This window comes from Stenotrophomonas sp. B1-1 (assembly GCF_010894375.1).
Taxonomy (GTDB): Bacteria; Pseudomonadota; Gammaproteobacteria; order Xanthomonadales; family Xanthomonadaceae; genus Stenotrophomonas.
In genome coordinates, this window is sequence record NZ_JAAIUZ010000005.1 from 226118 (window position 1) to 281279 (window position 55162).

Annotated in this window: 55 protein-coding genes and 1 tRNA gene (2 of these 56 cut by a window edge); 16 read left to right on the forward strand and 40 right to left on the reverse strand. The window is 67.4% G+C overall.

The window, feature by feature from the left end; translation table 11 throughout:
* From G4G00_RS04235 to G4G00_RS04250, 4 genes are all read right to left on the reverse strand, one after another.
* Positions 1 to 211, reverse strand: partial view of a multidrug efflux RND transporter permease subunit gene (locus tag G4G00_RS04235; protein ID WP_108752810.1) — the 5' end (the start) only. 2960 nt of this gene lie to the left of the window's left edge; 211 of the gene's 3171 nt are visible here — the first part of the coding sequence; its start codon is at positions 209 to 211; its stop codon lies off the left edge, out of view.
* A 112-nt stretch (positions 212 to 323) separates the two neighbouring features.
* Entirely contained in the window at positions 324 to 1547 is a 1224-nt protein-coding gene (locus tag G4G00_RS04240) for an efflux RND transporter periplasmic adaptor subunit (RefSeq protein WP_164271466.1), read from the reverse strand.
* Positions 1548 to 1633: 86 nt separating this feature from the next.
* Positions 1634 to 2404, reverse strand: a complete 771-nt coding sequence (locus G4G00_RS04245) for an SDR family NAD(P)-dependent oxidoreductase (protein WP_108752808.1) — start codon at positions 2402 to 2404, stop codon at positions 1634 to 1636.
* The gene (locus tag G4G00_RS04250; RefSeq protein ID WP_164271469.1) at positions 2401 to 2628 is read right to left on the reverse strand and encodes a hypothetical protein; all 228 of its coding nucleotides are present in this window, start codon (positions 2626 to 2628) and stop codon (positions 2401 to 2403) included. Before G4G00_RS04250 ends, G4G00_RS04245 begins: the two co-directional genes overlap by 4 nt.
* A 146-nt stretch (positions 2629 to 2774) precedes the next feature.
* Here G4G00_RS04250 and G4G00_RS04255 point away from each other — a divergent pair, with 146 nt between their 5' ends.
* Positions 2775 to 3803 carry a LysR family transcriptional regulator gene (locus tag G4G00_RS04255; protein WP_108749308.1) on the forward strand — a complete coding sequence of 343 codons (1029 nt, stop codon included), beginning with the start codon at positions 2775 to 2777 and terminating at the stop codon, positions 3801 to 3803.
* A 207-nt stretch (positions 3804 to 4010) separates the two neighbouring features.
* Here the strand turns inward: G4G00_RS04255 and G4G00_RS04260 are convergent, their stop codons facing one another.
* Positions 4011 to 4706 carry an OmpA family protein gene (locus G4G00_RS04260; protein WP_108749307.1) on the reverse strand — a complete coding sequence of 232 codons (696 nt, stop codon included), beginning with the start codon at positions 4704 to 4706 and terminating at the stop codon, positions 4011 to 4013.
* A 139-nt stretch (positions 4707 to 4845) separates the two neighbouring features.
* Entirely contained in the window at positions 4846 to 6261 is a 1416-nt protein-coding gene (locus G4G00_RS04265) for a deoxyribodipyrimidine photo-lyase (RefSeq protein ID WP_164271557.1), read from the reverse strand.
* 105 nt (positions 6262 to 6366) lie between these two features.
* On the opposite strand from G4G00_RS04265, the gene G4G00_RS04270 reads away from it, so the two are divergent.
* The gene (locus G4G00_RS04270) at positions 6367 to 6951 is read left to right on the forward strand and encodes a hypothetical protein (protein ID WP_164271472.1); all 585 of its coding nucleotides are present in this window, start codon (positions 6367 to 6369) and stop codon (positions 6949 to 6951) included.
* A gap of 19 nt (positions 6952 to 6970) precedes the next feature.
* Here G4G00_RS04270 and G4G00_RS04275 read toward each other — a convergent pair whose 3' ends face one another.
* The 4 genes from G4G00_RS04275 to G4G00_RS04290 are packed head-to-tail and all read right to left on the reverse strand — an operon-like array spanning position 6971 to position 12642.
* A complete protein-coding gene (locus G4G00_RS04275; RefSeq protein ID WP_108752805.1) occupies positions 6971 to 7585 on the reverse strand; it encodes an inorganic diphosphatase in 615 nt (204 codons plus the stop codon).
* Between the two features lie 10 nt (positions 7586 to 7595).
* Positions 7596 to 8945 carry a metallophosphoesterase family protein gene (locus G4G00_RS04280; RefSeq protein WP_240336081.1) on the reverse strand — a complete coding sequence of 450 codons (1350 nt, stop codon included), beginning with the start codon at positions 8943 to 8945 and terminating at the stop codon, positions 7596 to 7598.
* A gap of 11 nt (positions 8946 to 8956) precedes the next feature.
* Positions 8957 to 10081 carry a phytase gene (locus G4G00_RS04285; protein WP_164271478.1) on the reverse strand — a complete coding sequence of 375 codons (1125 nt, stop codon included), beginning with the start codon at positions 10079 to 10081 and terminating at the stop codon, positions 8957 to 8959.
* Positions 10081 to 12642: a TonB-dependent receptor gene (locus G4G00_RS04290; RefSeq protein WP_164271481.1), complete on the reverse strand. Its 2562-nt coding sequence runs from the start codon at positions 12640 to 12642 to the stop codon at positions 10081 to 10083. The genes G4G00_RS04285 and G4G00_RS04290 overlap by 1 nt, the downstream gene beginning before the upstream one ends.
* Positions 12643 to 12796: 154 nt before the next feature.
* Here G4G00_RS04290 and upp point away from each other — a divergent pair, with 154 nt between their 5' ends.
* Positions 12797 to 13429 (forward strand): uracil phosphoribosyltransferase, encoded by a 633-nt coding sequence (gene upp, locus G4G00_RS04295; protein WP_108749301.1) that lies wholly within the window; start codon positions 12797 to 12799, stop codon positions 13427 to 13429.
* 102 nt (positions 13430 to 13531) lie between these two features.
* Here the strand turns inward: upp and G4G00_RS04300 are convergent, their stop codons facing one another.
* The 6 genes from G4G00_RS04300 to rsmD all read right to left on the reverse strand — a co-directional run bounded on the left by G4G00_RS04300 (position 13532) and on the right by rsmD (position 18374).
* Complete coding sequence (locus G4G00_RS04300; RefSeq protein ID WP_108752801.1) at positions 13532 to 14419, reverse strand: MBL fold metallo-hydrolase; 888 nt, start codon at positions 14417 to 14419, stop codon at positions 13532 to 13534.
* A gap of 119 nt (positions 14420 to 14538) precedes the next feature.
* Complete coding sequence (gene ggt / locus G4G00_RS04305; protein ID WP_164271483.1) at positions 14539 to 16278, reverse strand: gamma-glutamyltransferase; 1740 nt, start codon at positions 16276 to 16278, stop codon at positions 14539 to 14541.
* Entirely contained in the window at positions 16275 to 16556 is a 282-nt protein-coding gene (locus G4G00_RS04310; RefSeq protein WP_108749298.1) for a YfhL family 4Fe-4S dicluster ferredoxin, read from the reverse strand. The genes ggt and G4G00_RS04310 overlap by 4 nt, the downstream gene beginning before the upstream one ends.
* Before the next feature lie 132 nt (positions 16557 to 16688).
* Positions 16689 to 17180 carry a hypothetical protein gene (locus G4G00_RS04315; protein ID WP_108752799.1) on the reverse strand — a complete coding sequence of 164 codons (492 nt, stop codon included), beginning with the start codon at positions 17178 to 17180 and terminating at the stop codon, positions 16689 to 16691.
* A gap of 79 nt (positions 17181 to 17259) precedes the next feature.
* Complete coding sequence (gene coaD, locus G4G00_RS04320) at positions 17260 to 17769, reverse strand: pantetheine-phosphate adenylyltransferase (RefSeq protein WP_005409091.1); 510 nt, start codon at positions 17767 to 17769, stop codon at positions 17260 to 17262.
* A 26-nt stretch (positions 17770 to 17795) separates the two neighbouring features.
* Positions 17796 to 18374 (reverse strand): 16S rRNA (guanine(966)-N(2))-methyltransferase RsmD, encoded by a 579-nt coding sequence (gene rsmD / locus G4G00_RS04325; protein WP_164271486.1) that lies wholly within the window; start codon positions 18372 to 18374, stop codon positions 17796 to 17798.
* Between the two features lie 616 nt (positions 18375 to 18990).
* On the opposite strand from rsmD, the gene htpG reads away from it, so the two are divergent.
* Positions 18991 to 20880 (forward strand): molecular chaperone HtpG, encoded by a 1890-nt coding sequence (gene htpG / locus G4G00_RS04330; RefSeq protein WP_164271489.1) that lies wholly within the window; start codon positions 18991 to 18993, stop codon positions 20878 to 20880.
* Between the two features lie 212 nt (positions 20881 to 21092).
* Here the strand turns inward: htpG and G4G00_RS04335 are convergent, their stop codons facing one another.
* Positions 21093 to 21392 (reverse strand): flagellar basal body protein, encoded by a 300-nt coding sequence (locus tag G4G00_RS04335; RefSeq protein WP_108754774.1) that lies wholly within the window; start codon positions 21390 to 21392, stop codon positions 21093 to 21095.
* Positions 21393 to 21521: 129 nt separating this feature from the next.
* On the opposite strand from G4G00_RS04335, the gene ftsY reads away from it, so the two are divergent.
* The 3 genes from ftsY to G4G00_RS04350 all read left to right on the forward strand — a co-directional run bounded on the left by ftsY (position 21522) and on the right by G4G00_RS04350 (position 24327).
* Entirely contained in the window at positions 21522 to 22844 is a 1323-nt protein-coding gene (gene ftsY / locus G4G00_RS04340; RefSeq protein WP_164271492.1) for a signal recognition particle-docking protein FtsY, read from the forward strand.
* 83 nt (positions 22845 to 22927) lie between these two features.
* Positions 22928 to 24052, forward strand: a complete 1125-nt coding sequence (mutY, locus tag G4G00_RS04345) for an A/G-specific adenine glycosylase (protein WP_164271495.1) — start codon at positions 22928 to 22930, stop codon at positions 24050 to 24052.
* 5 nt (positions 24053 to 24057) lie between these two features.
* Complete coding sequence (locus tag G4G00_RS04350; protein ID WP_108752794.1) at positions 24058 to 24327, forward strand: oxidative damage protection protein; 270 nt, start codon at positions 24058 to 24060, stop codon at positions 24325 to 24327.
* 35 nt (positions 24328 to 24362) lie between these two features.
* Here the strand turns inward: G4G00_RS04350 and G4G00_RS04355 are convergent, their stop codons facing one another.
* The 10 genes from G4G00_RS04355 to G4G00_RS04400 form a co-directional block, all read right to left on the reverse strand.
* The gene (locus tag G4G00_RS04355; RefSeq protein WP_164271499.1) at positions 24363 to 24812 is read right to left on the reverse strand and encodes a DUF6491 family protein; all 450 of its coding nucleotides are present in this window, start codon (positions 24810 to 24812) and stop codon (positions 24363 to 24365) included.
* A 209-nt stretch (positions 24813 to 25021) separates the two neighbouring features.
* Complete coding sequence (gene lolD, locus G4G00_RS04360; protein WP_108761758.1) at positions 25022 to 25735, reverse strand: lipoprotein-releasing ABC transporter ATP-binding protein LolD; 714 nt, start codon at positions 25733 to 25735, stop codon at positions 25022 to 25024.
* Complete coding sequence (locus G4G00_RS04365) at positions 25728 to 26969, reverse strand: lipoprotein-releasing ABC transporter permease subunit (RefSeq protein WP_108752791.1); 1242 nt, start codon at positions 26967 to 26969, stop codon at positions 25728 to 25730. Before G4G00_RS04365 ends, lolD begins: the two co-directional genes overlap by 8 nt.
* Positions 26970 to 26992: 23 nt before the next feature.
* Entirely contained in the window at positions 26993 to 27442 is a 450-nt protein-coding gene (locus G4G00_RS04370) for a hypothetical protein (RefSeq protein WP_108752790.1), read from the reverse strand.
* Entirely contained in the window at positions 27393 to 27641 is a 249-nt protein-coding gene (locus tag G4G00_RS04375; protein ID WP_108752789.1) for a succinate dehydrogenase assembly factor 2, read from the reverse strand. Before G4G00_RS04375 ends, G4G00_RS04370 begins: the two co-directional genes overlap by 50 nt.
* Before the next feature lie 97 nt (positions 27642 to 27738).
* Positions 27739 to 28524, reverse strand: a complete 786-nt coding sequence (locus G4G00_RS04380; protein WP_108752788.1) for a succinate dehydrogenase iron-sulfur subunit — start codon at positions 28522 to 28524, stop codon at positions 27739 to 27741.
* Between the two features lie 66 nt (positions 28525 to 28590).
* Positions 28591 to 30381, reverse strand: coding sequence for a succinate dehydrogenase flavoprotein subunit (sdhA, locus tag G4G00_RS04385; protein WP_108752787.1), 1791 nt, complete (start codon positions 30379 to 30381; stop codon positions 28591 to 28593).
* 30 nt (positions 30382 to 30411) lie between these two features.
* Positions 30412 to 30807 (reverse strand): succinate dehydrogenase, hydrophobic membrane anchor protein, encoded by a 396-nt coding sequence (gene sdhD, locus G4G00_RS04390; protein WP_108752786.1) that lies wholly within the window; start codon positions 30805 to 30807, stop codon positions 30412 to 30414.
* Positions 30804 to 31196: a succinate dehydrogenase, cytochrome b556 subunit gene (gene sdhC / locus G4G00_RS04395; RefSeq protein ID WP_108752785.1), complete on the reverse strand. Its 393-nt coding sequence runs from the start codon at positions 31194 to 31196 to the stop codon at positions 30804 to 30806. Before sdhC ends, sdhD begins: the two co-directional genes overlap by 4 nt.
* Before the next feature lie 56 nt (positions 31197 to 31252).
* Positions 31253 to 31426 carry a DUF1674 domain-containing protein gene (locus tag G4G00_RS04400; protein ID WP_108752784.1) on the reverse strand — a complete coding sequence of 58 codons (174 nt, stop codon included), beginning with the start codon at positions 31424 to 31426 and terminating at the stop codon, positions 31253 to 31255.
* 39 nt (positions 31427 to 31465) lie between these two features.
* Here G4G00_RS04400 and G4G00_RS04405 point away from each other — a divergent pair, with 39 nt between their 5' ends.
* Positions 31466 to 32341 (forward strand): folate-binding protein YgfZ, encoded by an 876-nt coding sequence (locus tag G4G00_RS04405; protein WP_108752783.1) that lies wholly within the window; start codon positions 31466 to 31468, stop codon positions 32339 to 32341.
* A gap of 204 nt (positions 32342 to 32545) precedes the next feature.
* Here G4G00_RS04405 and ugpC read toward each other — a convergent pair whose 3' ends face one another.
* Positions 32546 to 33628: a sn-glycerol-3-phosphate ABC transporter ATP-binding protein UgpC gene (ugpC, locus tag G4G00_RS04410; protein WP_108752782.1), complete on the reverse strand. Its 1083-nt coding sequence runs from the start codon at positions 33626 to 33628 to the stop codon at positions 32546 to 32548.
* A gap of 354 nt (positions 33629 to 33982) precedes the next feature.
* Here ugpC and zwf point away from each other — a divergent pair, with 354 nt between their 5' ends.
* The 5 genes from zwf to G4G00_RS04435 all read left to right on the forward strand — a co-directional run bounded on the left by zwf (position 33983) and on the right by G4G00_RS04435 (position 40083).
* The gene (zwf, locus tag G4G00_RS04415) at positions 33983 to 35419 is read left to right on the forward strand and encodes a glucose-6-phosphate dehydrogenase (RefSeq protein WP_108752781.1); all 1437 of its coding nucleotides are present in this window, start codon (positions 33983 to 33985) and stop codon (positions 35417 to 35419) included.
* Positions 35416 to 36423 (forward strand): glucokinase, encoded by a 1008-nt coding sequence (gene glk / locus G4G00_RS04420; protein ID WP_108752780.1) that lies wholly within the window; start codon positions 35416 to 35418, stop codon positions 36421 to 36423. The genes zwf and glk overlap by 4 nt, the downstream gene beginning before the upstream one ends.
* Positions 36420 to 37142 (forward strand): 6-phosphogluconolactonase, encoded by a 723-nt coding sequence (gene pgl / locus G4G00_RS04425; protein ID WP_108752779.1) that lies wholly within the window; start codon positions 36420 to 36422, stop codon positions 37140 to 37142. Before glk ends, pgl begins: the two co-directional genes overlap by 4 nt.
* 58 nt (positions 37143 to 37200) lie before the next feature.
* The gene (edd, locus tag G4G00_RS04430) at positions 37201 to 39117 is read left to right on the forward strand and encodes a phosphogluconate dehydratase (protein WP_164271502.1); all 1917 of its coding nucleotides are present in this window, start codon (positions 37201 to 37203) and stop codon (positions 39115 to 39117) included.
* A gap of 306 nt (positions 39118 to 39423) precedes the next feature.
* Positions 39424 to 40083: a bifunctional 4-hydroxy-2-oxoglutarate aldolase/2-dehydro-3-deoxy-phosphogluconate aldolase gene (locus G4G00_RS04435; RefSeq protein WP_108749277.1), complete on the forward strand. Its 660-nt coding sequence runs from the start codon at positions 39424 to 39426 to the stop codon at positions 40081 to 40083.
* A 308-nt stretch (positions 40084 to 40391) separates the two neighbouring features.
* On the opposite strand, the gene G4G00_RS04440 is transcribed toward G4G00_RS04435, so the two are convergent.
* From G4G00_RS04440 to ispG, 3 genes are all read right to left on the reverse strand, one after another.
* Positions 40392 to 41039, reverse strand: a complete 648-nt coding sequence (locus G4G00_RS04440; protein ID WP_108749276.1) for a response regulator — start codon at positions 41037 to 41039, stop codon at positions 40392 to 40394.
* Between the two features lie 201 nt (positions 41040 to 41240).
* Positions 41241 to 41990, reverse strand: a complete 750-nt coding sequence (locus G4G00_RS04445; RefSeq protein WP_108749275.1) for a phosphatase PAP2 family protein — start codon at positions 41988 to 41990, stop codon at positions 41241 to 41243.
* Positions 41971 to 43236, reverse strand: a complete 1266-nt coding sequence (gene ispG / locus G4G00_RS04450; protein ID WP_108752776.1) for a flavodoxin-dependent (E)-4-hydroxy-3-methylbut-2-enyl-diphosphate synthase — start codon at positions 43234 to 43236, stop codon at positions 41971 to 41973. Before ispG ends, G4G00_RS04445 begins: the two co-directional genes overlap by 20 nt.
* A 114-nt stretch (positions 43237 to 43350) precedes the next feature.
* Here ispG and G4G00_RS04455 point away from each other — a divergent pair, with 114 nt between their 5' ends.
* Together G4G00_RS04455 and G4G00_RS04460 are read left to right on the forward strand one after the other, a co-directional pair.
* On the forward strand, positions 43351 to 44577 hold the full coding sequence (locus G4G00_RS04455) for an ATP-binding protein (protein ID WP_108752775.1): 1227 nt from the start codon (positions 43351 to 43353) through the stop codon (positions 44575 to 44577).
* Positions 44574 to 45137, forward strand: a complete 564-nt coding sequence (locus G4G00_RS04460; RefSeq protein ID WP_108755918.1) for a response regulator transcription factor — start codon at positions 44574 to 44576, stop codon at positions 45135 to 45137. Before G4G00_RS04455 ends, G4G00_RS04460 begins: the two co-directional genes overlap by 4 nt.
* Before the next feature lie 90 nt (positions 45138 to 45227).
* On the opposite strand, the gene pgi is transcribed toward G4G00_RS04460, so the two are convergent.
* The 6 genes from pgi to pcnB all read right to left on the reverse strand — a co-directional run bounded on the left by pgi (position 45228) and on the right by pcnB (position 50813).
* Positions 45228 to 46742 carry a glucose-6-phosphate isomerase gene (gene pgi, locus G4G00_RS04465; RefSeq protein WP_164271505.1) on the reverse strand — a complete coding sequence of 505 codons (1515 nt, stop codon included), beginning with the start codon at positions 46740 to 46742 and terminating at the stop codon, positions 45228 to 45230.
* A complete protein-coding gene (gene panD / locus G4G00_RS04470; RefSeq protein ID WP_004153087.1) occupies positions 46739 to 47119 on the reverse strand; it encodes an aspartate 1-decarboxylase in 381 nt (126 codons plus the stop codon). The genes pgi and panD overlap by 4 nt, the downstream gene beginning before the upstream one ends.
* A gap of 142 nt (positions 47120 to 47261) precedes the next feature.
* The gene (panC, locus tag G4G00_RS04475) at positions 47262 to 48101 is read right to left on the reverse strand and encodes a pantoate--beta-alanine ligase (protein ID WP_164271510.1); all 840 of its coding nucleotides are present in this window, start codon (positions 48099 to 48101) and stop codon (positions 47262 to 47264) included.
* Positions 48098 to 48913, reverse strand: coding sequence for a 3-methyl-2-oxobutanoate hydroxymethyltransferase (gene panB / locus G4G00_RS04480; protein WP_079221487.1), 816 nt, complete (start codon positions 48911 to 48913; stop codon positions 48098 to 48100). The genes panC and panB overlap by 4 nt, the downstream gene beginning before the upstream one ends.
* A gap of 34 nt (positions 48914 to 48947) precedes the next feature.
* Positions 48948 to 49433, reverse strand: coding sequence for a 2-amino-4-hydroxy-6-hydroxymethyldihydropteridine diphosphokinase (gene folK, locus G4G00_RS04485; protein WP_108755915.1), 486 nt, complete (start codon positions 49431 to 49433; stop codon positions 48948 to 48950).
* Positions 49434 to 49436: 3 nt separating this feature from the next.
* Positions 49437 to 50813 carry a polynucleotide adenylyltransferase PcnB gene (pcnB, locus tag G4G00_RS04490; RefSeq protein WP_164271513.1) on the reverse strand — a complete coding sequence of 459 codons (1377 nt, stop codon included), beginning with the start codon at positions 50811 to 50813 and terminating at the stop codon, positions 49437 to 49439.
* 50 nt (positions 50814 to 50863) lie between these two features.
* Here pcnB and G4G00_RS04495 point away from each other — a divergent pair.
* Positions 50864 to 50938 (forward strand) — tRNA-Glu (locus G4G00_RS04495).
* 363 nt (positions 50939 to 51301) lie between these two features.
* Here G4G00_RS04495 and G4G00_RS04500 read toward each other — a convergent pair.
* The 3 genes in view from G4G00_RS04500 to xylB are tightly spaced (at most 32 nt apart) and all read right to left on the reverse strand, a layout consistent with a single transcriptional unit that may run on beyond the window.
* On the reverse strand, positions 51302 to 52726 hold the full coding sequence (locus tag G4G00_RS04500; RefSeq protein WP_108752769.1) for a sugar porter family MFS transporter: 1425 nt from the start codon (positions 52724 to 52726) through the stop codon (positions 51302 to 51304).
* 32 nt (positions 52727 to 52758) lie between these two features.
* Positions 52759 to 54099 carry a xylose isomerase gene (xylA, locus tag G4G00_RS04505; protein WP_164271516.1) on the reverse strand — a complete coding sequence of 447 codons (1341 nt, stop codon included), beginning with the start codon at positions 54097 to 54099 and terminating at the stop codon, positions 52759 to 52761.
* Positions 54100 to 54122: 23 nt separating this feature from the next.
* Positions 54123 to 55162: the 3' portion of a xylulokinase gene (gene xylB, locus G4G00_RS04510; protein ID WP_164271559.1), read on the reverse strand. The gene runs 454 nt beyond the window's last position; the window shows 1040 of its 1494 coding nt (coding positions 455-1494); the start codon falls outside the window, past its right edge; its stop codon occupies positions 54123 to 54125.

Genomic DNA, 55162 nt, shown 5'->3' on the forward strand with positions numbered 1-55162 from the left:
TCGCTTCTTCCAGCGGGGTGGCCACGGTTTCAGCAATGACCTTGGGGTTGGCGCCCGGGTAGACCGTGCGCACGACCACCGAGGGCGGCACCACTTCGGGGTACTCGCCGATCGGCAGGATGGGGATCGAGATCAGGCCAGCGGCGAAGATCACGATCGACAGCACCGCCGCGAAGATCGGCCTGTCGATGAAGAAACGGGAAAAGTCCATGGAGGAATTCCTGGGAAATGCCGCCGACGGGCAACAGCCACCCTGCCCCTCGTCGAAATGACGAAGGCAGGGACGGCTGCCGCAGGCGCCGGCAGCTAGAGGGAAACGCGAATCAGTGCTTCAGTGCGGCGGTCGCATCGCGGCCCGGTGCGGGGGCCGGTTGCGGCTGCATCGCCACCGCCTTGGCCTGCACCGGCATGCCCGGCATGAAGACCTTCTGCACGCCGTCGATGATCACCTTGTCACCGGCGGCCAGACCGTCTTCGACGATGCGCAGGCCTTCGGCGGTGCGGCCCAGGCGGACATCGCGCCGCTGCGCCTTGCCGTCCTTGTCGACCACGTACACGTACTTGCGGTCCTGGTCGGTCAGCACTGCCTTGTCATCGATCAGGCGGGCTTCGAACTGGCCGCTGCCCAGCAGCTGCACACGCGCGAACAGGCCCGGGGTGAACTGGCGGTCTGCATTGTCCAGCAGCGCACGCACGCGGATGGTGCCGGTGCTGCGGGTGACCTGGTTGTCGAGGAAATCGACCTTGCCGCTGTGCGGGTAGCCGTCTTCGCCGGACAGGCCGACCTTCACCGGCAGTTCGCTGTCGCGCTCGCTCGGGCGCTGGCCGTTGCGGGCCATCTGGGTGTAGCGCAGGAAGGTGCTTTCGTCGGCATCGAAGTAGACGAACACCGTGTCCAGCGACACCAGCGTGGTCAGCACGCTGGCGCTGTCGCCGGCGGTCACCAGGTTGCCGGCGGTGACCATCGCGCGGCCGGCACGGCCATCGATGGGTGCACGCACCTTGGTGAACTCCAGGTTCAGGCGTGCCGCATCCAGTGCGGCCTGTGCAGCCTGCACGGCGGCGCCGGACTGGTCCGCAGCAGCGCGACGCTGTTCGGCGGTTTCGGTGGAAATGGCCTGCTGTTCGGCCAAGCGCTTGGCGCGCTCGGATTCGCTGCGCGCCAGGCTGGCCTGGGTGCGGGCGCGGGCCAGTTCGGCGGCGGCGCGATCGTACTCGGCCTGGTAGCTGCGGGCGTCGATGGTGAACAGGACAGCGCCCTTCTTCACCTCTTCGCCTTCGACATAGTTGACCTTGTCGATGTAGCCGGACACGCGCGGACGCAGCTCGACGCTCTGCACGGCTTCAACGCGGCCGCTGAATTCGTCCCACTGGCTGACCTGCTTGACCAGTACCGGCGCGGCGCTGACCTGCGGCGGCGGCGGTGCACCGGCCTCTTCGGCATGACCGCCACTGCAGGCGGCCAGCACCGCCGCGGCAAGAATGGAGACACCGGCCATCGCCAGGCGATGACCGATACGGTGTGGAGGGGTGTTGGGGGAAGTCATGGCATGCATCCGTACGGAAGGGGTGGTGGTTCGGTGACGTGTTCGTTTTCTGGCGGCGTAGCCTGCGACCTCAACGTTGGTTGAGGTCAAGCAACGCCTGCGGTGTCGCGCCACAGCGGTGGCAGGTCCAGGTTCAACAGACCGCGCGGCAGTTCGGCATCACTGCTGTCACAGCGGACGATGGCGCGGTTGTCGCGGCAGCCGTCGAGCAGGGACACCACGCGGCGGCCAACCAGCAGCGAGCTGGGCCATTCGATGCAGGCGTTGGCCGCATTGCTGGGGGTACAGACCGGATTGCCGACCTCCAGCATCTGCGCGCGCACGCCCATCGCCTGCGCTTCCTGGTGCACCACCTGCGCGTACATGCGCAGCGCTGCGGTGGTGATGGAGGTTTCGCCGTAGCCGGCCCATGGCTTGGCACCGGCCGGACTGCCGATCAGCACATAGCGGCGCGCGTGCGGGTTGTCCTGCAGCAGCGGCAACAGATGGCGCGCGGCGTGCACGTGCGGCATCAGGTCGGCCTGCAGCGCGCCCAGCAGCGCGTCACCGCTGCGCGCCGTAACCCGGCCACGGTTGTACGGGCCGCCCATGGCCGCCACCACGGCGGCCAGCGGACGCGGGCGCTGCGCCACGCGCTCGGCCACGGTGCGCGCCGACGCATCGTCGCTGAGCGAGCCGAGCATCGTCTGCAGGCCCGGCTCATCGGCGAACTGTTCGTGCAGTGCTGCCAGGCGGCCGGGATCGCGGCCGACCACCAGCACCGGGCTACCGGCCTCCAGCAGCGCACCGACCACGCCCTGGCCGACCGCGCCGGTGCCGCCGAGGACCAGGACCTCGGGGGTCAGAATCCCATTCACGGGACATTTCCTCCCAAATCCGGGATAGTCCCAATTCGACGCAGGCGATCCCCCTGGCGCGGGGCCAGGCGGATGGAACCGCCACGCTGCTGACGCAGGGGCGCGGTAAACTCCCGGAAATCCTTGTGTACCAAGGAACTCGGGCGGACTTCCACGGTCATCGCCTGGTTCAGGGTGTCCTGGCCGGCAAGCCGGAAGCGGGCAAGAATGTTGCGCAGGCTCATGGCGGACGGGCTCCAATCAACGAATGGCGCCACGATAGACCTCAAACCTTTACTTGATTAGTCCGGATTAAGGGGAATAATCATCCCGTCTCCGGTCCAATCGTTCTGTCACGATATCCCCGTCCCCGGCGTCCAGGATCCCGATCATGTCCCACGATCTCAATGAAACCCTGATCTTCGTCAAGGTGGTCGAGCAAGGCAGCTTCATCGCCGCCGCCAAGTCGCTCGGCCTGCCCAAGACCACGGTCAGCCGCAAGGTGCAGGAGCTGGAAACGCGCCTGGGCGCGCGCCTGCTGCACCGGACCACGCGCCGCCTCGGCCTGACCGAAGCCGGTTCGATCTACCACGAGCACTGCCAGCGCATCGCGCGCGAACTGGAAGAAGCCGAGAGCGCGGTCAGCCAGTTGCAGTCGGGCCCGCGTGGCTGGCTGCGTTTCACCGTGCCCTACTCGATCGGCATCACCTGGATCGCACCGCTGCTGGGCCAGTTCCATGCGCAGTACCCGGAAATCCGCCTGGACATGCACATGGGCAACGAGAAGCTGGACCTGATTGCAGGCGAAGCCGACCTGGCCCTGCGCGTGGGTGCCCTGCCCGATTCCAACCTGGTGGCCCGCAAGCTGGGCAGCCTGCGCACCCAGGTGTTCGCCAGCCCGGCCTACATTGAACGTTATGGCGAACCGCTGCACCCGGAAGAACTGCAGTTCCACCGCATCCTGGCGATGCGCAAGCCGCACCACACCGGTAATTCGCCGCGCTTCACCTGGCAGCTGGGCGAGAACGGCGGCGAGCTGCGCGACTTCCCGGTCACCCCGCTGATGACCGCCAACGACATGTCGGCGCTCAATGGTGCGCTGGTGTGCGGCGAAGGGCTGCTGCTGACCGGCGATGTGATGGCCAAGCCCTTCGTTGAATCGGGCATGGTGCGCCGCGTGCTGGCCGGCTGGACCGGCCCGGAAGTGGACTTCAATGCGGTGTTCGCCGGCGGCCGCCTGGTGTCGCCGAAGGTACGCGCCTTCGTCGATTTCCTGGTGGAAAAGCTCAACTTCGATGCCAACTACATGCTGGCCCAGTGCCCGGCCGCGAAGCTGGCGCAACGGCAGCAGGAGAAGGAAGACGCCGCGCTGGAAAGCAGCGGCAAGCGGATTCTGGAGAAGGTGACGGCCGCGGCGTGACGGGTGGTCGTCATCCTGGACCGCCTTTTGTAGAGTCGAGCCATGCTCGACTGCTTCGAAGCGTGCCGACCAAGGTCGGCACCTACCCGCAGCCGGGGCCGGTGGGCTCCAGGGTGTGCCGAGCATGGCTCGGCACCTACAAAAAATGCCGCCTGTAAGGGCGGCATTTTTGTTCCGGCTTCGCCGGAACAGCAGTAACGCTGCGCGTTACTGCTTCAACGGAATCACGCGGATTTCCACGCGGCGGTTCTGCGCGCGGCCGGCGTCGGTGCTGTTGTCGGCAATCGGGTAGGCCTTGCCGGCACCCAGAGTTTCGATACGCACCTGCTGCACGCCCTGGCCTACCAGGTACTGCGCCACCGAATCGGCACGTTCCTTCGACAGGCGGTTGTTCACCGCATCGCTGCCGATGCTGTCGGTATGGCCGACCACTTCGATCATGGTCTGGTTGTACTCGTTCAGCGTGCTGGCAACACCGTTGAGCGAGCTGTAGAACTGCGGCTTCAGCGCCGACTTGCCGAAATCGAAGGTGATGCCATCGGGCAGGTTCAGGGTGATGTTGTCGCCCTGGCGCTGCACGTCGATGCCGGTGTTGGCGGTGCGCTCACGCAGCGCGCGTTCCTGGCGGTCCTGGTAGTTGCCGATGGCGGCGCCGCTGAGCGCGCCGATGCCCGCGCCGATCAAGGCATGCTGGCGGCGTTCGGTGGCGCTGTTGCCGGTCAGCAGGCCGGCCGCCACACCCACGGCGGTGCCGATCAGCGCGCCACGACCGGTGCGGTTCTGCTGCTCGGTCGGATTGCCGTACTGATCGCTCTGCACGTAGGAGCCGCCGGTGGCGCACGCACTCAGCGCGGCGGCAGTCATCAGGGCCAGTGCGACGTTGCGGGTGGTGTTGCGGATCATGGGTGGTCTCCTTGGATGCCGGCCGATGCGGCGTGCGAACGCTCAGGAGGATATACACGCCGGCGCGATGCCGGGATGATGAATGTGAAGGCCGGACGTGCTGCATTCAGCTTTCTGACCCGGCCTTCATCCAGCCTCTTTACGCCCCGCCCGTGCTTCGGTAGGCGGCCAGCGCGGCATCGCGACCGACCGCCAGGTCGACCAGCGGCGTGCGCGGGTAGCCGGGCGCTTTCTCGGCCAGCAGTTGCGGGTGCTGCCACGGGGCAAAGCGCGCCTTCACCGGCAGCGCCGCCAGTTCCGGTACCCAGCGGCTGATATAGCGCGCCTGCGGATCGAATTTCTCGGCCTGGGTGACCGGGTTGAACACGCGGAAGTACGGCGCCGCATCGGCACCGGTGCCGGCCACCCACTGCCAGCCCATCGTGTTGTTGGCCAGGTCCGCATCGACCAGAGTGTCCCAGAACCAGCGTGCGCCGTGCAGCCAATGCGCGCGCAGGTGCTTGCACAGGTAGCTGGCCACGATCATGCGCACGCGGTTGTGCATGTAGCCGGTGTGCCACAGTTCGCGCAGGCCGGCATCGACGATCGGCACGCCGGTGTTGCCACGCTGCCAGTCGTGCAGCTGCGCGGCGCTGGGATTGGCCCACGGGAAGCGGTCGAAACGCGGATTGAGATTGTCGGTGGGCGTCTTCGGGAAGTGGTGCAGCAGGTGGTAAGCGAAGTCGCGCCAGCCCAGCTGGCGCAGGTAGCCATCGATATCGGCGTCGGTGCCGGCGCTGCGCAGGGCCTCCAGCGCGTGGGCGATGCGCCACGGTGCGATCTCACCGAAATGCAGGTGCGGCGACATGCGCGAGGTGCCCACGCGATCAGGCAGGTCACGCTGCTCGCGGTAGCCACGCAGCGCGCCATCTTCGAACACCGACAGCGCTTCCAGCGCACCGGCTTCGCCCGGCTGCCAGTGCTCCCAGAAGCCGCTGTCCCAGTCCAGCGTGGGCGCCAGCTGCAGCGCGTCCAGCGCAAGACCTTGTACTGCGTGCGCCGGCAGTCGCTGCGGCGCGGCCTGCAGCGCGGGTAGGCGCCAGTGGCTGAGCACGTTGCGCCAGTACGGGGTGAACACCTTGTACGGCTGGCCCTGCTGGGTGGCGATATCCCACGGTTCGAACAACAGGCTGCCATTGCAGCTCTGCGCATCGATGCCCTGCTCGCGCAGCGTGCGCTTGATGGTGGCATCACGCGGCTGGGTGGCCGGCTCGTACTTGCGGTTCCAGTACACCGCTTCGGCGCCGGTCTGCTCGATCAGCGCCTGCAGTTCGGCCAGGCTGTCGCCGGCGCGCAGCACCAGTGCGGAACCGCGCGCACGCAGATCGGCATCCAGCGCCGCCAGCGAACGGTGGCGCCAGGCATCGGACGCGGCACCCGGCATCCACTCGCCCTCTTCCTGCGGCGCATGGATGTAGACCGGCACCACGTCATGCCCGGCATCGCGTGCGGCCTGCAGGGCCGGATTGTCCTGCAGCCGCAGATCGCGGCGGAACCATACCAACGCTACCGACACGTGCATCGCCTTCGTTCTGAGTGCCGCACATGATAGCCAGCGACAGTGAAGGCCGTGCGCGCGGCGCGGTCTGCTAGGCTAGCCCGCCCGCCAGTGGAACGTTGCATGCAGGATCTACGTGACCGGTTCACCGTGTTTGGGCCGTTGCAGGCGCAGGATGAAAACCATTGGCAGGGACCGTTCCCGCTGCCGCCGGTCGTGGCCCGCTTCTACGCGCAGGTCGGGCCCCTGGGCCGCGAGATCAATGCCAAGGTCGGCCATGCCGGCATCACCATTCCCGGGCTTGAGGTCTGGATTCCACCGTTGCAGCGCCTGTGGAGCCACCAGGCCGGTTATCGCTGGCATGGCATCAGCGGCGAACCGATCGAGGACTGGCCTTCGAACTGGCTGGTGATTGCCGACCTTGGCGCCGACCCCTTCATCCTGGACATGGACGATGGCCGCATTCTGTTTGCCCAGCATGGGCGCGGGCACTGGGACGCCGGTGTGTTCCTGGATGACCTGCGGACCCTGATGGCCGCGCTGGCCGCCGCCGGTGCGGTGTATCTGCAAGCCGGCGATGATCTCTACAACGATGACGACGAGGGCGGCATCCGCGCCGAGCACCAGGAGACAGCCGTGCAGGCGGTGGCCCAGGTGCTGGGCGACCGCCTGCAGGCCGAGTCGTTCATCGAGACGCTGCAGGGCTGAATCCACGCATGGCGTGGATCTACTTTTCGAAACGCTGCATCGCCTCGCTGATCACCGCCCGGGCCTCGGCCGCGTTGCCCCAGCCATTGAGCTGCACCGGATTGCGCCCGGCGGGCAGGTCTTTGTAGACACGGAAGAAGGCTTCGATGCGCTGCCGCTCGATCTCGGGCAGATCGGCCAGGTCGCGGATGTTGGCGTAGCTGGGGTCCACCTTGTCGGTGGGCACGCCGATCACCTTTTCGTCATGCTCACCGTTGTCGATCATCTTCAGGTAGCCGATCGGACGGAAGCGCACGATCACGCCAGGATGCAGCGGCTCGCGGGTCAGCACCAGGGCGTCCAGCGGGTCGTTGTCACCGGCCAGGGTGCGCGGCATCGAACCATAGTTGGCCGGATAGGCCACCGGCATCGACTGGAACCGGTCCACATGGACCAGCCCGTCTTCCTTGATCTCGTACTTGGTGAAGCTGCCGGCGGGGATCTCCACCGCCAGGTTCACTTCCTGCGGGGCCTGCTTCGGCTGCGCGGCCAGGAACGGGTGCAGTACGGCTTCGGCAGCGGTGGCAGCCCCTGCCACCAGCAGCACGGCTGCGGCGAGGGCGGCCACCGGCACGAAACGTCGGGATGCGATCATCGTTGGTTCCTCATTCCCAGCAGCGGTCAGCGCGACCCTTGGCAGTCTGCGCACGCGGGCATGCACGCGGGGTGATGCGCCCCTGCTGCAGCTCCACCTTCTGCGTGCTGCCATCGGCAGCGCGGCGCAGTTCGAAGGCGTCGTACAGACGGCCGGTGACCGTGCGGGCTTCGTAACGCAGCTTCTGCGGATCAACGCGCAGCACCTGGAACAGCTGGGTGTCTTCGGCCACCGGGTCCATGGTCTGTTTCGCCTCGTCCGACAGCCGGTACTGCTTCGGCCCGGCCACGGTCACCACGTACTGCGGCGTAGCCGCCTGGCCTTCGCCACGACGGCCATAGGTGTGGTCATGGCCCTGCAGCACCAGATCCACCTTGTGGCGACGGATCACCGGCTGCAGCACCTCCTGCAGTGCGGCGTTCTGGCGGCCTTCGCGCGGCGAATAGAACGGCTGGTGCAGCAGGACGATCGTCCACGCGCGCGGGTTGCTGCTCAGTACGGTGTCCAGCCACTGCGCCTGCGCCTGTGCGGTGCCCAGGTCCAGCGCCGAGGTGCCATCGAGCACCACCACGCGCACGTCCTGCACGTCGAACCAGTAGGTGCTGGTATCGGCCGCTGCCACACCGTTGCCCGGCAGCGCGAAGGTGACCGGCCAGTGGCGGCCCAGCACACGGCGTTCCTGCGGCGTGTCTTCGAATTCCTCGAAGTATTCGTGGTTGCCGATGGCCGACGCCACCAGCGTTTCCTGCGCCAGCCAGCCGGTGGCGGCGAACCATTCGCCCCACTCGCTATCGTCGGCGCCGTCGCCACCGCTGACCAGGTCGCCGGCGAACAGGCTGATCCGTGCATCGGGCGCGGCCTTCTGCGCGGCACGCACCACGCGGCTGACATGGCTCAGGTTCTTGTTCTGGGTATCACCGAAGTACAGCAGGGTCAGCGGCTGTCCCGCTGTACCTGCGGTGCGCAGCTGGTTCCATGCACTCCAGCCGCCATTGCCCTGCACGCGGTAGACATACAGCGTATCCGGCTGCAGCCCTTCCACCTGCACGCGGTGGTGGTGGGACAGGCCGTTCTCGCTCTGCAGCGTCTGCGTGCTCGCACGCAGCTGGCGCACGCCCTCGATGGCCGGCGAATCACCGGCCACTGCCACTTCCAGCAGCGGCGACTGCACGCTGCCGTCGGTACGCCAGGCCACCGCGAATGCGTGCGCCGGATCGGCCGAAGGCGATGCCACGATGCGGTCCGGCAGTGGCGTGGCCGCGTAGTGGCGGCTGCCCTGCGGAACCTGGGTATTGGGCTCGGCTGCCGCGCCCGCCAGCAGCGGCGCGGCCAGCAACAGGGCGACAGTCAGTGCGCGCATGCAACGACCGCTCATGCGCCACACTCCAGTGGCAGCGAAAGCTGCTTGGCGATGGCCTGCCAATCGAAGGCGACGACGCCCTGGTCGTCATGCACCGCATACAACGCGCCATGCGGGAAGCGCGGCGTGGGCTGCTGCATCATCCAGATGCCATCGGTGTTGGCCACCGTATTGCCCTGGAACGCGCCGACCGGCTTCAAGGTATGGCGGTCGAACAGATGGAACACACTGCGCTGCTTGCCCTGTTCGGTGGTGATCCACCAACCGTCCTTGCCGCAGGTGCGCAGCATCACGCCTTCGGCCTGTGCCTTGAACACATCGCGGCCGAAGGTGGTGCCGGTGAAGCGGCCGGCCAGGGTGTAGACCTTGAATTCGCTGGCGTAGCTTTCGTCTTCTTCGGCAATCAACAGGCGGTCGTTGGCCGGGTCGCCCCAGATCGATTCGACCACGCGCAGCGCACCGGCCTCGCTGGTATCGCCGATGCTGGCGGCCAGGGTGGCTTCAAGCTTGGCGCCATCGCGGTTGACGTGGTATTGGCGCACGCGCTTGTCCAGTTCGGCCAGCGGCGGCAGGATGTCCTTGCCCTGCGCGTCCTCGCCGTTGTCCCACGAATCGGTGACGTACACGCTGTAGCCGTCGGCCCGCTTGTCCACCCACAGGCCGTAGGGCTTGCGCAGATCCTGCACACCGAACACGGCCAGCGGGGTGAAATCGGGCAGCGAGAACACCTGCACGCGGTGGTTGTCACGCTCCACGATCCACAGCAGGTCATCGGTCACCGAAATGCCATTGGGGCGATCGAACTGACCCAGTGCGGTGCCGCTGCTGCCGACATCGCGCAGGTGCTTGCCGCTGCTGCCATCGTAGACCACCAGCTTGTCGGTGGCCTTGGCGGTGGCGATCAGCCAGGTCGCGCCGTCGGGCGCCTGCCAGCTGGCGGGCGAATCGATGTTGTCGGCCGGGGTCATCGGGGTCAGGAAGGCCTCGGCGATGGTCGCCACGGCCCGGGGTGCATCGGCGCCAACGCTGGCCTGTGCGGAGGCGGAGCTGCCCGCATCCGGCGACGGTGCCGGGGTGCAGCCGGCGGCCAGGCAGGCGACCAGCGCGGCCGCCAGCAGGTTCATGCCGCGCGCCATCACAGGGCCACCTTCAGGCCGACGGCGTAGGTGCGGCCATACTCTTCCAGCTGCAGGGTGCGCGAACGCGTGCCCTGGTACAGCTCCAGCGGCTTGTCCAGCAGGTTCTGCGCTTCGAAGTACATGCTGATGCGCGGGGTGAACTTGTAGTCCAGCGAGAAGTCCAGCTGGGTGTTGGGTGCCACGTAGATGTCGAACGCGCGGCCCTTGCCGATGCTGTCCAGGTATTCGCTGCGGTACACCGCGGCCAGGCGCGTGCTCAGACCATACTTTTCATAGCCGATGTGGGCGCTGTACACGTGCTTGGATGCGCGCGGCAGCATGAAGTCCTCATCGGCACGGTCTGCAATGCCGGCGTCGAATTCGGTGTCCAGCCAGGTGCCGCTGGCACCGACCAGCAGGCCATCCAGGGCGCCCGGCAGGAACGACAGCTGCTGCTGCCAGTTCAGTTCGGCGCCGCGCACGGTGGCCTTGCGGCCGTTGATCGGCTGGGTCACGTCGAAGCCACCGTAGGCCGGGTCGTTGGTGCGCACGGTTTCCACGATGTAGCCGTCGATGGACTTGTGGAACAGGCCCAGCGAAACGATGCCGGTGGTGCCCAGGTACTTCTCCACCGACAGGTCGATGTTCTTCGACTCGTACGGATCCAGTTCCTGGTTGCCCAGGCGCACTTCTTCATCGCCACGGCTGTACCCCACACGCGGGGAGACATCGCCGAAGGACGGGCGCGCGACGGTCTTGTTGGCCGAGGCACGCAGCACCCAGTCGTCGGCTGCGTCGTAGCGCAGGTGCAGGCCCGGCAGCACGTTGGTGTAGCTGCTGTTGGCCACGCGCGGGGTGACCGTGAAGCTGCGCCCGTTGGCGGCCACGTCCACCTGGTTGCCGATGGCCTGGAAGCGCGTGCTTTCCACGCGCACGCCACCGATCACGCGCAGCGCACCGATGTCCCAGGTGCCCATGGCGTAGCTGGCGAAGATGTCTTCGCTGGCCACGTAGTCTTCTTCCAGCGAGGTCATCGCATTGCCACCGACATCCTGCGGGCGGGCGCTGTACTGGCCGCCGTTAGCCGCCCAATAGGCGCGCATCGCGTCCGAGCTCATGCCATCGCCCAGGTTGCCGTGGCGGTGCTCGGGCGAACCGGTGGTCCAGCTCGACAGGGCCACCTTCGGGCCGACGCGCAGTTCGCGCTCGTCCACGTTCACGTCGCGGTCGCGCCAACGGCCCAGCAGACCGAACTTGATGCTGCTGCTGTCGCCGTCGAATCGCACGTTCACCTGCGCGCTGTGTTCCTTGTCGTTCACCTGCTTGGGCGAGAGCACGAAGCGGTCGAAGGCGTAGTTGCCGTTGTCCAGCCACTGCGGGTTGTCGAAGGTGTAGGTCGGCAGACGGCTGCGCTGGTCGAGCGTGCCGTTGAAATCGTCGCCGTCCAGGCTGAAACGCGCTTCCATTTCATCGTTCACCCGTTCTTCGGTGCGGGTGTAGCCCACCTTGTAATCGACCACGGCATTGGTGAAGGTGTTTTCGCCGCCCAGGCTGGCGGCGAAGGTGTTTTCTTCCTTGGTGCGGTAACGCATGCGCTTGTCGATCGCATCGCCGGGCATATCGTCCAGGCGGTACTGGTCGGTGCCGGTGCGGACCATGTCGGCATCGTCGAAGTTGAAGATCACCCGCTGGCGGGTCTCGGCATCATCGAACTGGCTGTACAGCGTGCGCAGGTAGTACTTGCTGTACTCGCTGGGGCGCCAGTCCAGGTTGAGGTTGGCGCCGATGCGCTTGCGCTCGATCTCGTACTTGCGGTGCTGCAGGTTGATCGCGGTGACGTCACCGGGTGCGGCATCGTCCTCGCCGTCGTACTCCACTTCGCTGTTGTCCGATTCGAACGTGCGCTTCTGGTAGTTCACGCCCAGCGCCACGCCGAAGGTATCGGCGAACACTTCGCTGTAGTTGAAGGCCGCCTTGGGGCTGGTTTCACCGGACAGCTGCTGGTGGCTGGCTTCAATCTTGCCGCGCAGGCTGCGGCCATCGCGGTCGAAGGCCGAGGCCGATTCGACCAGCACCGCACCACCAATGGCATCACCCGGCATGTCCGGGGTAGGCGACTTGACCACGCGCAGGCGTTCGGTCGAATCGGACGGAATCACGTCCAGCGGTGCGGCGCGGCTGGAATCTTCCGGCGTGCCCACGGCGATGCCATCCACGCTGACGCTGTTGAGGTTGGCGTCCAGGCCGCGGATGACCACGAAACGGCCTTCGCCCTGGTCGCGGGTCACGCTGACGCCCGGCAGGCGCTGCAGCGATTCGGCCACGTTCTTGTCCGGGTACTGGCCCAGCGCATCGGAGGAGACCGCATCTTCGATCGCGTTGCTGCTGCGCTTCAGATCGACGGCACGCACCTGCGATTCCAGCTGGGCGCGCACTTCGATGCGGTCCAGGTCGACCGCATCGGCGGCAACCGCGCCGGCACCGGCCACGACCTGCTGCCCGGCAGCGTGCAGCGGCGCTGCAGCCCCCATCGCCAGAGTCAGGGTGATGGCCATGGCCAGCGGAGTCTTGATATGCACGTTGAAGCCCCGTTCCTGTTAAGAATGGGTCTGCACGGTATGTCCGCAAGGTTGCACGGTCGTGACATGCCGGTGCAGCCGGCGGCATCCGGCGTTTGGGTTCGGACCGGCGTTCCGGCAAAATGGAGCCCTCTCCCAGACCCCCTTTCCGACCATGAAGATCGTCGAAGTGCGCCACCCGCTGGTGCAGCACAAGATCGGCCTGATGCGCAACGCTGCGCTCAGCACCAAGGATTTCCGCGAACTGGCCAACGAGCTGGGCACCCTGCTGGCCTATGAGGCCACCGCCGACCTGGACACCGAACCGCACACCCTGCCCGGCTGGGCCGGCCCGGTCACCGTGCAGCGCATCGCCGGCGCCAAGATCACCGTGGTGCCGATCCTGCGCGCCGGCCTGGGCATGCTCAGCGGCGTGCTGTCGCTCATTCCGGCCGCGCGCGTGAGCGTGGTCGGCCTGCAGCGCGACGAAGAAACCCTGCAGCCGGTGCCCTACTTCGAGCGCCTCACCGGCCGCCTGGAAGAGCGCGACGCGCTGATCCTGGACCCGATGCTGGCCACCGGCGGCACCCTGATCGCCACCATCGACATGCTCAAGCGTGCCGGTGCGCGCCGCATCAAGGGCATTTTCCTGGTGGCCGCACCGGAAGGCATCGAGGCAGTGAAGGCGGTACATCCGGACGTGGAGATCTACACCGCCGCGATCGATGCCCATCTGAATGAAAAGGGCTACATCCTGCCCGGCCTGGGCGATGCCGGCGACCGCATTTTCGGTACCCGCGTGGCGTGATCCACCCCCGGGGTCGGATCCCTTTCGCAGAAAGGGCTCTGACCCCGATGCGCGGATGCATCCCGCGCCAGTCGAGCAAGCTCGACTCTACGACCCCACTGCTCAACCCAGCGCGCGGGCCTTCAGTTCGCCCTGCTCATGCAGGGTCACGAAACGGCCTTTTTCGTCGCGCCCCAGCTGGGCCAGTGCCACCTGCGGGTCGTGGGTGAAGAACAGATGGACGTTGCGCGCCAGCTTGTCTTCCAGGAACTGGCGCTTTTCGTCGATCAGCAGTTCGGCATTACGGTCGTAACCCATGGTGATCGGCACGTGCACCCAGGAGCGCCCGGGAATCAGATCGGCACAGAACACCACGCCGCCGTGCGGTGCCTGGTCAGCGTGCGCATGGCCGACGATCTCGGCCAGCATCAACCCCGGCGTGTGGCCGTCGCTGTAGCTGAAGCGCACGCTGCGGCCCAGCACCTGCGAATATTCGCCCTCCACCACTTCCAACCGACCGCTGGCCTGCAGCAGCGCGGGCAGTTCGGCGATGAAGCTGGCCCGATCGCGCGGATGCGGCTGCAAGGCCCGTTGCCAGTGCTGTGCACCGACCACGAAGGTGGCGTTGGGGAACAGCAGTTCCGGGCCACGGCCTTCGGTCCACGGCGCCAGCAGGCCGCCGGCATGATCGAAATGCAGGTGGCTGAGCACCACCACGTCGATATCTTCGTGTTCGAAACCGGCTTCGCGCAGCGAATCGATCAGCACATGCCGGCTTTCCTGCACGCCGTAGCGTTCGCGCATGCGCGGGTCGAAGAAGGCGCCGATGCCAGTTTCAAACAACACCGTCTTGCCTTCCAGCGGACTGGCCAGCAGCGCACGGCAGGCCAGCTCAATGCGATTGAGCTCGTCCGGAGCCGCCCATTTTTCCCACAACGCGCGCGGCGCGTTGCCGAACATCGCCCCGCCATCCAGGCGCTGCGAGTTTCCACGAATTGACCAGAGTTTCATGCCGCGATTATCAAACGGCTGCCGTTAAATAATCGCTAGCCGGAAAATGGAAAACCCCACCGGGCGGCGGGGTTCGGGGGTTGCGCATTCGCCGCGCGTGGCCCGGCGCCAGCGGCAATTCAATGCGCCGGTACGACCTGGGCACTGCCCACCGGGTTGCGCGGATCACTGCCGCCGAACAGCTTGTTGGCCTTGCGGTCCCATTCCACGGTCTGCAGGTTGCCCCAGACGTGACTGGAACCGCGGCCACCGGCGGCGACGTCGCCCGGCAGGTCGATCTTGTGGCCCATCGCCTGCAGCTGCTTCACCGTGTCGGCGTCGAAGGCATCGCTCTCGGCCTCGATCAGGTCGGGCAGCCACTGGTGGTGGTAGCGCGGCAGCGCAGCGACCTGCTGTGCGTCCAGGCCGGCGTCATAGCCGAGGATGCCCAGCAGCACCATGGTGATGATGCGGCTGCCACCAGGCGTACCGAGCACGACTACCTTGTCGCTGTTTTCCATGAAGGTGGGCGTCATCGAGCTGAGCATGCGCTTGCCCGGCTTCGGTGCGTTGGCCGCATAGCCCATCACACCGAAGGCATTGGGGGTGCCCGGCTTCAGCGCGAAGTCGTCCATTTCATTGTTCAGCAGCACGCCGGTGCCCTTGGGAATCAGGCCCGAGCCGTACAGCAGGTTCACCGTCTGGGTGGCGCCCACGCGGTTGCCATCGCGGTCGATGATCGAGAAATGAGTGGTTTCGTCATCTTCCAGCGGGGTCGGGTTTCCCGACAGCAGGTCGCTGGGGGTGGCCTTTTCCGGGTGGATGGTGGCGCGCAGGCCCTGGGCGTAATCCTTGCTGGTCAGCACCTTCTGCGGAATCTGCACGAAATCCGGGTCGCCCAGGAAGAACGTGCGGTCGCGGTAAGCGCGGCGCATGGCTTCCACCACCAGGTGGGTGCGGTGCGCGGCGTCCATCTGCTTGATGTCCCAGCCTTCCAGGATCTGCAGCATGCTGGCCAGGGCGATGCCGCCGGACGACGGCGGCGGCGCGGTGGTGATCTTCCAGCCGTTGTAGTCGAACACAATCGGCTCGCGCAGCTTGACCTGGTAGCCGGCCAGCTCATCGGCGGTCCACTTGCCACCGGCCTGCTTCACCCCTTCCAGCAGCAGCTTGCCGGTCTGGCCCTTGTAGAAGCCATCACGACCGCCGGCCGCCAGGCGTTCCAGGGTCTGTGCCAGTTCGGGCTGCTTGAACAGATCGCCGGTGGCGATCGGCTTGCCATTGCGCAGGTAGACCTCGCGCGTGCCGGGGAAACGCTCCATCACTTCACGGCGCAAGGCATAGCCCTTGGCCATGCGCTCGTACACCGGGAAGCCGTCGCGGGCGATGCGGATGGCCGGCTGCAGCGAGGTGGCCAGCGGCAGCTTGCCGTGCTTGGACGACAGTTCCACCAGCGCGGCCGGCAGGCCCGGAATGCCCGCCGACCAGGGCCCGTTCACAGAGCGGTCGCGGTCCAGGTTGCCCTGCTTGTCCAGGAATGCCTGCGGCGTGGCCGCGGCCGGCGCGGTTTCGCGCGCGTCCAGCATCACGTCCTTGCCGGTGGCCGCGTCGTGCAGCAGGAAGAAGCCACCCCCGCCGAGACCGGAGCTGATCGGTTCAACCACCGCCAGCGTGGACGACACCGCCACGGCCGCGTCGAAGGCGTTGCCGCCCTGGGCCAGGATGTCGATGCCGGCCTGGGTGGCCAGCGCATGGCCACTGGCCACGGCCACCCCATCGGGGCGCTCGGCGCGGGCGGGGGGCTGGGCAGGGCTTTCAGCCCAGGCCTGGGGGGCCAGCAGCAGGCCAAGCAGCAACAGGGGGCGGACGATCAGCTTCATTCGGATGGGGGCTCCGCATAGAGTTCGGGATGATCGTTCTGCAACTGGCGCAGCTTGGCCAGCAGCTGGACTTCCGTTTCCACGATATCCGGGTCCGGGTCGATGCATTCGACCGGGCAGACGACCACGCACTGGGGTTCGTCGAAATGACCCACGCACTCGGTACAGCGTGCGGGATCGATCACGTAGATGGTTTCACCCATCGAAATGGCCTGGTTCGGGCAGGCCGGCTCGCATACGTCGCAGTTGACGCAGAGCTCATTGATTTTCAGCGACATGGCGATACTCCTCGCCCGCGCCTTGGGACAAGGACCGGCACGCGCGGGCGCGCGCACCGGTCAGTTCATCGGCGGCACCCCTTGCAGGATGCCGCCCGGGCCACGCCGCAGCGTGGCCGCCACGGCTCGGTCTTACTTGGCTTCGACGAAAATGTACTCGGCGCCGGTCGGCTGCACGGCAGCCTGCACGCGGGCATTGTCGGCCGACTGGCCGATGAAGACGACGCGCACGCCCTTCATCGAATCCGCCGACACGTCCTTGAACACGGCCTGGATCATGTCAGCCATCTTGCCCGAGGCCGACGAACCGAAGGCCAGCATGTTGCCCGGCTGCACGCCACGGGCCACGGCCTGGGTCGCGCTTTCGGTCTGGCGCTCGTACTTGGCCTGGAAGTCCGGGTCCGATTCCGGCGAGAGGTAGTACAGGAACGGGCTGTTGCTGATGTTGCCCATGTTCTGGATGGCCACTTCCTGCAGGTACTTCTTCCAGCCTGCATCGTCGTCCTTGGCCGGAGCGACCAGGGCCTGCTTGGCCTCTTCGACCGGAGCAGCCTCTTCCTTCTTGCAAGCGGTGAAGGCCAGGGCAAACGAGGCGATCAGCATCGCGCGCATGGTGGTGTTCATGGGTTTCCTCCCGAGATGGTGCGTGTTGGTGTACGTAATGGGGGTGCGTGGTACTACAGGAACGGCCGCTTGGCAGCGGTTACGACTGTGCCGCCTTCGCTTCGCGGACCTTGCGCAGCGCTTCGAGCACGGCGGCCGGCACGAAGCCGGACACGTCGCCACCCAGGCGCGCGATCTCGCGGACAAGCGAGGACGAAATGAAGCTGTGCTGTTCGGCCGGGGTCAGGAACAGGGTCTCGACCTCGGGAATCAGGTGGCGGTTCATGCTGGCCATCTGGAATTCGTACTCGAAATCGGACACCGCGCGCAGGCCGCGCAGCAGCACCCCGCCCTGCACCGAGCGTACGAAATGGGCCAGCAGGGTATCGAAGCCGATGACCTCGACATTGCCATGGTGGCCCAGGGCGCCCCGGGCCAGCTGCACGCGCTGCTCCAGCGGCAGCGCCGGCCCCTTGGACGGGCTCTGCGCCACGCCCACCACGACCTTTTCAAACAGCGGCGCGGCTCGGCTCACCAGATCGATGTGACCATTGGTGATGGGGTCGAACGTGCCGGGGTAGACGGCAATGCGGCGGTTGGCCACGGTCATGGGCGGTTGCAGATGTTCAGATGAGGTCAAAGTGTAGCAGCGGCGCGGCGGTACAGGGCAAAGCGGACTTCGCGGGTGGCGCCCTCGCGGTGCAGCAGCCATTCCGGCGGCAGTACTGGTACATGGCCGGCCGGCGATTCCAGGTACAGCCAGGCATCGGCAGCCAGGTGCCGCGGCAGCTGGGCCAGCACGTCCTGCCACAGGCCATCGGCGAACGGCGGGTCGATGAACACCAGGTCGGCCTGCTGGGCCGGCGCGCCCTGCAGCCAGCGCAGGGCATCGGCCTGGACCACGGTGATCTGGTCGGTGGCCTGCAGCTTGGCCACTGCGGCGGACAGGTTGCGCCCCAGCTGGACATCGCGCTCGACCAGGGTGGCGTGGGCGGCGCCGCGCGAGACGGCCTCCAGGCCCAGCGCGCCGCTGCCGGCAAACAGATCCAGCACACGGGCACCGGTTAGCCTGGGCATCAGCCAGTTGAACAGGGTTTCACGCACGCGATCGCTGCTGGGCCGCAGGCCCGGCAGGGTCGGCACCGGCAGGCGGGTATTGCGCCAGCGCCCACCAATGATGCGGACCTGACCATCATTGCCCCCACGGCCGCTCACCGGCGCCCCCGCAGGGGGTAGTTCAAGAAATTCAGCATGGCGGGAATTGTAGTTCGGCCGGGCGGCGCCCGGGTACGCGCCAACGCATACGCGCTGTCGCTCCCACGCTTCGCTGCGCGAAACGTGGGCCTCCCTTACCAACTCCCACACCCCCGCCGCTTCGCGGCCGCCCCCTGACTCAGGGGGCTCTGCCCCAGACGCGATCCCGTGGGTCGGATCCCGCTGCTCCGCAACGGGCTCCGACCCCAGTTCTATATCGGTATCTGACAGATTTCATCCACGCATGGCGTGGATCTACCGTGTCGACCAAGGTCGACACCTACCAACAGCCGCGGGGGACTGTCAGAGGTGGGGCGGTGTGGGTGGGCAGGACCGCAGGCGCCATGGATGGCGCCTACGAGCCCCCATGGACGGGTTTACGGCGTGTCCTGCCCACCCACACCGCCCCGCCATCCCACGGATAGCCCGCTGTTGCTCTTGCTTCGGCTGTTGCATTTGCCTCGGCAGGTGCAGGGCGCAGCCCTGCCCGACCAACCCCTTGATTTCGGGACAATCAGCCATACCCCTTGGGCCAGGCCGCACGCGCTGGCGCGGCATTGCACACGGAGCCCTATCGATGACCGAGACCCCCCAGACCGAAACCCTTAGCTTCCAGACCGAGGTCAAGCAGCTGCTGCAGCTGATGATCCACTCGCTGTACTCGAACAAGGAAATCTTCCTGCGCGAGCTGGTCTCCAACGCCGCCGACGCCGCCGACAAGCTGCGCTTCGAGGCCCTGACCCAGCCGGCCCTGCTGGAAGGTGACAGCGAGCTGCGCGTGCGCGTCAGCTTCGACGCCGCCGCCCACACCATCACCATCGAAGACAACGGCATCGGCATGAGCCGCGCCGAAGCCATTGCCCACCTGGGTACGATTGCAAAATCCGGCACCGGCGACTTCCTGCGCCAGCTGTCCGGCGACCAGAAGAAGGATTCGCAGCTGATCGGCCAGTTCGGCGTCGGCTTCTACAGCGCCTTCATCGTCGCCGACGAAGTGGAAGTGACCTCGCGCCGCGCCGGCCTGGCCGCAGGCGAAGGCGTGCGCTGGACCTCGCGCGGCGAAGGCGATTTCGAAGTCGCCACCGTCGACAAGGCCGAGCGCGGTACCCGCATCGTGCTGCACCTGAAGGACGGCGAGCATGACTTCGCCGACGGCTGGCGCCTGCGCAGCATCCTGAAGAAGTATTCGGACCACATCGGCCTGCCGATCCAGATGCCGAAGGAAGGCGAAGAAGGCGCCGCGCTTGAATGGGAAACCGTCAACCGCGCCAGCGCGCTGTGGACCCGCCCGCGCACCGAGATCAGCGACGCCGAGTACACCGAGTTCTACAAGCACGTGGCGCACGACCACAGCGATCCGCTGGCCTGGAGCCACAACAAGGTCGAAGGCAAGCTGGAATACACCTCGCTGCTGTACGTGCCCGGCCGCGCACCGTTCGACCTGTACCACCGCGATGCGCCCAAGGGCCTGAAGCTGTACGTGCAGCGCGTGTTCGTGATGGACCAGGCCGAGCAGTTCCTGCCGCTGTACCTGCGCTTCATCAAGGGCGTGGTCGATTCCAGCGATCTTTCGCTGAACGTGTCGCGCGAAATCCTGCAGTCCGGCCCGGTCATCGATTCGATGAAGGCGGCGCTGACCAAGCGCTCGCTGGACATGCTGGACAAGCTGGCCACCGACAAGCCCGAACAGTACGCCAGCTTCTGGAAGGAATTCGGCCAGGTGCTGAAGGAAGGCCCGGCCGAGGACTACAACAACCGCGAGAAGGTGGCCGGCCTGCTGCGCTTCGCCTCCACCCGTGGCGAGGCCGATGCACAGAGCGTGTCGCTGGCCGATTACATCGCGCGCATGGCCGAAGGCCAGGACAAGATCTACTACCTGACCGGCGAGAGCTACAGCCAGGTACGCAACAGCCCGCACCTGGAAGTGTTCCGCAAGAAGGGCGTGGAAGTGCTGCTGCTGACCGATCGTATCGACGAGTGGCTGATGGGCTACCTGACCGATTTCGACGGCAAGGGCTTCGTCGATATCGCCCGTGGCGACCTGGACCTGGGCGCGCTGGAAAGCGAGGCCGACAAGCAGGAACAGGAAGCGGCCGCCAAGGACAAGCAGGCCCTGGTGGAGCGGCTGAAGACGGTGCTGGGCGATGACGTGGCCGAAGTGCGCGTGTCGCACCGCCTGACCGATTCACCGGCGGTGCTGGCCATCGGCGAACAGGACCTGGGCCTGCAGATGCGCCAGATCCTGGAAGCCAGCGGGCAGAAGGTGCCCGACAGCAAGCCGGTGCTGGAGATCAATCCGGGCCACCCGCTGATCGCCAAGCTGGATGCCGAAGCCGATGGTGCACGCTTTGACGATCTGGGCCGGGTGCTGTTCGACCAGGCCGCGCTGGCCGCCGGTGACAGCCTGAAGGACCCGGGCGCCTATGTGGCCCGCCTGAACAAGCTGCTGCTGGAACTGTCGGCCTGACCGACGCGGTTGCCGCCGGGCACGGCCCGGCGCAACCGCGCTTTGGTAGGTGCCAACCTTGGTTGGCATGCCTGCTCTGGTAGGTGCCAACCTTGGTTGGCACACCAAATGCGTGTCAACCAAGGTTGACACCTACCAGGGCGGGTCGGGTGTGCCAACCAACGGTTGGCACCCACCGGGGCGGCGGTTGCCGCCTACCAAAGCAGGTCGGCTCAGGCGTTACGATCCAGCAAGGTGCCCAGCATCTGGTCCTGGCGGCGCACCAGCGCGGCGTTGGCAGCGAAGGCCACCACCTCGGTTTTCGCCGCCAGCAGGTCGCCCAGCGGCGCGCTGGGATCGGGCTCGGTGGTGGTCACCACGGTCTCCACCCCACCCTGCTCCATCGCGCTGCGCTGCACCTGCAGCCGTTGCGCATCCGGGGTCGCCAGATTGGCCACGTTGTGTGCGGCCACCTGCACGCCCTGCTGGGCGGCGCGCATGCCGGAAAGAGCGGTTCCCATCACGCTGTTCATGTTGGCCTCCGGGCCGCCCAACGCAGCCCTCCGTACCCGTTAGCGGCCGGGCGGCCGCAACCTTCAGTCCACATCGGCCCGACAGGCCCGAGTGGTAGCATATCCCCCTGATTTCAGCGCCTTTTGCCAATGCTCAGTTTTTTCCGCCGCAAGAAGCCCCAGGACGCCGCCGCACCGGACGCGCCCAAGACCCAGCACTACTCGGCTGAAGAGCTGGCGGCGGCGTTCCCGTCTGCCGCCCCGGCCGAAGAAGCGCCCACCGCTGCGGTGGCCGAAGCCGAAGCCGTAGCACCTGCACCGGCACCGCAACTGGCCGCAGAACCGGCCCCGGTGCCGGCGCCCGTCGCCGAAGCGCCCGCCGTGCCGGCTGCACAGCCCGCTGCGCAGCCAGTCATCGCCGCCGAGGACGTGCAGGCCGAAGCGCTGGCCGCCGCCGCTGTGCTGGCGCCGCTGGCCCCGGTCGTTCCGGCCAAGGAACCGGTCGCCCCGGCCGCCGACCTGCCGGCCCTGGTGGATGCCCCGCCGGCCCCGGCCGGCAAGCCCGGCTGGCGCGAGCGCCTGCGCAACAGCGTCATCGCCCGCAGCTTCGGCGGCCTGTTCTCGCGCAACCCCAAGCTCGACGACGATCTGCTGGACGAGCTGGAAACCGCCCTGATCACCGCCGACGTCGGCGTGGGTGCCACCACCGATCTGGTGGAAGGCCTGCGCAAGCGCATGAAGTCGCGCGAATTCGCCGATGCCAACGCCCTGCTGGCCGCCCTGCGCAGCGAACTGATCGCGATCCTGCAGCCGGTGGCGCAGCCGCTGGTGATCGACCGCAATGCCAAGCCGTTCGTGGTGCTCACCGTCGGCGTCAACGGCGTCGGCAAGACCACCACCATCGGCAAGCTGGCCAAGCGCTTCAAGGATGACGGCCACAGTCTGATGCTGGCTGCCGGCGATACCTTCCGTGCCGCCGCCGTGGCGCAGCTGCAGGCCTGGGGCGAGCGCAACGGTGTGGCCGTGGTCGCCCAGGGGCAGAACGCCGATGCCGCCTCGGTGGCCTACGACGCGCTGCAGGCCGGCAAGGCCCGTGGCACCTCGGTGCTGATTGCCGACACTGCCGGCCGCCTGCATACCCAGTCCGGCCTGATGAACGAGCTGGGCAAGATCCGCCGCGTGCTGGGCAAGATCGATGAAACCGCCCCGCACGAAGTGCTGATGGTGATCGACGGCACCACCGGCCAGAACGCGCTCTCGCAGCTGCGCCAGTTCAATGCAGCGGTGAAGGTGACCGGCCTGGTGGTGACCAAGCTGGACGGCACGGCCAAGGGCGGCGTGGTGTTCGCGCTGGCCCGCGAGTTCGGCATTCCGATCCGCTTCGCCGGCATTGGCGAGCGCCCGGAAGACCTGCGCGTGTTCGATCCGGAAGCGTTCGTCGACGCGCTGCTGCCTGAAGCACTGGGCGCCTGATATACCGTGCAGCCACGCATGGCGTGGCTCTACTGCAATTCGGTAGAGCCACCCCACGGGTGGCTGCCTTCCCCGGAACACACATGCCCCGCCAGCCGCACGCCAGCGCCGACACCGCCCAACACGATCGCTTCGTCGGTCGCCTGCTGCACTGGTTCGACGCCCACGGCCGCCACGACCTGCCCTGGCAGCATCCGCGCAGCCCGTACCGGGTCTGGCTGTCGGAAATCATGCTGCAGCAGACCCAGGTGGCCACGGTCATCCCGTACTTCCATCGCTTCCTGCAGCACTGCCCGACCCTGCCCGACCTGGCCGCCGCCAGCAACGATGCGGTGATGGCGCAGTGGGCCGGGCTGGGCTACTACGCCCGCGCGCGCAACCTGCATGCCGCGGCCAAGCGCTGCGTGGAACTGCACGACGGCGACCTGCCGCGAAATTTCGATGCGCTGCATGCCCTGCCCGGCATCGGTCGCAGCACCGCCGGCGCGATCCTCAGCCAGGCCTGGAACGACCCCTTCGCCATCCTCGACGGCAACGTCAAGCGCGTCCTCAGCCGTTACCACGGCATTGAAGGCTTTCCCGGCCTGCCGGCCATCGAGAAGCAGCTGTGGGCGCTGGCCGAAGGCCACGTCAGCCACGTGCCCGCAGGCCGCATGGCCGACTACACCCAGGCGCAGATGGATCTGGGCGCGACGGTCTGCGGCCGGGCCAAGCCTGCCTGCGTGATCTGCCCGCTGCAGGACGACTGCGTAGCCCGCCGCGAGGGTCGTACCGCCGAACTGCCCACCGCCAAACCCAGCAAGACCCTGCCCGAGCGCGAAGCTGTGGCCCTGCTGCTGCGCGATGCGCGCCAGCGCGTGCTGCTGCAGAAGCGGCCGGACACCGGCATCTGGGCCCAGCTGTGGACCCTTCCGCAGGCCGACGCCGGCAGCGAACTGCAGGACTGGTTCGACGCCCACGTCGACGGTTCGCTGGAAGATGCCGAAGAACTGCCACTGCTGCAGCACACCTTCAGCCACTACAGGCTGCACCTGCAGGTATTGTCGCGACAGGTGCGCGGCCTGCGCGTGGAAGAGCCCACGCTGCGCTGGGTGGCCGCCGAAGAACTGCCAGCGCTGGGTCTGCCGGCACCGATCCGCAAGCTGCTGGATGGCGCCAGCCCCAAGGCGCCGAAACGAAAGACCCCGAAATCCCGCAACCACGAGTAACCACCATGCCCCGAACCATCTTCTGCCAGTACGAACAACGCGATGCCGAGGGCCTGGACTTCGTGCCCTACCCCGGTGAGCTGGGCCAGCGCGTGTTCAACCACATCGGCAAACCGGCGTGGACGGCATGGCTGGCGCACCAGACCATGCTGATCAATGAAAACCGGCTGTCGCCGCGCAAGCCGGAGCATCGCGCGATGCTGGAGGCGGAACTGGTGAAGTTCCTGTTCGAGAAGGACGCCGAAAAGCCGGCCGGGTTCACTCCCGAAGCCTGAGCCGGGTTCCGCCGGGCATGGCCCGGCGCTACCGGTTATTTCGCGGGTTCTTCGCGTTCCTGCACCTGCGCCTGGCGCATTTCCTTTTCCTCCGCACGCAGTGCCTTCACATCCAGCTTGCGGATGGTCTTGATGAAGCACGGCATGCGCGGGCCACCGGTGGGATCGCGCACCAGCACCTTGTCGAACGGCGCGCTGACCCGGCCCATGTGGCTGGTCAGGCCAATGGCCGGGGCAAAGGACAGATCCGGGCAGGGCCCGATCAGTTCCAGCAGATAGGCCTCGCTGGGCTTGGTCCAGACCGCCAGCGCACTGTCACCCAGTTCGGTCCAGCCATTGAGCGTGCCGAAGAACTGCATGTCCTTCTGCGGCGCGCCAGCGTGGGCGCGATAGAGATCCAGGCGCTCGGCACTGCTCAGCCGACCGGTGGTGGCACAGGCGGCCAGGGCAAGGCACAGCCCAGCCAGCAACACGGGGGTCTTCATCGGCATCTCCTCGGGGAAGTGCGCACATCATGCGCCCCGCCGGGCAACGCCGGCGCGACGATCAGCCGCCCGATTCAGCCGCTGGTCGGCGAGCCCCGCCCGCACCCCGCCTTGGTAGGTGCCCACCTTGGTGGGCACACCCTGCCCCGGTAGGTGCCCACACCCCGCCCCGGTAGGTGCCCACCTTGGTGGGCACACCCAAACACCACTCAAACTTCGGCGTGCGCCAGCGCGTGCAGCCGCCCTTCGCGCAGCTCCAGCACCCGGTCCAGGCGCCGGGCCAGGCTGCGGTCGTGGGTCACCAGCACCAGGCTGGTATGGCGCGCACGGTTCAGTTCCAGCATCAGCTCGAACACCGTCGCCGCCGTGCGGTCGTCCAGATTGCCGGTCGGTTCGTCACCCAGCACACACGCCGGGTGGTTCACCAGCGCGCGGGCCACGGCCGCACGCTGGCGCTCGCCACCGGACAGCTCGCCCGGCTTGTGGTCCAGGCGATGACCCAGGCCAACGGCCTCCAGCAGCGTGGTGGCGCGCGAGCTTGCTTCGGCCACGGCGGTGCCGGCCAGCATCACCGGCATCATCACGTTTTCCAGCGCAGTGAATTCGGGCAGCAGGTGGTGGAACTGGTAGACGAAGCCCAGCGCCTGGTTGCGCAGCAGGCCACGGGCGGTGTCCGACAGCGCCGACATGCGCTGGCCGGTCACGTACACCTCGCCGGCACTGGGCACGTCCAGCCCGCCCAGCAGGTGCAGCAGGGTGCTCTTGCCGGCGCCGGAAGCACCGATGATCGCCACGGTCTCGCCGGCGTTCACCCGTAGGTCCAGGCCGTCGAACACCGGGGTCTGCATGCGGCCTTCGGCGTAGGTCTTGCCCAGCGCCTCGGCACGGATCACTTCATCGCCGCGGTTGACGATCTTATTCATAGCGCAGGGCCTCGGCCGGCTGGGTGCGTGCGGCCCGCCAAGCGGGGTACAGGGTGGCCAGGAAACTCATCAGCAGCGCGATCAGGGTGATCGCCACGATGTCGCCGGTCTGCATGTCGGTGGGCAGGCCGGTGATGTAGTACACGTCTTCCGGCAGCAGCTTCACGTTGAACACCGATTCGATCGCGCCCAGGATGCGTTCCAGGTTCAGGGTCAGGGTGATGCCGCCGATCAGACCGGCCAGGGTGCCGAAGATGCCGATCAGCGAGCCCTGCACCATGAACACCTGCATCACCCCGCCCGGGGTCAGGCCCAGCGTGCGCAGGATCGCGATGTCCGCCTGCTTGTCGGTCACCAGCATCACCTGCGAGGACACCAGGTTGAACGCGCCCATGGCGATGATCAGCGAGAGCAGGATGCCCATCACCACTTTTTCCATGCGCAGCGAGTGGTACAGGTTGGCGTTCTGCTGGGTCCAGTCGCTGACCCGGTACGCGCCACCCAGGTTCTGCGCCAGGTCCACGCCCACTTCCAGCGAACGGTCCATGTCGTGCAGCTTCAGGCGCACGCCGGTGGCGCCGTCACTGCGCAGCACGCGCTGCAGATCCTGCATGTTGGCAAAGCCGACGCCGCGGTCCACTTCGTTGTAGCCGGCCTCGAAGATGCCGCTGACCGTGAAGCGTTTCATGCGCGGTACCGCACCAGCGGGCGTGCCCTGCACTTCGGCGAAGGTGACCAGCACCTGGTCGCCCACGTCCACGCCCAGCCAGATCGCCAGCTCCTTGCCCAGCAGCAGGTTGAAGCTGCCCGGCTTCAGGCTGTCATAGCTGCCCTTGACCACCTTCTGGTCGATCACCGATACCTTCGGTTCCAGCGCCGGGTCGATGCCCTGCACGATGGCACCCTGCACGCGCGGGCCGCTGATCATCGACTGGATCTCGATGTACGGCGCGGCGCCGGCCACGCGCGGGTCCTTGCTGGCCACGTCCACCACCCGCATCCAGTCGGGCATCGGCTCGCCGTCACGGCTGATGGTGGTGTGGGCGGTCATCTGCAGCAGGCGGCTGCGGATTTCCTTCTGGAAACCGCTCATGACCGCCAGGGTGGTGATCAGCACCGTAACGCCGAGCGCAATGCCCAGAATCGATGCCATCGAGATGAAGGAGATGAAGCCGTTGCGGCGCTTGGCGCGCAGGTAGCGCAGGCCGATGGCCACGGGGATTGGTTTGAACATGCAGGCACGCCGGTCAATTCAGCTTATGGTGCCACCGACCGGGGCCGACGGGAAACCGCTCGTGCTGCCACGGCCAGTCGCAGTTCACGTCGCTGCGCGCGATCCAGCACATCCGGCCAGAACAGCAGGTGCCGGCGCCGGCCCTGCTGCCGCCAGCGCAGCAGCAGCCACGGCCCTCGTTCCACCAGCCCGGGGCTGTCGATATCCTGCCCGGCCACCTGCAGCGGTGCTGGCAGCGAAGGCAGCAACAGCACGCGCCGCGGCCGGCACAGGCGCCAGAGCAGTTCAGCCAGGCCCGCCGCCCACACCGCCGCCAGCACTGGCCAGTACAGCGCCGGCGACAGTGCCGATGCCTGCAGCAGCCAGGGGGCGGCGATCAGCACTGCCAGCTGCGCTGCGCCCTGAAGGCGCGAGGGGCGCCACTCAAGCCTTGAGGGCGAGGATCTTCTGCATGAGCGGAATGGCATGGGCATGCGGGCAGGCCTCGTAGCCCATGAACCAGCGCCACAACTTATCGTCCTCGCACTCGAGCAGGAACAGGAAAACCTCGCGCTCTTCGGTCGGCGCAGTGCCCCATTCGCGGTCCAGGTAGCGCTCGAACAGCTGGTCCAGTTCGCGCATGCCGCGGCGGCAGCGCCAGCGCAGCTTCTTCAGCAGGACGTCTTCTTCCATCGTGTTTCTCCAGATACAGCAAAGCCACGCATGGCGTGGCTCTACTGGGGGGCACAACCACGCATGGCGTGGCTCTACCGGGTACCGCCAGCCTGTATCAGGCGCGGCGTTCCATCATCAGCTTCTTGATCTCGGCAATCGCCAGCGCCGGGTTCAGGCCCTTCGGGCAGGTGCGGGCGCAGTTCATGATGGTGTGGCAGCGGTAAAGCTTGAACGGATCTTCCAGGTCGTCCAGGCGCGCACCGGTGTCTTCATCGCGCGAGTCGATGATCCAGCGGTAGGCCTGCAGCAGGATCGCCGGGCCCAGGTAACGCTCACCGTTCCACCAGTAGCTGGGGCAGCTGGTCGAGCAGCAGGCGCACAGGATGCACTCGTACAGGCCGTCCAGCTTCTTGCGGTCTTCCGGCGACTGCAGGCGCTCACGGTCCGGCGGTGCCGGGGTCTGGGTACGGATCCACGGCTTGATCGAGGCGTACTGCGCGTAGAAGTGGGTCAGATCCGGAACCAGATCCTTCACCACGTTCATGTGCGGCAGCGGGTAGATCGGCACTTCCTTCTTGCCGCAGTCCGCGATGGCGCGGGTGCAGGCCAGCGTATTGGTGCCGTCGATGTTCATCGCGCACGAACCGCAGATACCTTCGCGGCACGAGCGGCGGAAGGTCAGGGTCGGGTCGATCTCGTTCTTGATCTTGATCAGCGCGTCCAGGACCATCGGGCCGCAGGCGTCCAGATCGATCTCATAGGTGTCGGTGCGCGGATTGCTGTCGTCGTCCGGACTCCAGCGGTAGATCTTGAAGGTGCGCACGTTCTTGCCGCCGGTCTTGGCGGGGAAGTGCTGGCCCTTCGTGATCTTGGAATTCTTGGGGAGTGAAAACTCGGCCATGGCTGCTCTCGTTGGCTCAGGCGGCCCGCGCCCGTGGGCGCGGATTGCATGGTAGGCGGGGTCGGATCAGTACACGCGCGGCTTCGGCGGCACCACGGACACGTCGTCGGTCAACGTGTACATGTGCACCGGGCGGTAATCGAAGCTGCACTTGCCCTTCTCGTCCACGCTGACCAGGGTGTGCTTCTGCCAATTGACGTCGTCGCGATCGGGATAGTCCTCGTGCGCATGCGCGCCGCGGCTTTCCTTGCGCTGTTCGGCCGAATTGATCGTCGCCACCGCGTTCAGCAGCAGGTTGTTCAGTTCGTACGTCTCGATCAGGTCCGAGTTCCAGACCAGCGAACGGTCGGAAACCTTCACGTCCTGGAACGAATCGAACACCTTGGCCATCTTCTCGCAGCCTTCCTTCAGGCTTTCGCTGGTGCGGAACACCGCGGCGTCGGCCTGCATGGTGCGCTGCATGCGGTCACGGATGACCGAGGTCGGCGTATCACCATTGGCGTGGCGCAGCTTGTCCAGCAGGCCCAGCGCCTTGTCGCAGGCATCGGCCGGCAGCGGCTTGTGCGCAGCGCCCGGCTTGATGGTCTCGGCGCAGCGGTTGGCCACGGCGCGACCGAACACCACCAGGTCCAGCAGCGAGTTCGAGCCCAGGCGGTTGGCACCGTGCACCGACACGCAGGCGGCTTCGCCGATCGCGTACAGGCCCGGCACCACCGAATCGGGGTTGTCGCCGACCTTGCGCACCACTTCACCGTGGAAGTTGGTCGGAATGCCGCCCATGTTGTAGTGCACGGTCGGGATGACCGGGATCGGCTGCTTGTGCACGTCCACGCCGGCGAAGATGCGGGCGCTTTCGGCGATACCCGGCAGCTTCTCGTCGATCACGCCCGGGCCCAGGTGGGTCAGGTCGAGCAGGATGTGATCCTTGTGCTCGCCGACGCCGCGGCCTTCGCGGATTTCGATGGTCATCGAACGGCTGACCACGTCGCGCGAGGCCAGATCCTTGTAGTGCGGTGCGTAGCGTTCCATGAAGCGCTCGCCCGAGCTGTTGCGCAGGATGCCGCCTTCACCGCGGACACCCTCGGTGATCAGGCAGCCGGCGCCGTAGATGCCGGTCGGGTGGAACTGCACGAACTCCATGTCCTGCATGGCGATGCCGGCACGCATGGCCAGGCCGCCACCGTCGCCGGTGCAGGTGTGCGCCGAGGTGGCGCTGAAGTACGCACGGCCGTAGCCGCCGGTGGCCAGCACCACGCCCTGGGCGCGGAACAGGTGCAGCGTGCCGTCGGACATGTCCAGGGCCAGCACGCCACGGCACACGCCTTCGTCATCGAAGATCAGGTCGAGTGCGAAGTACTCGATCATGAAGCGTGCATCGTGCTTCAGCGACTGCTGGTACAGGGTGTGCAGCATGGCGTGGCCGGTACGGTCGGCCGCCGCGCAGGTACGCTGCGCCGCCGGGCCTTCACCGTACTTGGTGGTCATGCCACCGAAAGGACGCTGGTAGATCTTGCCTTCGGCGGTACGGCTGAACGGCACGCCGTAGTGTTCCAGCTCGATGATGGCCGGAATGGCCTCGCGGCACATGTATTCGATGGCGTCCTGGTCGCCCAGCCAGTCCGACCCCTTGATGGTGTCGAAGAAGTGGTAGCGCCAATCGTCTTCGCCCATGTTGGCCAGCGCGGCGGAAATACCACCCTGCGCGGCGACGGTGTGCGAACGGGTCGGGAACACCTTGGTCAGACACACGGTCTGCAGGCCCTTGGCGGCCAGGCCGAACGTGGCGCGCAGGCCGGCGCCGCCGGCGCCCACCACGACCATGTCGTACTTGTGTTCAGTAATCTTGTAAGCGGACATCTAATCTGGATTCCTGTCTTGTGCCTGGGCTCAGGCGACGCCGAGGGCGATGCGGCCCACCGCAAACACGCTGACGATCATGCCGAGCACGGCCACGAACTTCACGAAGGTCTGCAGCACCAGGGCCAGCAGCGATTCGTGGATGTAATCTTCCAGCACCACCTGCAGGCCCAGCTGGGCGTGCCAGAACATGGCGATGAGCAGGCCGATCAGCGGCACCGCGTTCCACGGCTTGGCGATGGCGGCAGTGGCGGTCACGTAATCAGCACCGGCCAGGCGCACCACGAACACCAGGAACCACACGCCCAGCACCACCAGGGCGGCGGCGGTCAGGCGCTGGTGCACGAAGTGTTCGGTACCGGTCTTGGCCGAACCCAGGCCGCGCACGGTCTTCAGCGGGGTACGGAACTTGTTCGGCTTGTTCATGCGGCACCTCCCAGCAGCACGTAGACCCACACCAGCGCGGTGATCACCAGGCTGCCGAAGACCGAGATCCAGCTGCTGCGCACGAAGGCAGGAATGCTGAAACCAATGGCGAAGTCCTGCACGATGTGGCGGATGCCATTGCACAGGTGGTAGGCGAACGACCATGTCCACGCGAACAGGAACACGCGGCCATACCAGGCCCCGGCATGGCCGGTGTAGCAGTTCCAGGATTCGGGCCCCATCATCAGGGCCAGAAGGCCCGCAGCGATGATGAGGGCACCAACAGACAGAAAGACGCCAGTGGCTCGATGCAGGATCGAGGTGGCCATCTGAATCTGCCAGCGATACACCTGAAGGTGCGGGGAAAGTGGGCGTTGTCTGGTCGCCATTCGCTGGGCTCGTTGTCTCGGCTGGGCGGCACGCGGCCGCGTTGGCTCAATGCTGATCAGAAATCGATGCAGCGTCCGTTTTTCTCCCAATCGCCGTACCGCACCGGATCAAGTCCGCCGCGGCCGCCGAATTCCTCTTCAACCTTTTCCGGTTCCACAGGCACAGGTGCCGCGGGGACCAGCGGGGCTTCAGTTTCGGCGTCGGGAGTGGGGGTTGTTTGGCCTATCATGTTCGGTCTCGCAACGCACAAATTTTAGACCTCGTTCACGTGCCTGACAACCTGCCCCCTGCTTTCGTCGCATATCCGCACCTTCCGGGCCACCAGCTGGTGAGCCTGCAGGGTGCCGATGCGGCCGCGTTCGCCCACGCCCAGTTCAGCAGCGACGTGACCGCCCTGCCCCTGCTGCACTGGCAATGGAGCGCCTGGCTGAGCGCCAAAGGTCGCACCCTGGCGGTGTTCCAGCTGCTGCGGCTGGCCGAAGACTACGTAATGCTGGTGCTGGCTGACGGCGACGCGGATGCGATTGCGTCGCAACTGCAACGCTTTGTGTTCCGGCGCAAGGTGAAGGTGCAGGTGCGCACGGATCTGGCGGTGACCGGCGCCTTCACTGCGCCCGAGGCCGCCAGCGGCGCAGCGATTGCCCTGGCCGAAGGCGCGGACTGGGAACTGGACCTGGGCAGTGATGCACTGCCGCGCACCCTGCGTATCGGCGCGCCCGACGCAGCGGCCACGGAAGCCGACGCCGCCACGGACACCTTCGCCCTGGCCTGGCGCCAGGCCGATCTGCGCTTCGGCCTGCCGCGCCTGGATGCCAGCCAGCGCGAGGTGTGGACGCCGCAGCAACTGGGGCTGGACCGGCTGAACGGGTACAGCGTGAAGAAGGGCTGCTATCCGGGCCAGGAAATCGTGGCCCGCACCCATTTCCTGGGCAAGGCCAAGCGTGCGGTGCAGCTGCTGCACACCGCCGCAGCGGCGCAGGCCGGTGACACGGTGCAGCAGGACGGCGCGGCGCTGGGCACCCTGGCCAGCGTGGCCGCAGACCTGGCACTGGCGGTGCTGCCGCTGGAAACCAGCGATGGTGAACTGCAGGTCGGCGGCGTGGCCGCGCAGCGCGTGCCGCTACTGGACGGCCTGGCGCGCTGAACCCAGTCGCGGGTGCGGACCTGGACTGGTGGGTGCGGACCTGGACTGGTGGGTGCGGACCTTGGTCCGCACTGCTTCTGCTGGCATCCCATCCACGCATGGCGTGGATCTACGGGGCCCTCGCCTCATCCACGCATGGCGTGGATCTACGGCGGCCCTGCCCTGGTAGGTGCGGACCTTGGTCCGCACGCCGACCAAGCATCCTTACAGGCGTGCGCCGGTTTCTGCGCTGAAGAAGTGCAGCCCCTGCGGGTGGATTGCCACGCGGATCTCCTCGCCCACCGCCGGCAGCGCCTGCGGCGCCACGCGCATGGTCAGCGCATGCTGGCCACTGCTCAGGTTCACGAAGATCTCGTTGCCAACCGGCTCGATGCCCTCGATGCGCGCGCTGAAGGCATGCGCATCATCGGCGGCCGCCGGCTGCAGATGCTCCGGACGCACGCCCACGGCGATCGACTTCTGCAGCCACGCCGGATCGATGGTGGCCTGGCCCAGCGGCGCGCGCCACGCACCGTCCACCACGCTTACGCCACCGGCGTCGCCCTGCAGCGTGCCGCGCAGCACGTTCATTGCCGGGCTGCCCAGGAAGCCGGCCACGAACAGGTTGGCCGGACGGTCGTACAGCGCCATCGGCGTGTCGATCTGCTGGATGATGCCGTCCTTGAGCACCACGATGCGCTGGCCCAGGGTCATCGCTTCCACCTGGTCGTGGGTCACGTAGATCATGGTGGTGCCCAGCTTGCGATGCAGCTGCGCGATTTCGGTACGCACGCTGTGGCGCAGCTTGGCATCCAGGTTGGACAGCGGTTCGTCCAGCAGGAACACCGCCGGCTCGCGCACCAGGGCGCGCCCCAGGGCCACGCGCTGGCGCTGGCCACCGGACATCGCCTTGGGCAGCTTGTCCATCATCTCGGTCAGGCCCAGCGTCTGCGCCGCCTCGGCGATGCGCTTGTCGATGGTCGCCTTGTCATGGCCGCGCAGCTTCAGGCCGAAGGCCAGATTCTCGGCCACGGTCATGTGCGGGTACAGCGCGTAGCTCTGGAACACCATCGCGATGTCGCGATCCTTCGGCGCCACGTCATTGACCACCCGGTCACCAATGGTGAGCGTGCCGCCGCTGATTTCCTCCAGGCCCGCCACCATCCGCAGCAGCGTCGACTTGCCGCAGCCCGACGGCCCCACCAGCACCATCAGCTCGCCGTCGGCCACCTCGAAGGTGGCGTCCTTCACTGCAACCTGGCCGTTGTCGTAGACCTTGCGCACACCCTGCAACTGCACTTTTGCCATATCACTCTATCCAGTCCGCCCGGTGCCGGGCTGTCATTGGGGACTGCCTTCGGCCCTCCCGATGGCAGTGATGATTGCGCGGTCGCCGCATGACGGCGAGCACTGCAATCGAATACAGTTGCCCATTCTGCCATGTAAACGTTTTCACGTGGCACTATCCGATGGTCGGCGCGCACCGACCTGCAACAGCGGCCAATCGAAAGCGGGCCGTTGCGGTGGTTTCGAATGGAACGGTTGTCCGGACGCCCGGAAAACCGCCCCCAGCGAACCTCGGACAGACAGTAGCGCGGATGTCCCCTGAACCCAGCCATGAAGCGATTGACAACGATGTCACCCGGATCTGAAACTCGAGCGATGCACGACACCCTCTTCCTGTTTGGTGCCACAGGTGATCTGGCCCAGCGCTACCTGTTCCCTTCGCTGCTGCGCCTGCTCGGCGACGGCCTGCTGCCGGAGGATTTCCGCATCCGTGCGCTGGCCCTGTCCGGCCACGACACCGAAGCCTTCCATGACATCCTGCGCCCGCGCCTGCAGCAGGCCATGCCCATGGCCAGCCAGGACGACATCGCCGGCCTGCTGCGCCGCATCGACTACCGCTCAGTGGACCTGCGCGACGTGGACTCGGTGGCCGCCGCCGTGTCCGACCTGGTGCACCGCCGCTGCGTGAGCTACCTGGCCATTCCGCCGGGCCTGTACATCTCCACCTGCGAAGGCCTGGCCAAGGGCGGCGCACTGGCATCGCCGGCACGCCTGATGCTGGAAAAGCCGATCGGCAGCGACAGCGAAAGCGCCGAAGAGATCATCAGCACCATCGGCCAGTGGATCGACGAAGACCGCGTGTTCCGCCTGGACCACTACCTGGGCAAGGCCGCGGTGCAGAACCTGATCGCCCTGCGCTTCGGCAACACGCTGCTGGAAGCCGTGTGGAACCGCAACTACATCGAATCGGTGCACATCCTGGTGGCCGAAAGCGAAGGCGTGGACGGCCGCGACGCCTACTACGCCCGCTCCGGCGCGCTGCGTGACATGGTGCAGAGCCACATCCTGCAGCTGCTGTGCATGGTGGCGATGGAACCGCCGGCTTCGCTGGAAGCCGACCGCATCCGCGACGAAAAGGTGAAGGTGCTGCGCGCCCTGCGCCCGCTGGATGCCAAGCACGCCGCGCGTGACAGCATCCGCGGCCGCTACACCGCCGGCAGCATCAACGGCCAACCGGCCCAGGCCTACCAGCCGCCGGAAGGCAGCGACGTGGAAACCTTCGCCGGTGTCACCGCGCACATCGACAACTGGCGCTGGAGCGGCGTGCCCTTCCACCTGGTTACCGGCAAGCGCCTGCCCGAGCGCACCACCCGCGTGGTGGTCACCCTGAAGCCAGTCACCCATTGGCTGTTCGAGCGCCCGCAGCGTGCGCAGGCCGCGCCGAACCGCCTGGTGTTCCAGCTGCAGCCGCAGGAAAACATCGAACTGGGCCTGATGAGCAGCCTGGCCGGCCCGGAATGGGGCGCGCTGGAACTGCACCCGCTGGAACTGGAACTGTCGGTGCCGACCGGCCTGCACCGTCGCATCGCCTACGAACGCCTGTTCCTGGATGCCTTCAATGGCAACCACACCCTGTTCGTGCGCGATGACGAAGTACGCGCCGCCTGGGCCTGGATCGACAGCGTGGCCGACGCCTGGAAGGACGCCAAGCTGCCGCTGGAACCCTACCCGGCCGGCCAATGGGGCCCGAGCAGCGCAACCGAGTTCCTGCCGCAGGGCGTGGATGCTCCCGACAGCGGAGCGTCGGCATGAGTGCCCCCAGCCAGCCGGTGCTGGTGGCCGATATCGGCGGCACCAACGCCCGCTTCGCCCTGGCCGACACCTCGCAGGACGCGCCGCTGCTGAAGGACAGCATCCGCGAATACGCGGTGGCCGAGTTCCCGTCGCTGGGCGATGCCGCGCGTCATTACCTGGAACAGGCCGGCGCCAGCGCCCGCCGCGGCGTGTTCGCCGTGGCCGGCCGCGTGGACGGCGACGAAGCCCGCATCACCAACCACCCGTGGGTGATCTCGCGCAGCCGCACCGCGGCCATGCTCGGCTTCGACGAACTGCACCTGATCAACGATTTCGCCGCGCAGGCCATGGCCGTAGCGCTGCTGCAGCCGCATGACGTGGTGCAGATCGGCGGCGCGCAATGGACCCCGGCCGCACCGGGCCAGCCGCGCAACTACGGTGTCATCGGCCCGGGCACCGGGCTGGGCGTGGGCGGCCTGCTGGTGCGCCACGGCCGCAGCTACCCGCTGGAAACCGAAGGCGGCCATGTCAGCTTCCCGCCGGGCACGCCCGAGGAGATCCGCATCCTGGAGATCCTGTCCGAACAGTTCGGCCGCGTTTCCAACGAACGCCTGATCTGCGGCCCGGGCCTGGTCAACATCCACCGCGCCGTGTGCGAAATGGCCGGCTTCGATCCGGGCCAGCTGCAACCGGCCGATGTCACCGCGCGCGCCGCCCTGGGCGACCCGCAGGCGATGCGCACCGTGGATGTGTTCTGCGCGGTGTTCGGCGCCATTGCCGGCGATCTGGTGCTGGTGCAGGGCGCCTGGGACGGCGTGTTCCTGACCGGCGGCCTGGTGCCGAAGATGCTCGATTCGCTGCAGCATTCCGGCTTCCGCCAGCGCTTCGAACACAAGGGCCGGTTCTCTTCCATCATGGGCCGGGTGCCGTCGCTGGCGATCATGCACCCCTGCCCCGGCCTGCTGGGCGCTGCCGCCTACGCAGCCGACGCCGAACGCGATGCCCCTGGAGTTGCTGCATGAGCCCGATCTTCCACGACGACCGCATTGATTTCGTCCAGCACGCCGATGCCGACGCCTGGATCGAAACGGTGGCCGCCGAGATGGCCCAGGCCATCAACCATGACATCAACGACGTGGGCCGTGCCCGCATCCTGCTGTCCGGTGGCACCACTCCGGCGCCGGTGTACCAGGCGCTGGCCGAACTGGACGTGCATTGGGACCGGGTGGAAGTGAGCCTGGCCGATGAGCGCTGGCTGTCGCCGCAGGATCGCGACAGCAATGCCTGGCTGGTGCGCGAGCACCTGCTCAAGCGTGCCGAAGGCGCGCACTTCGACCCGCTGGTGCGGGTGGGCAAGCCGCTGCCCGAATGCGTGTACACCGCCAACCTGCAGGCCCAGCACAGCCAGGCGCCGACCGTGGTGGCCCTGGGCATGGGCAACGACGGCCATACCGCGTCGCTGTTCCCGGGTTCGAAGGACCTGACCCGCGCACTGGAAAGCACCCTGCCCTACGCGGCGCTGGATGCCACCGGCTGCCCGGGCTCGAACCAGTGGCCGCTGCGCATCACCCTGACCCCGCGCGGGCTGGGCCAGTGCCGCCAGCGCCTGCTGCTGCTGCGCGGCAAGCAGAAGCTGCAGGTGCTGCGCCAGGCCCTGGACAGCAACGACCCGCAGCTGTACCCGATCCTTTCTGCGATCAACCTGGACGGCGCGCGCCTGCGCGTCCACTGGGCTGATTGATGTCGGCGGCGGCACCACGGTGCCGCCTGTCACTCGCCACCTTGAATGCCGGTAGCCAATGAGCCTCCATCCGCAACTGCAAGCCATCACCGAGCGTGTCATCCGCCGCAGCGCCGCGTCCCGCGCCGCCTACCTGGCCGCGATCGACGCCTCGCTGCGTGACGGCCCGTTCCGCAGCCGCCTGAGCTGCGGCAACCTCGCCCACGGCTTCGCCGCCTGTGGCGGCACGGACAAGAGCCGCCTACGCGGCGGCGTCACCGCCAACCTGGGCATCATCACCGCGTACAACGACATGTTGTCGGCGCACCAGCCGTTCGAGACCTACCCCGAGCAGATCCGCCAGATCGCCCGCGAACTGGGCGCGACCGCGCAGGTGGCCGGTGCCGTGCCGGCCATGTGTGACGGCGTCACCCAGGGCCGCGGCGGCATGGAACTGTCGCTGTTCTCGCGCGATGTGATCGCCCAGGCGACCGCGATCGGCCTGAGCCACGACATGTTCGACACCACCGTCTACCTTGGTGTGTGCGACAAGATCGTGCCGGGCCTGCTGATCGGCGCGCTGGCCTTCGGCCACCTGCCGGCGGTGTTCGTGCCGGCCGGCCCGATGACCCCGGGCATTCCGAACAAGCAGAAGGCCGAAGTGCGCGAGCGCTACGCCGCCGGCGAAGCCACCCGCGAGGAGCTGCTGGAAGCCGAATCGGCGTCGTACCACGGCGCCGGCACCTGCACGTTCTACGGCACCGCCAATTCCAACCAGGTGCTGCTTGAGGCGATGGGCGTGCAGCTGCCCGGCGCGTCGTTCGTGAACCCCGGCACGCCGCTGCGCGATGCGCTGACCCGCGAAGCCACAGAGCGCGCACTGGACATCACCGCGCTGGGCGACGATTTCCGTCCGCTGGGCCGCATCATCGACGAGCGCGCCATCATCAACGCGGTCATCGCGCTGATGGCCACCGGCGGTTCGACCAACCACACCATCCACTGGATCGCCGTGGCCCGCGCGGCCGGCATCGTGCTGACCTGGGACGATTTCGACGAGCTGTCGCAGCTGATTCCGCTGCTGGCACGCGTCTATCCGAACGGCGAAGCCGACGTGAACCGCTTCGCCGCGGCCGGTGGCCCGGCCTTCGTGTTCGGTGAACTGATCAAGGCCGGGTTGATGCACGGCGATCTGGTCAGCGTGGCGCGCGGCGGCATGGCCGACTACGCGCGCGAGCCACAGCTGCGCGATGGCCAGCTGGTCTACCTGCCGGGGCTGGAACGCAGCGCCGACGACGAGGTGGTGCGCGGCGTGGACAACCCGTTCGAGAGCCAGGGCGGCCTGCGCCTGCTGCGTGGCAACCTGGGCAAGTCGCTGATCAAGCTGTCGGCGGTGAAGCCGCAGTACCGCACCATCGAGGCTCCGGCCGTGGTGGTCGATGCGCCGCAGGTGCTGAACAAGCTGCACGCCGCGGGCATGCTGCCGCAGGATTTCGTGGCGGTGGTGCGTTACCAGGGCCCGCGTGCGAACGGCATGCCGGAACTGCATTCGCTGGCGCCGTTGCTGGGCCTGCTGCAGAACCAGGGGCGGCGCGTGGCGCTGGTTACCGACGGCCGTCTGTCGGGTGCGTCGGGCAAGATTCCGGCGGCCATCCACGTGACGCCGGAAGCGGCGCGCGGGGGTCCGCTGGGCAAGGTGCGCGAGGGCGACATGATCCGTCTGGACGGCGAGGCCGGCACGCTGGAAGTGCTGGTGGATGCGGCCGAATGGGCGGCGCGTACGCTGGCGCCGAATACCGCGCCGGCGGCCAACGACATGGGCCGCAATCTGTTTGCGATCAATCGTCGGGTGGTCGGGCCTGCGGACCAGGGCGCGATTTCGATTTCGTGTGGTCCGGCGGCGGCCGATGGTGGGCCGTGGGATTACGACGCGGAGTACGAGCTGGGGCACGATCCGGCCGCTGCGGCGGCGCCGCATGAGGCGAAGGACGCCTGAGTTTTTGAAAGAGCGCTGCGGGTTCGCGTTGGCGGTCAGTGTCCTGGTTGAGGCGGCGGATAGCCCCCACCAGGACACGCCGTGAACCCATCCATGGGGGCTCGTAGGCGCCTTGCTCGTGTGCGCAATCCTGCGCACACGGCAAGACCGGGGTTGGGCGTCCTGCCCAACCCGCCCGAGGCATGCCTCGGGCCCATGGCGCCTGCGGTCCTGGTGGGGGCTATCCGCCGCCTCCGGACAGTTGGCTGGCGCCCTCGCGCCGCGAAGTGATCACTGAAAAGCACAAACAAGAGCAAGGGCAAAAGCATGGGTATCGAGCAACATCAGGTTAAGGCGGCGGAGATGCTGCGGGCGGCGGGTATTCTGCCGGTGGTGACGATTCATACGCTGGAGCAGGCGCGGGCGGTCAGTGCGGCGCTGCTGGAGGGCGGCCTGCCGGCCATCGAGTTGACCCTGCGTACGCCGGTGGCGATGGAAGCGCTGGCCATGCTCAAGCGCGAACTGCCCGATGTGGTGGTGGGTGCGGGTACGGTGCTGACCGTGGAGCAGATGCAGCAGGCCATCGATGCCGGGGCTGATTTCCTGGTCACTCCGGGTACGCCGCCGGTGCTGGCCGATGCGCTGGCGGCGGCGCCGCTGCCGGTGGTACCGGGTGCGGCCACGCCCACCGAGCTGCTGTCCCTCTACGCGCGCGGCTTCCGCGTCTGCAAGCTGTTCCCGGCCACGGCCGTGGGTGGCCTGGCGATGATCAAGGGCCTGGCTGGGCCGGTGGCTGACCTGAAGCTGTGCCCCACCGGTGGCATCACCGAAAACACCGCCGCCGAATACCTGGAGCAGAAGAATGTGGTCTGCATCGGTGGTTCGTGGATGGTGCCGGGCAACTGGATCGCCGATGGCCAGTGGGACAAGGTGCGCGAAAGCGCCGCCCAAGCCGCGAAGATCGTCAAGCGCGTCCGCGGCCACTGAAGAACTACGGGGTCAGAGCCCTTTCCCGCCGGGAAAGGGATCCGACCCCGGGGTCCGCTGACCCCAGGCCACGAGTGCGCAACGCGCGCGACCCGCTCCCGCTCCTCCTACTTCATTCCGCGGTGGCGGCGCACGGAAAGTGTCCATGGCCGGGCGGATGGGTTGTGCAGGGGCGTGAGCCGCATGGATGCGGCGACCGAGCTTACAGGGACGTACTTGCAGCGTCCCCTGCACAACCCATCCGCCCGGCCAACCCCAGAATCCAACCGCACCACCACCGCGAGGGGCTGCGCCGTTGGCTGGAATTCTTACAGCGGCCGTGCCGGATCCACCAGCCCGTACTGGCTGGCCATGCGCGCCAGCGCGATGTTGTCGTGGATACCCATCTTCTCGAACAGGCGCGCCTTGTGCGTGTTCACCGTCTTCGCGCTCAGGCTCAGGCGCCGGGCGATGTCTTCCTGGCGCAGGCCCTGGGTCAGCAGCAGGGCCACTTCCAGTTCGCGCGGCGACAGCGTATCGAACGGCGAGGCGTTGCCTTCCACCGTGGACAGCGCCAGGTTCTGCGCGATGCTGGTGCCCAGGTAGCGGCGACCGCCGGCCACGTCGCGCACCGCGCGCAGCAGTTCCTGCGCATCGCAGCCCTTGCCGATGTAACCGGCCGCACCGGCCTCCAGCAGGCGCTTGGGCAGCGGCCCGTCTTCCAGCACCGACACAATCACCACGCGCGTGGCGCGGTGGCTGCGCACGATGCGCTCGGTTACCTCCATGCCACTGACACCGGGCAGGTGCAGATCGCACAGCACCACGTCCGGCAGCAGCTGGCGGACCTCACGCAGGGCGTCCTCGCCGGTCTCGGCTTCGCCCACGACCTCGATGTCGGGTTCCCCCGACAGGATCATTTTCATCCCGGTGCGGACCAGCGCGTGGTCATCCACCAGGTAGACTCGAATCGTCATCCACGTCCCTCTTCGAATGCGGCCATCGGGGGCCAAGCTAGGCGTGCGCCATGGCACATCGCAAGCGCGGAAACTGCGCAAAAACGGCGTTCTGCCTTGCGCATCACATTCTTCACGCGCCGATTCCGTCCCTGGCCCCGTAAAACCCCCGACATCGAAACTACACATCCATTGCGCGGCATCCCAAACGGGACAACCGCGTCAATCCCCTGTTGCGATCGCTTCGCTGGCCCTCGCTGGCGGCGAACCGTGACGCCGCCAAGGATGCCGGCGACGGAACATGACCAGATAGCACCCTACCACCCAAACGAGCGCGGCACACCATCCGGCCAGGATGTCCGAGGGATAGTGCACGCCCAGATAGACCCGGGACACGCTCACCAGCAGGCTGAACGCGGGGGCCAGCACCAGTACCGGCCAGCGCCAGCGGGTGTTCCAGGCCAGCAGCACCAGGGTCATTGCCAGGGTCATCGAGCCCATCGCGTGGCCGCTGGGGAAGCTGAATGTCGATTCCGGCGCGATCGATTCCCACAGGCTGGGGCGGTCACGCTGGAAGAACTGCTTGCTGCCCATGTTCAGCAGCGCCGAGCCGACGAAGCACACCGCCACGAAGGTCGCTTCGCGCCAGCGCCGCCGCCAGGCCAGTGCGCCCACGATCAGCACGTCGGCGGGAATCAGGAACCATTCGTAGCCCAGCCGCGACAGCAGCACGAAGAACGTGTCCAATGCCGGCGAGTGCAGGCCGTGCATCTGCCACAGCAACGGCGCATCGAAATGGAACGATTCGAACTCGTGCACCTCGTCGGCCAGCGCCACGAAGCCGGCCAGCGGCAGCAGCACGCCGGCAAACAGCAGCAGCAGGCGCCAGGCGTTGCGCGCCATCCAGTGGCGGAAGCCGGACGCCGGCTCCGGCGCGGCCAGGATGACGGGCTTATCCTGCGCTTCGGACATAGGTACGTTCGACGTACTCGTCGATCAGGGCAACGAACTCCTGGGCGATGTTGTCGCCGCGCAGGGTCACCTTCTTCTCGCCATCGACGAACACCGGTGCGGCCGGCGTCTCACCGGTACCCGGCAGCGAAATGCCGATGTTGGCGTGGCGCGACTCGCCCGGGCCGTTCACGATGCAGCCCATCACCGCCAGGGTCATGTTCTCCGCACCCGGGTGGTGGATCTTCCACAGCGGCATCTTCTCGCGCACGTGGTTCTGCACCACCTTGGCCAGTTCCTGGAAGAATTCGGAGGTGGTACGGCCACAGCCCGGGCACGCGGTCACCAGCGGGGTGAAGGCGCGCTGGCCGGTGGTCTGCAGCAGTTCCTGGGCGACGATCACTTCCTGCGTACGCGACTGCCCCGGTTCGGGGGTCAGCGAAATGCGGATGGTGTCACCGATACCTTCCTGCAGCAGCACGCTCAGCGCCGCGGCCGAGGCCACGATGCCCTTGCTGCCGATGCCGGCTTCGGTCAGGCCCAGGTGCAGGGCGAAATCCGAGCGCTGGGCCAGGTCGCGGTACACCGCGATCAGTTCCTGCACGCCGCTCACCTTGGCCGACAGCACGATGCGATCGCGCGGCAGGCCCAGTTCCACGGCCTGTTCGGCCGAATCCAGCGCCGAGCGGATCAGAGCTTCGCGCAGCACGCGGCCGGCGTCCCAGGGCTGTTCGCGATGGTTGTTCTCGTCCATCAGCTTCGCCGCCAGCGCCTGGTCCAGCGAACCCCAGTTGGCACCGATGCGCACCGGCTTGTTGTAGCGCACGGCGAATTCGATCAACTGCGCGAACTGCAGGTCTTTCTTCTTGCCGAAGCCGACGTTGCCCGGGTTGATGCGGTACTTGGCCAGCGCTTCGGCGCAGGCCGGCTCGGCGGTCAACAGCTGGTGGCCGTTGTAGTGGAAATCGCCGATCAGCGGCACGTCGATGCCCATCATCGCCAGCTTGTCGACGATGCGCGGAATGGCCGCGGCCGCTTCAACCGTGTTGACGGTCAGGCGCACCATTTCCGACCCGGCACGCCACAGCTCGGCCACCTGCTTGGCGGTGGACGCCACGTCGGAGGTGTCGGTGTTGGTCATCGACTGCACCACCACCGGCTTGCCGCCGCCTACAGTGACCCCGCCGATCTGGACGGCATGGGTCTGGCGGCGCGGCCAGGCGGTGGCATCGGAGGGGGGCGTGGGGCGGGTGACGGCGTCGTGCATGCGGCCATTCTACCGCCCGCCCCTGCATTCGGGGTGGGTCGCATTCAGCGGCCAGCGCGTCTGCGGCCGATTGTCGCAGGCAGCCCGTGCGATGAACGCATACGATGGGCAGGCATGACCGGACCCGACGCCCCGTTCCTTCGTACCCTGTGCAGCCTGCGCTGGCTGGCCGTGGCCGGCCAGGCGGCCACCATCCTGGTCGCCACCTGGGTGCTGGGCCTGCCGTTGCCGCAGCAGCCCCTGTGGGCGGGCGTGGCCGTGCTGGCCGTGTTCAACCTGTATACCCAGCTGCGCCCGGAAGCGGGCGATACCGCCCCGCTGACCGCGTTCGGGCACATCCTGGTGGACGTGATCATCCTGACCTGGATGGTCGGCTGGAGCGGCGGCATCGCCAACCCCTTCGGCTCGCTGTTCCTGATCCTGATCGCGCTGGCCGCCTTCGCCCTGCCCCGCCGCTGGGCGCTGGCGGTGGCCGGCGCCTGCCTGCTGGGCTACGCCGCCAGCGGTGTGTTCGGCCAACCCCTGCCCGCCGGCTACTTCCGCGCGCTGGACCTGAACCGCTGGGGCGTGGTGGCCAATTTCCTGCTGTCTGCGGCGGTCGTGCTGACCTTTTCCACCCGCCTGGCGACGGCCCTGCGCCAGCGCGAACTGGAACTGTCGGCGCTGCGCGAGCGCTTCGCCCGCAACGAAGGCATCGTCGCCCTGGCCACCCATGCCGCCTCGGTCGCCCACGAACTGAACACCCCGCTGGCGACCATGACCCTGCTGGCCGATGACGTAGCCGAGCGCAGCGAAGAGCCGGAAGTGCGCGAGGATATGGAAACCCTGCGCGAACTGCTGGTGCAGTGCCGTGAGCGCGTGCTGGCGCTGGCCGCGCCGGCATCCACCGACGGCCCCGGTCGCGGCCATTCCAGCGCGCAGCAGGTGCTGGAACAGTGGCGGCTGGTGCGGCCGACCATCGACCTGCACCGCAACGACGACGCGCCACTGCGGCTGCCGCTCGATCCCGGCGTGGGCCACCTGCTGATGGTGCTGCTGAACAACGCCGCCGATGCGGGCGAACAGGCCGGGCGCCCGCGCGTGGACCTGGACCTGCGCATCGAAGGCGACGACCTGATCGGCGAAGTGCGCGACTACGGACACGGCTTCAATGCCCGTGCCGCCGTGCTGCCGGGCCGATTGTTCGGCAGCAGCAAGAGTGAAGGCATGGGCGTGGGGCTGGCCCTGTCCCATGCCACCATCGAACGCCTGCAGGGCGAGATGTGGATGCGCCCGGCCCAGGGGGCCGGCAGCCGCGTCGGCTTCCGCCTGCCGCTGGCCCCACGCGAGGACACCCCATGAACGCCTCAACCCTTGGCCTGCTGGTCGACGACGACGAACTGTACCTGCGCACCCTGCAGCGCAGCCTGGCCCGCAAGGGCCTGGAAACGCAGACCGCACAGGACGCGGCCAGCGCGCTGATGCTGGCACGCCAGCAGCCGCCTGCATTCGCCCTGATCGACCTGAAGCTGGGCAACGATTCGGGCCTGGCCCTGATCCAGCCGCTGCGCGCGCTGCGTGCAGACATGCGCATCCTGCTGGTGACCGGTTACGCCAGCATCGCCACGGCGGTGGAAGCGATCAAGCTGGGCGCCGACGATTACCTGCCCAAGCCGGCCACGGTGCCGATGATCCTGCGCGCCCTTGGCGAAGAAGACGATGGCCCGGCCGATGACGGCGAAATGGAAGTGCCCGATGCGATGACGCCGATCAGCCGCCTGCAGTGGGAACACATCCAGCAGGCCATGCACGAGACCGGTGGCAATGTGTCGGCCGCGGCGCGGCTGCTGGGCATGCACCGGCGTTCGCTGCAGCGCAAGCTGGCCAAGCGGCCAAGCCCGGAGCGCGACCCGAGCCGTTGATGCGGGGTCGGCCCTGCCGAATTGTAGAGTCGAGCCATGCTCGACTGCCTTGTGCGGAGAGTCGAGCATGGCTCGACTCTACAGAGAGCGTCAGCCCTTCAGCTGCGCCAGGATCTCGCGGGTCATCGGATCGGCAATCGCCACATCCTCGCCCTGCAGCGCCGGCAACAGGCCATTGGCCAGCTGCTTGCCCAGCTCGACACCGAACTGGTCGAAGGCGTTGATGTTCCAGATCACCGACTGCACGTACACCGCGTGCTCGTACATGGCGATCAGCGCACCCAGCGCCTGCGGAGTCAGTGCATCGAGCAGGATCAGGGTGCTCGGGCGGCCACCGGGATAGTCGCGGTGCGGATCGTCGCTGGCCTGGCCGTTGGCCAGCGCTTCGGTCTGCGCCAGCAGGTTGGCCAGCAACGCCTGGTGGTTCACCGTGTAGGGATCGTCGTTGCGCACGCAGCCGATGAAATCGGCCGGAATGATGCTGGTGCCCTGGTGTAGCGCCTGGAAGAAGCTGTGCTGCACATCGGTGCCTGCCCCGCCCCACCACACCGGCACGGTGTCGGTGGTGACCGGCTGGCCGTCGCGCTGCACGCGCTTGCCCAGGCTTTCCATCACCAGCTGCTGCAGGTAGGCCGGCAGCAGCGCCAGGCGCTGGTCGTAGGTCATCACCGCGTGGGTGGCACACCCCAGCAGGTTGCGGTTCCAGATATCGGTCAGCGCATGCAGCACCGGCAGGTTGCGCTCCAGCGGCGCGTCCAGCGCATGCGCATCCATCTGCGCGGCACCGTCCAGCAGCTGCTCGAAACGCTCGAAACCAATGGCCAGCGCAATCGGGAAGCCGACCGCCGACCACAGCGAGTAACGCCCGCCCACCCAGTCCCACATCGGCAGCACGCGCTCGGCGGCGATGGCGAAGGCCTTTGCGGCACGCTCGGGGTTGGCGCTGACCGCGTACAGGCGATCGCTGCCGCCCAACCAGTCATGCAGGATCTGCCCGTTGAGCAGCGTTTCCTGGGTACCGAAGGTCTTGGAGATGAGGATGCCAGCGGTCTTCGCCGGATCCAGCGTGGCCAGCGTGCGCTGCATGGCGGCGCCGTCCACGTTCGACACGAAATGCACGCGCAGGCGCGCGCCGCTGACCGGACGCAGCGCGTCGGCCACCAGGCGCGGGCCCAGATCGGAACCGCCGATGCCGACGCTGACCACATCGGTCACGCCGCTGTCTTCCAGCGCGCGCACCAGTACGCCCATGCGCTGGCGGATGCCGCGCGCGGTGGCATAGGCCTCGGCCGCCACCGGCGCATCCACGCCATCACCGCGCAGCGCGGTATGCAGCGCCGCGCGGCCTTCGGTCAGGTTCACCTGTTCGCCGCGGAACAGGCGGGCGATGGCCGCGCCGACATCCCGCTCGGCGGCCAGCGCCAGCAGCGCCTGCAACGCAGCGGCATCGTACTTCTGCCGCGCGAAATTGACATACAACGGACCGACCCGCAGCGCCAGGTCCTGCACGCGGCCCGGTTCGGCGGCCAGCAGGCTGGGAATGCTTGCGCCCTTCAGGCGCTGGGCGTGGGAATGCAGCGAGTCGAATCCGTTGTTCGTTGTCATGCGGCCTGGGTCGGGATCGTGTCGTTGGTGTGGGAGATCTGGTTGTTGCCGTCCACGTACACCAGCTTCGGCTTGAAGCTGTCCGCTTCCTGCTCGGTCATGCTGGCGAAGGCAGCGATGATGATGATGTCACCGACCTGCACGTGGCGCGCGGCGCCGCCATTGAGCGAGACCACGCCGCTGCCGGCTTCGGCACGGATGGCATAGGTCGAGAAGCGCGCACCGTTGGTCACGTCCCAGATGTGCACCTGCTCGAACTCGCGGATGCCGGTGGCAGCCAGCAGGTTGTCATCGATGGCGATGGAACCTTCGTAGTTCAGCTCGGAATGGGTGACGGTGGCGCGGTGGATCTTGGTCTTCAGCAGGGACAGGTGCATGGCACGGCACAACGCAAAGGAAAGTGCGGATTCTAGCACCCGCGTGGCGCCGGGCAGCAGGGCGGGCAACTTGTTCAGGTAGCAGGCTGGAAGTGGGGTCAGAGCCCTTTCCCACCGGGAAAGGGATCCGCCCCCGCAGACATCAGAATTCCAGGTTGTCGATCAACCGGGTGCTGCCCAGGCGGGCGGCAATCAGCGCCACCCGGCCGCCGCCGTCGAAGGTCGGTTCGGCCAGCTCCGGGGTGCGCAGCACCGCGTAGTCGACCTGGAAGCCGGCAGCCTGCAGTGCGGCGGTGGCATCGGCCTCGATCTGCGCCCGCGTGTACCCGGCCACGTAGCCTTCGCGCATGCCCAGCAGGGTGCGGTGGATCGTGGTGGCCAGCGGTCGCTGCTGCGCATCCAGGTACTGGTTGCGCGAGCTCTTGGCCAGGCCATCGTCGTCACGCACGATCTCGGCACCGACGATCTGGATCGGGAAGGACAGCTCGGCCACCATCTGCTTGATCACCGCCAGCTGCTGGTAGTCCTTGCGGCCGAACACGGCCACGTCCGGCTGCACCTGCAGGAACAGGCGCGCCACCACCGTGCAGACGCCATCGAAGTGGCCCGGGCGGCTGGCGCCCTCCAGCACTTCGCTCACGCCGGGGGCGTGCATCTGCGTGGTCTTGTCCACGCCCAGCGGGTACATCGCCTCGACGCTGGGCAGCCACACCGCATCGCAACCGACCTGCTCCAGCCCGGCCACGTCGGCCTCGGGCGTGCGCGGGTAGCGGCTGAAATCTTCGTTCGGCCCGAACTGGGTCGGGTTGACGAAGATGCTGGCCACCACTTTGTCGGCGTACTGCCGGGCCAGGGCCACCAGCGAATGGTGCCCCCCGTGCAGGTTGCCCATGGTCGGCACCAGCGCCACGCGCAGGCCCTGCTGCTTCCACTGGGCGATCTCTTCGCGCAGTGCGCCAAGTTCGTTGAAGGTCTGGATCATTGGGCGTAGGCGTGCTGTTCGTCGGGGAAGCTGCCGTCGCGCACGGCGTCGGCGTAGGCGCGGGTGGCACCGGCCACCGAACCGCCTTCGGCCAGGAAGTCCTTGACGAACTTCGGGCGGCGGTGGCCGCTGTCCAGGCCGATGAAATCGTGCAGCACCAGCACCTGGCCATCGCAGTGCGGGCCGGCACCGATGCCGATGGTCGGTACGTCCACTGCGGCGGTCACTTCAGCCGCCACCGGCGTCGGCATGCATTCGAGCACGATCAGGGTGGCACCGGCGGCGGCCACGGCCTTGGCGTCTTCCACCAGCTGGCGCGCGGCATCGCCACGGCCCTGGATCTTGAAGCCGCCCAGGCGCAACACCGACTGCGGGGTCAGGCCCAGGTGCGAACACACCGGAATCTCGCGCTCCACCAGGTAGCGCACGATGTCGACCTTGAAGCCGGCACCTTCGATCTTGACCATCTCGGCACCGGCCTGCAGCAGCTGCAGCGAGGCGTCCAGCGCACGTTCCGGGGTGGCATCGGCGCCGAACGGCAGGTCGGCCACCAGCAGCGCCCGCTGCAGCACGCGCGACACCGCACGGGTGTGGTAGACCATGTCCGCCACGGTCACCGGCAGGGTGGAATCGTGGCCCTGCACGACCATGCCCAGCGAATCGCCGATCAGGATCAGGTCCACGCCATTGGCGTCGAAAGTGCGGGCAAAGCCTGCGTCGTAGGCGGTCAACATGACCAGCTTCTGGCCATTGCGCTTGGCTTCGGCCAGCGCGGGTACGGTCCAGGGCTTGCTGTCTGCGTGGGTGCTCATGTGCTGATAACCGGGGGAGATAACCCGGGCATTATCACCCTATCGGCGCGATCCCGCAGGCGTCGACCCGCATCACTGCGTCCTGCACGCTGCCATGGCCGGGAATGGTCAGTTCCGGCGCGATTTCGGCCAGTGGCACCAGCACGAAGGCGCGCTGGTGCAGGTACGGGTGCGGCACCTGCAGCGCAGGCGCGTCCACGGTCTGCTGGCCGTAAAGGAGCAGGTCCAGATCCAGCGCGCGCGGGCCCCAGTGCACGGCCGGGTCGCGCACCCGGCCAAAACGCTGCTCCAGCGCCAACAGGGCCTGCAGCAGGTCCATCGGCGCCAACGTGGTATCCACGGCCGCCACCGCATTGACGAACGGCGGCTGGTCTTCGTTGCCCCAGGCCGGCGTGGCGTACAGCCGCGATGCCCGCTGCAGGCGGGTGCCGGCCAGCGTGTCCAGCGCGGCAATCGCCGCGCGGACCGTGCCCGCCGCATCGCCCAGGTTCGCACCCAGGCCTATCCACGCAACGGTCATGACTTACTCGGCGGCGCCGCCCGGGCCACTGCTGCGACGGCGGCGACGGCGGCGCTTGCGCGGCGCCCCGCCCTCTTCGTCGCCGCCCTCGGCGTGCATGGCGTCGAGCGAGTGTTCCAGCTCGTTGCCCGACTGCGCCTGCGCCTCGCGCCAGAACTGCACATCGGCCTCGTGCTCGGCCGAGGCCACTTGGCGCAGCGACAGGAAATCGAAGGCCGCACGGAAGCGCGGATGGGTCAACGTGCGGAACACGCGCTTGCGCTGGCGCGAACTGAAGCGCGACTGCAGCAGCCAGATTTCCTGCATCGGCAGCGAGAACCGGCGCGGCAGGGCGATGGTGCTCAGCTGCTGTACCGTGACCCGGTCGGCGGCGCGCCGCTGTGCTTCTTCCGGGGCCACGCCCTGCTTGAGCAGGGTGGCCTGGGCACGGCAGTAGGCCGGCCACAGCAGCAGCGCGAACAGGAACGCCGGCGAGACCGGTTCGTCGTTGGCCACGCGCGCATCGGTGTTGGCCAGGCCTTCCACCAGCATGCGGCGCAACGCACCGGTGCGGTTCGACTTCAGCGCCTTGGCGCTTTCCGGGAACAGCACATCCAGCAGGCCGTAGCGCTCCAGGCCTTCGAAACTGGCCACGCCGTGCCCGGACAGGAACAGCTTCAGCACCTCTTCGAACAGGCGTGCCGGGGCCGCTTCGTTGAGCAGGCCAGCCAGCTGCGGGATCGGCGCGGCGGTGCCCTCTTCGATCTGGAAACCGAGCTTGGCGGCCAGGCGCACCGCGCGCAGCATGCGCACGGGGTCTTCGCGGTAACGCTGTTCGGGATCGCCGATCAGCTTCATCAGGCGTGCCTGCACGTCCTCGAAGCCGCCGACGTAATCGCGCACCGAGAAATCCTCGATGGCGTAGTACAGGGCGTTGCAGGTGAAATCGCGGCGCACGGCGTCGTCTTCGATGGTGCCGTAGACGTTGTCGCGCACCAGCATGCCGTTTTCCATTTCGCGGTCGCCGCTGCCGTCATCGCTGTTGGCACGGAAGGTGGCAACTTCGATGATCTCGCGGCCGAAGACCACGTGGGCAAGGCGGAAACGGCGGCCGATCAGGCGGCAGTTGCGGAACAACTGCTTGACCTGTTCGGGCGTGGCGTCGGTGGCCACGTCGAAATCCTTGGGTTGGCCATTGACCAGCAGGTCGCGCACTGCGCCGCCCACGAGGTAGGCGCCGAAACCGGCATCGCGCAGGCGATAAAGCACGCGCAGGGCGTTCGGGCTGATCTCCTTGCGGGAGATCGTGTGCTGGTCGCGCGGAATGACGCGCAGGCTGAACGGAGATGGAGCAGGGGAAATGATGTTGGCGCTTCCGGTTGAAGTTTCGGGATTGCCCATTGGCATCGAGGTACCTATACTACCGCTCCTGCCTCGGCAGCGACATACATGCTCCCTTCGTCTAGTGGTTAGGACGTGGCCCTCTCAAGGCTAAAACAGGGGTTCGAGTCCCCTAGGGAGCACCAGTCGCCGCAGCAGGAACCGAAAAAGCCCGCCAATGTGCGGGCTTTTCTGTTTTCCGGGGGTTGATGGCTTCGGGTGCTTGGTCGCTGTGGCGCCGGCTTGCTATCGGCATGAGACGGTGGGGTCACCCAGGCCAGGACACGCCGTTAACCCATCCATGGGGGCTCGTAGGCGCCATCCATGGCGCCTGCGGTCCTGGCCTGGGTGACCCCACCGTCTCCGGACAGTTGATCGCGCACCGCGGCAGCAATCGGCCCGTGGCCCGCGGCTGCCGCACACACCATGAAACTGTCAGGAGGGGGCAGGCCGCCCCTCCCCCACGTAGCCGGGAGGCGCGAACGCAGCGCCTCCGAAGCCAAAGCCCGTCAGCCTTCCATCTGCTCCAGTTCCTTGCCCTTGGTTTCGCGGACGTAGCGGACCACGAAGAAGATGGAGAGGAAGGCGGCCACGGTGTAGATGCCGTATGCGCCGGCCAGGCCGATGCCGGCCAGCAGCATCGGGAAGGTGACGGTGATGGCGAAGTTCGATGTCCACTGCGCCGCACCAGCCACGGCCAGCGCCGAGCCGCGGATCTGGTTCGGGAACATTTCGCCCAGCATCACCCACATCACCGGGCCCCAGGACATGTTGAAGAACACCACGTAGACGTTGGCCGCCACCAGCGCCAGCCGGCCCATGCCATCGGACAACTGCAGGCGCCCGTCCACCAGGCTGCCACTGGCGAACGCCACCACCATCAGCGCCAGCGATACCGCCATGCCCACTGAGCCGATCCACAGCAGCGGCTTGCGGCCGATCCGATCGATCAGCAGCACCGTCACCAGGCAGGCGCCGATGCTCAGCGCGCCGGACAGCACGTTGATCAGCAAAGCGTCGTTTTCCGAGAAGCCCACCGCCTGCCACAGCACGGCCCCGTAGTAGAACACCACGTTGATGCCCACCAGCTGCTGCAGCACCGCCAGGCCGATGCCCACCCATACGATGCCACGCAGCTTGCCGCTGGCCTTGTCCTTCAGGTCGGCAAACGTCGGCCGGTGCTGGTCCTGGGCCAGGCTGCCCTCGATCTCGCCGCGCTTCACCCGTGCTTCGGCCGGCCCGTACAGGCGGGCCAGCACCGCTTCGGCCTGTGCGTGCCGGCCCTTGGCCACCAGGAAGCGCGGGCTCTCGGGAATGGTCAGCAACAGCACCAGGAACAGCAGCGAGGGAATGGCCTGCATCCAGAACATCCAACGCCAGGCCTCCTGCCCCAGCCACAGCGGCTCGGTGGACGCACCGGCCGCGCGCGCCAGCAGGTAGTTGCTCAGGAAGGCGGCAAACAGCCCGCTGATGATCGCCATCTGCTGCACCGTGGCCAGCTTGCCGCGATAGCGCGCCGAGGCCACTTCGGCAATGTAGGCCGGCGACATCACGCTGGCTGCGCCCACCGCGAAACCGCCGACCATGCGCGCGGCCACGAACAGCCACGAGGCATGCGCCGCGCCCGCACCCAGCGCCGACAGCAGGAACAGCACCGCCGAAATGATCAGCACGCTGCGGCGGCCCAGCAGGTCACCCAGGCGCCCGGCCACGAAGGCACCGATGGCGCAGCCCAGCAGCATCGAGGCCACCTCGAAGCCCAGCGCGGCCTCGCTGGAATTGAATGCCTGGCGCAGGCCATCGACCGTACCGTTGATCACCCCGCTGTCGAAGCCGAACAGGAAGCCACCGAGGGTGGCCACGCAGCTGATCAGAACGATGAAAGCGGTGTTTTCGCCGCGGCTGCCGGCGCTTGCAGGAATCGCTGTGGACATGGGTTCATCCGCGAAGGAAAAGGGCCTGCCGCTCAGCGCAGCAGGTACTGGTTCAGCAGGTTCTCATAGGCTTCCTGCCGTCCGCTACGCTGGCGCAGCTCGCCGCTCTGTTCGGCCAGCGCGCACAGCGCATCCAGGCCCAGCTGGCCGGCCGCGAAGGCCTGGCCCGGGCCCTGGTCGAAGCTGGCGTAGCGCTCGCGCCGCCACTGTTCCAGCGGCGACTGCTGCAGCAGCGCATGGGCCACTTCCAGCCCGCGGGCGAAGGCGTCCATGCCGCCGATATGGGCCAGGAACAGATCCTGCGGGTCGGTCGATTCGCGCCGCACCTTGGCATCGAAGTTCAGCCCGCCGTGGCCCAGCCCGCCCTGCCGCAGCACCACCAGCATCGCCCCGACGGTGTCGTACAGGTCGGTCGGGAACTGGTCGGTATCCCAGCCATTCTGCGGATTACCCCGGTTCGCATCGATGCTGCCCAGCAGCCCGGCATCGGCCGCCACCTGCAGGTCGTGGGCGAAGGTGTGGCCGGACAGCGTGGCGTGGTTGGCTTCGATGTTCAGTTTGAAGTCCGCATCCAGGCCATGCTGGCGCAGGAAGCCGACCACGGTGGCGCTGTCGAAATCGTACTGGTGGTGCATCGGCTCCATCGGCTTGGGCTCGATCAGGAACGTGCCTTCGAAGCCGATGCTGCGGCCGTGGTCGCGTGCCGCTGCCAGGAACCGCGCCAGGTGGGCCTGCTCACGCTTCATGTCGGTGTTCAGCAGGCAGGCATAGCCTTCGCGGCCGCCCCAGAACACGTAGTTGCTGCCGCCCAGGGCCACCGTGGCTTCCAGCGCGGCCTTGACCTGCACGGCGGCGCGCGCCACCACGGCGAAGTCCGGATTGGTCGCCGCACCATTCATGTAGCGCGGGTGCGAGAACAGGTTGGCCGTGCCCCACAGCAGCTTCATGCCGGTCTGCTGCTGGCGCTGTCCGGCCAGGTCAACCATGTGCGCCAGGTTGGCGCGGTACTCACCGATGTCGTCGGCGTCGGGCGCCAGGTCCACGTCGTGGAAGCACCAGTACGGCACGCCCAGCTTGGTGAAGAACTCGAAGGCGGCATCGCAGCGCGCTTCGGCCCGGGCCAGCGGCGTATCGCCCTGGTCCCAGGGGTAGGCACGGGTGCCCGGCCCGAACGGGTCCTGGCCGGCGCCACAGAAACTGTGCCAGTAGGCCACGGCGAAACGCAGGTGCTCGGCCATGCTGCGCCCGCCGATCTGCCGCTGCGCGTCATAGACCTTGAAGGCCAGGGGATTGTCGGAGTCGCTGCCCTCGAAGGGGATGCGACCGATGCCGGGGAAGTACTCACGCTGACCAACATGGAACGGGGTTGCCATGGACGATGCTTCCTTCTTCGGGATCAGGGCAGGCGCTGCTGGAACAACGGCGTCAGTGCCTGCAGGTGGTGGACGAAACGCTGGTAGCCGGCCTGGTACAGGGCGCCGCGCGCGGCATCGGGCTGCGCGGCCTGGGCGGCATCGAACTGCAGGTGCTCATCGACGAGATCGGCCAGTGCCCCGCCCTGCCCCTCGCACAGCCACAGCGCCTGCAGCGCAGCGCCGAACGCGGCGCCTTCGGCCTGCACGGGCACGACCACGGGCAGTTGGAACAGATCGGCGATCATCTGCCGCCAGCCGGGGCTGTTGGCGCCGCCGCCGGTCAGCACCAGGCGCTGGCCCTGCAGCCCGCCCTCGACCAGGGCGTCGTAGCCCAGGCGCAGGCTGTAGCTGGCCCCTTCCATCGCGGCGCGATACAGGTTGTCCGGGCCCAGGTTGTGCAGGTCCAGCCCGTGCAGCGCGCCGCGCGCCAGCGGCAGGTCCGGGCTACGTTCGCCGTTGAAGAAGGGCAGCATCACCAGCCCGTCGGCGCCGGGCACGCTCTGCGCCAGCAGGTCTTCGCACTGCGCGGGCGACTGCCCCAGCAGCGCGGCCACCTGGCCGGTAGCGACGGTGCAGTTCATCGTGCAGATCAAGGGCAGCCAGCCACCGTCAGAGGCGCAGAACGCGGCCCAGCGTGCCTGCGGATCGATGCGCGGCGTGGCGCTCCAGCCAAACAGCGTGCCTGACGTGCCCAGGCTCATGCTCAGCCGCCCTTCGCGCACCGCGCCGGTGCCGATGGCCGCCATCATGTTGTCGCCACCGCCGACCGCCACGCGGGTGTTCGCAGGCAGGCCCAGCAGCGCCGCCACCGCGGGCAGCAGGGCGAACCCCTGGTCGGGCGCGACCAGCGGCGGCAGCAGTCCGGCCAGATCGCGCCGCTCATCGGTGGCCGCCAGCATCGGCGCCGACCAGCTGCGCCGGCGCACATCCAGCCAGCCGGTACCGGACGCATCGCCGGCCTCCATGAAGCGCTGCCCGGTCAGCCACAGATTCAGGTAATCATGGGGCAGCGCGATGCCGT

Coding starts and splice junctions, on each gene's coding strand:
- zwf (WP_108752781.1), top strand. CDS start 33,983: ATGCACGACACCCTCTTCCTGTTTGGTGCCACAGGTGATCTGGCCCAG.
- ggt (WP_164271483.1), bottom strand. CDS start 16,278: ATGAAGCTGATCGTCCGCCCCCTGTTGCTGCTTGGCCTGCTGCTGGCC.
- glk (WP_108752780.1), top strand. CDS start 35,416: ATGAGTGCCCCCAGCCAGCCGGTGCTGGTGGCCGATATCGGCGGCACC.
- sdhA (WP_108752787.1), bottom strand. CDS start 30,381: ATGTCCGCTTACAAGATTACTGAACACAAGTACGACATGGTCGTGGTG.
- ispG (WP_108752776.1), bottom strand. CDS start 43,236: ATGCACGACGCCGTCACCCGCCCCACGCCCCCCTCCGATGCCACCGCC.
- G4G00_RS04260 (WP_108749307.1), bottom strand. CDS start 4,706: ATGATCCGCAACACCACCCGCAACGTCGCACTGGCCCTGATGACTGCC.
- G4G00_RS04255 (WP_108749308.1), top strand. CDS start 2,775: ATGTCCCACGATCTCAATGAAACCCTGATCTTCGTCAAGGTGGTCGAG.
- G4G00_RS04500 (WP_108752769.1), bottom strand. CDS start 52,726: ATGTCCACAGCGATTCCTGCAAGCGCCGGCAGCCGCGGCGAAAACACC.
- mutY (WP_164271495.1), top strand. CDS start 22,928: ATGCCCCGCCAGCCGCACGCCAGCGCCGACACCGCCCAACACGATCGC.
- G4G00_RS04445 (WP_108749275.1), bottom strand. CDS start 41,990: ATGTCCGAAGCGCAGGATAAGCCCGTCATCCTGGCCGCGCCGGAGCCG.
- G4G00_RS04280 (WP_240336081.1), bottom strand. CDS start 8,945: ATGCGCGCACTGACTGTCGCCCTGTTGCTGGCCGCGCCGCTGCTGGCG.
- upp (WP_108749301.1), top strand. CDS start 12,797: ATGAAGATCGTCGAAGTGCGCCACCCGCTGGTGCAGCACAAGATCGGC.
- G4G00_RS04460 (WP_108755918.1), top strand. CDS start 44,574: ATGAACGCCTCAACCCTTGGCCTGCTGGTCGACGACGACGAACTGTAC.
- G4G00_RS04400 (WP_108752784.1), bottom strand. CDS start 31,426: ATGATAGGCCAAACAACCCCCACTCCCGACGCCGAAACTGAAGCCCCG.
- pgi (WP_164271505.1), bottom strand. CDS start 46,742: ATGACAACGAACAACGGATTCGACTCGCTGCATTCCCACGCCCAGCGC.
- htpG (WP_164271489.1), top strand. CDS start 18,991: ATGACCGAGACCCCCCAGACCGAAACCCTTAGCTTCCAGACCGAGGTC.
- panC (WP_164271510.1), bottom strand. CDS start 48,101: ATGATCCAGACCTTCAACGAACTTGGCGCACTGCGCGAAGAGATCGCC.
- G4G00_RS04270 (WP_164271472.1), top strand. CDS start 6,367: ATGCAGGATCTACGTGACCGGTTCACCGTGTTTGGGCCGTTGCAGGCG.
- G4G00_RS04440 (WP_108749276.1), bottom strand. CDS start 41,039: ATGACGATTCGAGTCTACCTGGTGGATGACCACGCGCTGGTCCGCACC.
- G4G00_RS04370 (WP_108752790.1), bottom strand. CDS start 27,442: ATGCCCATGCCATTCCGCTCATGCAGAAGATCCTCGCCCTCAAGGCTT.
- G4G00_RS04435 (WP_108749277.1), top strand. CDS start 39,424: ATGGGTATCGAGCAACATCAGGTTAAGGCGGCGGAGATGCTGCGGGCG.
- pgl (WP_108752779.1), top strand. CDS start 36,420: ATGAGCCCGATCTTCCACGACGACCGCATTGATTTCGTCCAGCACGCC.
- G4G00_RS04335 (WP_108754774.1), bottom strand. CDS start 21,392: ATGAACAGCGTGATGGGAACCGCTCTTTCCGGCATGCGCGCCGCCCAG.
- pcnB (WP_164271513.1), bottom strand. CDS start 50,813: ATGGGCAATCCCGAAACTTCAACCGGAAGCGCCAACATCATTTCCCCT.
- G4G00_RS04240 (WP_164271466.1), bottom strand. CDS start 1,547: ATGACTTCCCCCAACACCCCTCCACACCGTATCGGTCATCGCCTGGCG.
- panB (WP_079221487.1), bottom strand. CDS start 48,913: ATGAGCACCCACGCAGACAGCAAGCCCTGGACCGTACCCGCGCTGGCC.
- G4G00_RS04365 (WP_108752791.1), bottom strand. CDS start 26,969: ATGTTCAAACCAATCCCCGTGGCCATCGGCCTGCGCTACCTGCGCGCC.
- ugpC (WP_108752782.1), bottom strand. CDS start 33,628: ATGGCAAAAGTGCAGTTGCAGGGTGTGCGCAAGGTCTACGACAACGGC.
- sdhC (WP_108752785.1), bottom strand. CDS start 31,196: ATGGCGACCAGACAACGCCCACTTTCCCCGCACCTTCAGGTGTATCGC.
- folK (WP_108755915.1), bottom strand. CDS start 49,433: ATGACCGTTGCGTGGATAGGCCTGGGTGCGAACCTGGGCGATGCGGCG.
- xylA (WP_164271516.1), bottom strand. CDS start 54,099: ATGGCAACCCCGTTCCATGTTGGTCAGCGTGAGTACTTCCCCGGCATC.
- G4G00_RS04310 (WP_108749298.1), bottom strand. CDS start 16,556: ATGTCGCTGAAAATCAATGAGCTCTGCGTCAACTGCGACGTATGCGAG.
- panD (WP_004153087.1), bottom strand. CDS start 47,119: ATGCACCTGTCCCTGCTGAAGACCAAGATCCACCGCGCCACCGTCACC.
- G4G00_RS04300 (WP_108752801.1), bottom strand. CDS start 14,419: ATGAAACTCTGGTCAATTCGTGGAAACTCGCAGCGCCTGGATGGCGGG.
- G4G00_RS04285 (WP_164271478.1), bottom strand. CDS start 10,081: ATGGCGCGCGGCATGAACCTGCTGGCGGCCGCGCTGGTCGCCTGCCTG.
- G4G00_RS04355 (WP_164271499.1), bottom strand. CDS start 24,812: ATGAAGACCCCCGTGTTGCTGGCTGGGCTGTGCCTTGCCCTGGCCGCC.
- G4G00_RS04315 (WP_108752799.1), bottom strand. CDS start 17,180: ATGAACACCACCATGCGCGCGATGCTGATCGCCTCGTTTGCCCTGGCC.
- G4G00_RS04380 (WP_108752788.1), bottom strand. CDS start 28,524: ATGGCCGAGTTTTCACTCCCCAAGAATTCCAAGATCACGAAGGGCCAG.
- coaD (WP_005409091.1), bottom strand. CDS start 17,769: ATGACCGTGGCCAACCGCCGCATTGCCGTCTACCCCGGCACGTTCGAC.
- G4G00_RS04350 (WP_108752794.1), top strand. CDS start 24,058: ATGCCCCGAACCATCTTCTGCCAGTACGAACAACGCGATGCCGAGGGC.
- G4G00_RS04455 (WP_108752775.1), top strand. CDS start 43,351: ATGACCGGACCCGACGCCCCGTTCCTTCGTACCCTGTGCAGCCTGCGC.
- lolD (WP_108761758.1), bottom strand. CDS start 25,735: ATGAATAAGATCGTCAACCGCGGCGATGAAGTGATCCGTGCCGAGGCG.
- G4G00_RS04375 (WP_108752789.1), bottom strand. CDS start 27,641: ATGGAAGAAGACGTCCTGCTGAAGAAGCTGCGCTGGCGCTGCCGCCGC.
- sdhD (WP_108752786.1), bottom strand. CDS start 30,807: ATGAACAAGCCGAACAAGTTCCGTACCCCGCTGAAGACCGTGCGCGGC.
- G4G00_RS04275 (WP_108752805.1), bottom strand. CDS start 7,585: ATGATCGCATCCCGACGTTTCGTGCCGGTGGCCGCCCTCGCCGCAGCC.
- G4G00_RS04250 (WP_164271469.1), bottom strand. CDS start 2,628: ATGAGCCTGCGCAACATTCTTGCCCGCTTCCGGCTTGCCGGCCAGGAC.
- ftsY (WP_164271492.1), top strand. CDS start 21,522: ATGCTCAGTTTTTTCCGCCGCAAGAAGCCCCAGGACGCCGCCGCACCG.
- edd (WP_164271502.1), top strand. CDS start 37,201: ATGAGCCTCCATCCGCAACTGCAAGCCATCACCGAGCGTGTCATCCGC.